Origin of the sequence: Sphingomonas sp. URHD0057 (assembly GCF_000620665.1) — a bacterium.
Taxonomy (GTDB): Bacteria; Pseudomonadota; Alphaproteobacteria; order Sphingomonadales; family Sphingomonadaceae; genus Sphingomicrobium.
Genome location: NZ_JIAU01000007.1, coordinates 1 through 56569, shown reverse-complemented (window position 1 = coordinate 56569; position 56569 = coordinate 1). Strand labels below are relative to the sequence as shown.

The window sequence follows — 56569 nt, the reverse complement described above, 5'->3', positions numbered from 1 at the left end:
GCAGCGAGACCGAGCATGGTCGCGGTCGCGCCGACGTCGTCCAGCGCCGCATCGCGGAACACGCCGACCGGTGCCGGATGAAGACCAGCCAGCGATAGGGCCTGGCCGAGCGTCACTGCGCGCGGGCTTTCCGGAACGAACACCAGGCCGATGTGGGTCGCTGGACGCGCGCCCTGGAAGTCCGCCGACCGGTTCAAGCCGCACAGCTTGGTGCGGCCGAAGATCAGCTCGCGCGCAGCCCGCGCCGGATCGGCGGAGCGCATCACCGACGAGCCGATCAGGAAGCCGTCGACCAACGGCGCAAGCCGCTCAACGTCTGCGCGGCCCGCGATCCCGGATTCGGATACGAGCACACGGTCGGGCGCAAACCGCGCCAGCCGCTCCGTCGCGGAGAGGTCGACCGAGAAATCCCGGAGGTCGCGATTGTTGATCCCGATCAGCGGCGCACCGAGCGCCAGCGCACGGCGCATCTCGAGCTCATCGTGAACCTCGACCAACACGTCCATGCCGAAGCGGCGCGCTTCGGCGGTCATCGCGCGCGCGGCGCCATCGTCGAGCAGCGAAAGCATCACGAGGATGGCGTCCGCGCCGGCGATCCGGGCCTCCGCGACCTGGCGCGGATCAATGAAGAAGTCCTTGGCGAGGATCGGGCCGTCGAATTCGCGGCGCGCTGCCGCGAGGTCTTCGAGCGAACCGCCGAAATGTGGGGCATCGCAAAGCACGCTCAGCGCATCGGCGACGCCGGCGAAGCCGCGCGCCAGCGCTGCAGCGTCGGCGTGAAGTCGGATCGGACCCGCCGATGGCGAGGACTTCTTGATCTCGAGAATGAAGCGGGCGCCATCCTGCGCGATCGCGTCCATCAGGCTTTGACCGGTCGGCTGCGCCTGGGCGCGCAAGCCATCGAGCGACACACCGACATAGCGGCTGGCCAGCTCCTCGCGCTTTGCTGCGGCAATCGCGCCGAGAATTCCGGGCAACTCAGCCACGGCTCGCCTCGACGAAAGCATCGAGAACCCGAAGTGCGCGACGCGAGCGCATTGCCTCCATCGCGCAGCCGACGCCGTCTTTGAGGTCGGCCACCTTGCCAGCGGTCATCAGCAGCGCTCCGGCATTCAGCGCGACAACCGAGATGTCGGCCGTTCCCCCGACTCCCGCGACGATGTCCGTGAGCCTCCGCGCATTGTCGGCGGGCGAGCCGCCAGCGATTTGCCGCACCGCCTGACGGGCGAGGCCAGCCTGTTCAGGCGTAATTTCGAGATCCTCAAGATCGCCGTCGGCGAGCGAGACGGCCTGCGTGACGCCGTGCGGCGCGATCTCGTCGAGACCCGAGCCGTGGACCACCAGCGCCCGTTCGACCCCGAGCGCCCGCAGCGTCTCGGCGATCGGCCGCAGCAGCTTGGGATCGGCGACTCCGAGCAGCTGAACTTTGGGTTGGGCCGGGTTCAGGCAAGGCCCGAGCAGATTCATGATCGTCCGCACCTTGAGCGCCCGGCGCACCGGCCCGGCGTGGGCGATCCCGGGGTGATAGTAAGGAGCGAGCAGGAAGCAGAATCCGGTCTGGTCGAAGATCTCGCGCGATTCGAGCGGGCTGAGATCGAGCCTTGCGCCAAGCGCTTCGAGGACGTCGGCCGAGCCGCATTGCGAGGTGAAGGAGCGGTTGCCGTGCTTGACGACCGGCAGGCCGCACGCGGCAGCGACCAGGCCAGCGGCGGTCGAGACGTTGATCGACCCCGAAAAGTCCCCGCCGGTACCGCAGCTGTCGGCGAACAGGGTGGCGGGGGATGGGAACCGGCGCGCTGCCGAGCGCAGTGCCTCGGCGGCGCCGATCAGTTCGTCGGCAGTCTCACCCTTGACCCGCAGCGCGACGAACGCGGCCGCCATCAACGGGTCGCTGAGGCTTCCCTCGACGATTCGAGCGAACAGCTCGCGCGCCTCGGCCCGGTCGAGGTTTTCGCCGTCGAGAAGGCGCATGATCGGCGCTTCCGCGGCGGGATCGGCAGGTGCCGGCGCAGCGACGGAATCGCGGGCGAAAGACAGAATGTGGCTCATGAATTCACCTGGAAACAAAAAAGCCCGCCGGATGGCGGGCGGGCAGTCGATGATCGGATGCTATTCGATCAGTCGCGCCATCGCGCCGCATGCGTGAATTCGCCGCACCAGAGGTGAGCGGTCGTTGCTGCGGCGATGGCGACCAGGTTCGTCATGCGAATCGAATCCTAGTGCAATGGATTGGCCCGGGTCAACGCTGGCGGTTGACGCCTTCGATCCCCAAATGCCATTGGGCAGCGCTCGAGCGGGTGTAGCTCAATGGTAGAGCAGAAGCCTTCCAAGCTTACGACGAGGGTTCGATTCCCTTCACCCGCTCCAAATTTTGACAGTCCGGTGGACTGTTGGAATTTGGAGCGCCCGAGCGGCAGCGAGGGGCGACCGGCACACCCGTCATTGGAGCGCGTTGACACTCCGCAGCGGCGCCGCCATGTGGCGCGCCTGCCTGCACCTGGAGAGGTGGCCGAGTGGTTAAAGGCAGCAGACTGTAAATCTGCCCGCGCAAGCGTACGCTGGTTCGAATCCAGCCCTCTCCACCATCCTCCACACCTTGGCGGCCCAACGCGCGGTCGATGTGGCTTCTCGGATACGATTTGTCCGAAATGGCTGGAATCGCCCGAAATCTGGTGAAAAGCCGCGAGATGACATAAGCATGGTCCAGACTCGTGCTCGGGAGGGGCGCCATGGCGTGCGGGGTGGTGCAAGTTTTGAAGGATGAATTACGCGTGCCTGAGCCCGGGAATAACGGGCCGCAGTCAACTGAGGACGTGATCAGGGCGAGGATCGCGAAGCTGACCGAAGGACAGCTCGATTGCCTGCGCCTCGTCGACCAACATCTATCGTCCAAGGAGATTGCGACGGAGCTCGGAATCTCTCCGCACACGGTCGATCAGCGGATCCGCCAGGCGCTGCATACGCTTGGCGTCGAGCGGCGCGCGCAGGCGGCCCGCCTGGTCGCGCAGTACAGCGGCCCATATCAGCGTTTGATACATCAATCGCCGTACATTGAGGCACTTAACGAACCCGGCCACCCAGACGCCGCGGCCAGCATTCAGATTCGGCACGCTGACCGCGCAGGGAAGGTTGGGGGAGCAGGTTTCCTTACCGAGCAGAGGCCCGCCTCATTCCGGCCTTCCCTGCCTTTGCCGTTCGCAACGAGGAGCAACCCCCGGAATGAGATGAGTGTTGGCCAGAGACTGTTTTGGATCGCGGCAATCGCGATCGGAGCAGCGTTCTCGGCGGGCATGTATCTCGCCGGGCTCGAAAGCTTCGCGCGGCTCTACTAAGCGGCGCCGACCCTCAGACCAGGCCGACAGCCACTCCGGCGTGAGCAGCGCCGGGGAAGGAGCAATCATGCGCAGGGAAATGATCGAAAAATCCGCTTATGAACTCGCTACCCAGGTTCGCGAAGTCGAAGATGTGATCGACGGCGCGCTCGCCGAGCTCGCCGAGCTCCAGTCACGGCTGGTCCGCACCGTTGGCGTGACCGGCATCTCCCACGTCCGCGCCCAGGGTGCGTTCGACCAGCTGTCGGCGACCACCGCTAGCCTCATCGCCGCCCGCGGCAGCATCGGCGGCTGCCACGCTGCGATCGCCGAAGCCAAGCAGTTCGTGCCTGGTCTTCGCACGGTGTCGTTCGGCGATGCCGACGAATGCCCGAAGAAGACCGGATCGGCCGACCTTCGCATCGTCGCCTGAGACGGAGATTGACCGGACCGGCTTCGGCTGGTCCGGTCCTCGCCCGATGAGCCCGAGTCTCTACATCGCGCTGCTGGCGCTCAGCTGCGGCTACGCCTTTTATCGGGGAGGCCGCTACGAGCGGCTCGTGGCCGCGGTCTGCCTTTTGGGCACGCTCGCGACGGTCGTCGTGAACTCCCCGGTCAACCGAATGTACGTTCATGTCGAGGGCGGGGCCTTGGTGGTCGATCTCGCCGTGCTCGCCGCGTTCATCGCGGTCGCGCTCCACTCCGATCGCTTCTGGCCGTTGTGGGTTGCGGGGCTGCAATTGACGACCAGCATCGCGCATTTCCTGAAAGCGATCGATCCTCACCTGATTCCTTATGCCTATGGCCTGGCCGTCCGCTTCTGGAGCTATCCCATCCTCATCATCTTGGCGGTCGGCTCGTGGCGCGCGCACCGCCGCGTCAAATCCCAACGTCGGGCAACCGCCGCATCCTGAGGTTGCGCTACCGGCCCGTCCCTTCCATTTGGACCCTATGTCGCGCCGGAAGAAATCGCACCAAAGCCATGGCACGGCCAATCGCCCGCGCTTCTGGGGCAAGCATGCGGTTTCGGCCGCGCTCGACAATCCGGACCGCAAGGTGCTCCGGGCATGGGCGACCCGCGAAGCCGCCGCGTTGCTGAACTTCCCCAAAGAGGTGGCGGTCACGCTGGCCGACGTCGCCGACCTGGGACGGCTGGTCCCGCACGATGCGCCGCACCAGGGCGTGGTAGTCGAAGTCGAACCGCTCGAGGAACTATGGCTGGAGGAAATTCTTCAGGGCGCGTCGGGGCGATCGGTCCTGCTGGTCCTCGACCAGGTGACCGATCCCCATAACGTCGGCGCGATCCTCCGCTCGGCCGCGGCATTCGGCGCGGCCGGAATTGTGACCCAGGACCGGCATTCGCCGCCGGAGAGCGGGGTCGTCGCCAAGTCCGCCTCGGGCGCGCTCGAACGCGTGCCCTGGGTGCGCGTCGTGAACCTGGCGCGGGCCCTGGAAGAGATCGGCGAAGCGGGCTTCTGGCGCATCGGCCTGGCGGGGGACGCGGAGACGGACCTTGCCGAGGCGCTCGGCCCGCCGCGCGTGGCGCTGACACTCGGCGCCGAGGGCGCGGGCTTGCGGCCCAATACGCGCGAACATTGCGATGCCCTCGCACGGCTGCCCATCACCAACGCCGTCGAAAGCCTCAACGTCTCCAACGCGGCCGCGGTCGCGCTTTACGCAGCGAGCATCGCCTGATGGTTCGAACCACGCAAAGCATCCGGGCCGCCGTCGAGGCACTGGCCGAGCGCGAAGCTGCCTTCGCGCGCGTCGTGGCGAAGCACGGCGTCCCGGAGCCGCGAAGCAGCGATCGCGGCGCCCAGACTCTCCTCCGCACCATCGTTGGCCAGCAGGTGAGCGTCGCCGCGGCGCGCTCGATGTGGGCCAAGCTGGAAGCCACCTTCGGCTCCCCACCCGACCTGTCCATGCTTCTGAACGCCACCGACGAGGAGATGCGCGCGGCCGGCATGTCGCGGCAGAAGGCGGGGTACATTCGGAGCCTGGCGGGGTTGGTGCTGGCGGGCGAGCTCGAGCTCGGCAAGCTGCCGGAGGACGATGAAGAGGCGATTGCCCTGCTGACCAAGATCAAAGGCATCGGGCGCTGGTCGGCCGAAATCTATCTGTTGTTCGCCGAAGGCCGCGCCGATGTGTTCCCCGCCGGCGACCTCGCGGTGCTGGTGGAGATCGGCCGCTTGCTCGGATTGCCCGAGAAGCCGAGCGAGAAGCAGTTGCGCGAGTTGGCCGAACCGTGGCGCCCCTATCGCGGAGCCGCCGCGGTGCTGGCGTGGCACAGCTACAATTCGGCGGTGCTTTAGGCCCTATTTGCGAACGGCGATCGGCAGCATGCGCGCGCCGACGTTGCGGAACACGCGCGGACCAAGGTCGAGGCGGAACGGCCCCATCTTGTCGCCCTTGCCGTCACGGCCAAGCAGATAGCTCGCCGACGTCTGCCCTTCGCCCGAGCTCCAGCTGTAGAGTGCGTTGAAGGCGATCAACGGAACGAACACCCGCCGGCCGCCGATTTCGACGAGCTGCACATTGGCGCGGGGCGCAACCACCTTGGTCTTCACCACCACCGTCTTGAGCGGCGGGATGGTGGTGATCCGCTCACCCTCCCCGACCGGAGTCCCGTAGAAGTTCGAAATCTCCTGGTCTTGATAGGGACCGGCATTCATGAGAGTCGCCTCGACCAGCACCGCACGCGCCGGGGCACTGCCGGAATTCTGCAGCGAAAGCTCGAACTCGAGCGTCACGCGATCGTCCTCGACGATGCACCGTCCAGGCTGGAACGCCAGCTCGACCCAGGGCCGAAGCCGGGTGGACACGATTCCCACCGGCACAGCCGGAGGGGCCTTGGGCGGCGCAGGAGCAGGTATCGGGCGCGGCGCCGGCTCCGGCGCAACGAAAGCATCGAGCTGCGGCCCGCCGGCAAAGGCGTGGCGCGAACGGTTGCGCAAGAACAGGAACGCGCCGCCGGCGCCGAGCGCGATGGCAGCCAGGAGCCAGGGCCACAGCAGCAGGCGGTGCTCCGCCGCCAACCCGTCAGCGGTTGTCGCGAGCGCCGAAGACGCGGCTGCCGTCGACACCGGCGCGTCGTCGATCGGCGGAAGCGAGGTGGTCACCGAGGACGAGGGTCGCGCGGTTGGCGTCAACGCCGCTTGGGGGGATGGGATCACCTGCCTTGCAGCTTGCGCGTCCGCGACCCGGGTCGGTTCGCGCTCGATCGGCCGCTGTGTTGGTGGCGAGGGTCGAGGTTGAGGCTGTGCTGCGGCGGTGGTTGCCGTTGGCTCCTGTCGCGGGGGCTGGGCTGTCTGCCGGGCATTCGAACGCGACGGCGCCGCGACCGGGTCAGCCGGACGCGTGACCGTTCCGTTGAGGGTGAAGTTCTGGAGGTCGCGCGGACCAATCGGGTCGGTCGCCGGCGTGGTGCTTGGCGTGCCTACGTCCTGGGCGAGCGCGGGCGCCGGGCCGAGCGCAAGCCCGGCTCCGAAAACCAATATCCCCAAGCGCCAGACCGCCCTCATCAACTCCCGCTTTTTGCTGGTGAATCGCGCCATATGCGCGAGGAGCCCATGCCTCCCAATCGCCCGCTATTCAAGCATTGCGAAGATGAATGAGAGCGGAATTCACCCGCGCTGTGCTAGCGTGCGTCGACCAGGACCAGCTCCGCGTCGTCATCCGCTTCGATGCTCAGCTCCGATTCGCCGGTGATCGCAATGCCGTCCCGCGGCCCGGCCTCGACCCCGTTCACGCGAACCCGGCCGCTCGGCACGAGATAGAGGTGGCGTTGAGGGTCTGCCTCGATCGCGATGGAGCTACCCGCTTTCAAGGTCGCGCCAAGGATGCGCGCGTCGGCGTGAATGGTCAGCGCGCCGTCGTCGGCGTTGCCGCTGGCAAGCAGCTGGAACGCGCCCTCGCGCGAATCCTTTGGGAAGGGCTTCGCACCCCAGCCCGGCTCGACTCCCGGCTGGTCGGTCTCGATCCAGATCTGGAACAGGGTCGTCGCCTCATCCTCGAGATTATATTCGGCGTGCGTAACGCCGGAACCGGCGCTCATGACCTGGACGTCGCCGGCTCCGGTGCGCCCCTTGTTGCCCATGGAATCCTGGTGGGTGATCGCGCCGGTACGAACGTAGGTCACGATCTCCATGTCGCGATGCGGGTGCGGCGGAAATCCGCTCTTCGGACCGATCTGGTCGTCGTTCCAAACGCGGATGCGACCCCAGCCCATGCGCTTGGGGTCGTGATAGCTCGCAAACGAGAAATGGTGGCGGGCGTTGAGCCATCCGTGGTCAGCATGGCCGAGCGAAGTGAATTTGCGGACATCGATCATTTGTTTGCCCCTGAAGGTGGACGGTTGGGAAGAAATTGGGCTCCGCCGGGGCCGCCTTCAAGTGTCAGTCGTGTGACCATGGCTTGCGGTGAACCGTGCACTTCCATAGACGAATTGAGCAAAACCTCTCATCGAATGCTCAGGACTTGCTCATGACGTTCACCGCATTCCCGCCGCACAACTCGTCGCTCCAATGACAGGGAGAAAGACATCGTGATGAGATTCGACAGCGAGCGAACGCCGGGGTTCAAGCTATTCCTGACGGTCGTCGTCGGGCTGGTCCTGACCATTCCGCTCTTTTCGGTCTGGCTGCTCGTCTACGACCGCCAGACGCAGTCCGAGGAAGCAGCGCGCTCGATCACCGCCGGCTGGGGCGGGCCTCAAGCAATGTCGGGGCCGGTGCTCGTCATTCCCTATCGCGCAACCGCCACCGAAACCGTGGTTGAAAACGGCAAGAGCGTCACTCGCTCCAATCAAGTGACCCGTGAGCTGACCCTCGCACCGGAGGCGATCCAGCTCTCAACCGACCTGAAGTCCGACCTGCGCAAGCGATCGATCTACGAGGTGGTGGTCTATGACGCGCGCACCTCCGGCAAGGCACGCTTCGCGTTTCCGCCCGACCTGTTCCGCACCGGCGTGCAGCCCGACCAAATGGACCTTACGCGGGCAGAGCTTCGCTTTGGCCTCAGCGATCCTCGCGGGCTCGGGGCCAACCCGAGCGTTACCGTTGGCGGCAAGCCACTTCGCCTCCAGCCAGGCGGCGGGAGCAATGGCGGTCATGGATTCTTCGCCTGGGTCGACGCGACCGGTATTCTCTCGCAACCGATCGCAGTCGATTTCGCCTACGATTTTCGCGGCAATGCCGCGCTGAGCCTCGCCCCGCAGGCTGGCGACACGCGTTGGACGGTCCACTCGATCTGGCCGAGCCCGAGCTTCGGCGGCGACTTTCTGCCGGCAGACAGGCACGTCGGCGCAAAGGGCTTCGATGCCACTTATCGGATCGGCAATCTCGCGCTCGGCCGTTCGTTGGTCAGCACTGCGGATGTCGGGGCATCGGCGAGTCCTCCGGCGCCTTCCAGGGACGCGGACGTCGCGCTCGCCATGGCCGCCAGCGGCGGTCTCCAGACCGCGCAAATCAGCCTGATCCGGCCCGTCGACCTTTATTCGCAGGTCAACCGCGCCACCAAATACGGTTTCCTGTTCATCGGCTTCACCTTCCTCGCCTTGCTGATGTTCGACGTGATCGGCGGCGTGCGCGTGTCGGCGGTCGAATATCTGCTGATGGGCGCGGCACTGGTGCTGTTCTTCGTGCTTGTCCTCGCCTTCGCCGAGGTGATCGGCTTCACGCCGGCCTACATCCTTGCCTCTGCCGCGATCGCCGGGCTCAACACCGCTTATTCCGCCGCGGTGCTCGGAAGCTGGCGCCGCGCCGCGTTCATCGGCGGCCTGCTCGTCGGCCTTTATGCGGTCCTTTACATCCTTCTCAGCCTCGAGGCCTTCTCGCTGCTGATCGGCTCGCTGCTGCTCTTCGCGGCCCTTGCCGGCGTCATGTATGCGACGCGGCGGATCGACTGGGGCGGGCGGAGAACCGAGCCCGAAGCGGCGTGACCCTGTGACCGTTTGACGCTAGGCGGCGGCCATGACTCAGCCGCCGCCGAAGCGCATTTTCCCGACTTCGAAAGTCGATGCCCGTGCCGCCGAGCACGTTCCCTCGATCCCGCAGACCGAGAGTGAGGCCTATAAGCTCGCCTTCCAGGACACCGAGTTCCTGCTTCGCGACGATTTGCGCCCGGTCCGCTTCCAACTCGAATTACTGAAGCCCGAGCTGTTGCTCAATGAAGCGAAGATCGGCTCGACCATGGTGTTCTACGGCTCGGCCCGGATCCCGGCGCCGGACATGGCGGATGCCCTGATCGAAGCCGCGACCAACGAAACCCAGCGCGCGATCGCCGAACGTCTGAAGGCCAAGTCCCGCTATTACGAAGCCGCGCGCGAGCTGGCGCGGCTGGCCAGCCGATCGGAGCCGGACGACGAAGGCAACCGCCACTTCGTGGTTTGCTCGGGCGGCGGGCCGTCGATCATGGAAGCGGCGAACCGGGGCGCGTTCGAGGAAGGGCGCGAGACGATCGGCCTCAACATCGTGCTTCCGCACGAGCAGCTTCCGAACCCCTACGTCACGCCGGACCTGAGTTTCCAGTTCCACTATTTTGCGCTGAGGAAGATGCACTTCCTGCTTCGCGCCCGCGCGGTCGCCGTATTCCCCGGCGGCTACGGGACCTTCGACGAGATGTTCGAGCTTCTGACGCTGATCCAGACGGGGAAGGTGCGGCCGCTGCCCATCCTGCTGTTCGGCCGCGACTTCTGGACCAGGGTGGTCAATTTCGACGCGCTGGTCGAGGAAGGCGTGATCGCGCCCCACGACCTCGACCTCCTGCGCTGGTGCGAGAGCGCGCAGGAAGCCTGGGACTATGTCTGCGAATTTTATCAGTGGGATCCGAGCGGGCCCATTCAAACGACCCCTACCGACGGCAGCTAAGCCTTACTTCTTCGCGGCCTCCGCATCGGCGGCCTTGGTCGCGCCCGGAGCGCCCGGCGACGGCTCCTTCTCCGCTTTCTGAGGTCCGTTGTCCGGGCCGGCGCCGGGCTTGGCCGCCGCGGCGGCCGCCGGTGCCGCAGGCAGCGGCAGCGGTGCGTCACTGTGCGCGTTGAGGAAGGCGATCACGTCGGCGCGGTCCTGCGGATTGCCGAGGCCGGCGAAGGTCATCTTGGTGCCCGGCGCAAAGGCGCGCGGGCTGCTCAGCCACTGGCTGAGATTATCCCAGTTCCAGGTGCCGCCCTTCTTCGCCAGCGCGTCGGAGAAGGCGAAGCCCTTGCCCTTGCCGATCGGCTCGCCGAGCACGTCCCACAGATTGGGGCCGAGCTGGTTGGCCCCGCCCTTGTCGTCATTGTGGCAGGCCATGCACTTGTTGAAGACCTGCTGGCCCTTGGCCGGATCGGCCTTGGCCAGATAGGCTTCGATCGGCTGCTCGGCGGCTGCGCCGCCCGCGCCTTCCTGCTCGACGCCGGCGATCGGGTAGCCCATCTTTTCGGGCCGCTCGCTATGGAAGAGCTCGCCGGCGACGATCGACGAGAACAGCGCGACGATCCCTGCAAACAGCACCCAGCCGGCAATGGTGTTGAAGCGATCGGTCATGGATTTTCCCTGTAGTGCCGGAGCCGGGAGGCGAGGATTTTGGCGTCTCTTAAGGGTCAGATCGGGCTTCTTCAAGCCGCCGCGCGGCGGGTTTCGGAAGCGCTCGCAGCGAGCTCCGCCGCGCGTCGGTAGAGCGTCGGCAGGCCGGCCCGGTCCAGCGTCTCGATCGGCTGCCACCAGCCTTCGCCGACCGGGGCCGATCGACGTGCCACGCAGAGATCGAGCGCGAAGTGCGTGAAGACATGGCGTACCGTTCCGATTGCCTCGGGCGGCTTGAGCGCGGCCTCGACCCAGTCGCTGCCGGGAAGCGCAGCCATCCCGCCGAGCATCCCTTTAGACGGACGGCGGACCAGCCACACGCAGCCGTCGCGCTCGGTCCACCAGGCGACTCCGTAGGGAAGCGGCCGAGGCTTGCGCGCCTTGCGCATCGGAAAACGTTCGGGCTCGCCGCTCGCGTTGGCGGCGCAGTCGGCGTTCAACGGACAGACGCCGCAGCGCGGCGTCTTGGGGCTGCAGATGGCGGCGGCGAGATCCATCATCGCTTGCGTCAGGTCGCCCGGCGATACCTGCGACATCAAACCCGCCACGCGCTCCGCAACTTGCCGCGACGATGGGCTCTCGTGCCCGTCGAGCCGGGCGATCACGCGGCGGACATTGGTGTCGATGGCCGGCGATCGCTCGCCGAATGCGATCGCCGCGATCGCGCCCGCGGTATAATCGCCGATGCCGGGCAGCGCCCGCAGCTCCGCCGCGGTTGCCGGGAATGCGCCGCGGGCGGCGATCTCGCGGGCGCAGGCGATCAGGTTGCGGGCTCGCGCATAATAGCCGAGGCCGGCCCATTCCTGCAGCACGTCCTCGTCGCGCGCGGCAGCCAAAGCCTCGACCGTCGGCCACCGCGCGACGAAGCGCTCGAACCGCGGCATGACGGCGGCGACGGTGGTCTGCTGGAGCATGATCTCGCTCAGCCACACGCGATAGGGATCGGGCTGCGGCGCGGCTGGCGGAGACCGCCACGGAAGACGCCGGAAGTTATCCACATAATGTTGGATCAGGCGCGTTGCGGCATTGGCGGTCACCATTTCGCTATGGCATGCTCGATGACGATGACGAAGCGAAAGCAGGCCCAGGAGGATTCGCCGCGCAGCTGCCGGCCGCGCGCCGCCGGCGATCTCGTGGGCGATATCGGCGGGCAGTCGTTCCGCCGCTTCGGTTTCGTCCAGAGCTCGATCGTCAGCCGCTGGAGCGAGATCGTCGGCGAGCGCTATGCAAAGGTGTCCTCGCCGGAATCCATCCGCTTCCCGGTCGGGCGCAAGACCTCGGGCGTGCTGACCCTGCTCGTGGACGGAGCGCACGCGCCGCTGATCCAGCACCTCAGCCCATTGATCATGGAACGGGTCAACCGTTTCTTCGGTCATGCCGCCATCAACCGCCTCGTGTTTCGTCAGGGCAGGCCGCCAGCCGCGCGGGCCAAACCCGATCGCCCGCAGCTGCGCCCGGTCCCTAAGGAGCTGGGCGAAGGCCTCCGCGAGATCGCCGACCCCGAGCTTCGCGCCTGTCTGGAGTCGCTTGCCGGAAGAATTGCCGCTACTAGCGGGCCGCCTTCGCTGCCTGAGGAGAGCGAAGTCGTCATTCCCGTGATCAATCGGAGCAAGTGAACCAGATGAAGCCGACCACTTTCCTCGCCTGCGCGCTGGCCCTCGTCACGGTCGCGGGCTGCAATTCGAAGCAGGGCGACGCCGCCACCAACGCCCCCGCCAAGGTGAAGGCCGTGCCACCGCCCAAGGGCGGCGACTGGTCGACCGTCGTCACCGCCACGCCCGCCGGCGGTTTCATGATGGGCAACCCCAACGCGGCGGTGAAGCTGATCGAATATGGGTCGCTGACCTGCCCGCACTGCCGCGAATTCGATGAAAAGGGCGTGCCGCCGCTGATCGCCAATTACGTCAAGAGCGGCCGCGTCAGCTGGGAATTCCGAAATTATGTGCGCGACGCGTTCGACCTTGCCGCCTCGCTGGTCGCGCGGTGCAATGGCGAGAAGACCTTCTTCCCGCTGTCGCGTGCGCTCTACAACGATCAGCTGGTCTGGGTGGCAAAGATCCAGGCGGTGCCGCCGGAGCAGATCGAGCAACTGCAGAACCTCCCGCCCAACCAGCAATTCGTCGAGCTTGCCAAGGTCGCGGGCTTCCAGGATTGGGCCGCCGCGCGCGGTGTCCCGGTCGCCAAGACCAACCAGTGCCTGGCGAACGAGAACAGCGTCAATCAGCTGGTCCAAATGACCAGCGACGCGACGAGCCAGTTTCCCGAATTTCCCGGCACGCCCACCTTCATCCTGAACGGCACGATGCTGGACAAGACCGCGACCTGGGACAAGCTGGAGCCTGAGCTTCGCAAGGCCGTAGGCGAGCGCGGCTAGCGGACGCGGCGGGGGACCGATTGCGCATCAGGCGGCTCAAGCTCAGCGGCTTCAAGAGTTTCGTCGAGCCGGCTGAGCTCAGGATCGAGCCTGGGCTGACCGGCATTGTCGGTCCCAACGGCTGCGGCAAATCGAACCTGCTCGAAGCGATTCGCTGGGCGATGGGCGAATCCAGCCCCAAGTCGCTGCGCGGCGGGGGCATGGACGACGTGATCTTCGCCGGCACGGCCTCACGCCCTCCGCGCGATTTCGCCGAAGTCTCGATCCTCCTCGAACGCGATGCGGACGAGCAGGAGCGGGCCGGCGAAAGCGAGGTCACGCGGCGGATCGAGCGCGGCGCCGGCTCGGCCTACCGGATCGACGGCCGCGACGTCCGTCAGAAGGATGTTTCGCTGCTGTTCGCCGATGCGGCGACGGGAGCGCATTCCCCCGCGCTGGTCAGCCAGGGCAAGATCGGCGCCGTAATATCGGCCAAGCCGGTCGAGCGCCGGCTATTGCTCGAAGAGGCCGCGGGCATCTCCGGGCTTCATGCGCGGCGCAAGGACGCCGAGCAAAAGCTTCGCGCGACCGAAGCGAACCTTGCCCGGCTCGGTGAGATCCTCAGCGACCAGGAGCAGCGAGCAACTCAGCTGCGCCGGCAGGCGCGCGCGGCCGAGCGCTACCGCAAGCTGAGCGAGCAGATCCGTAGCGTTGAAGCGCATCTGCTCTATGCCCGCTGGGCCGAGGCGGAGCGGGCGGCGGATACCGCCAACGCCGACGCCCAGGCGGCCGCCGAGGAAGTCGCTTCGATCCAGACGGCGATCGCCGAGGCCCAGGCGGCGCATGAGCGGGCCAATGCCGAGCTGGCGGACCGCCGCAACGCCCTCGCCCGCGCCCGCGAGCACGGACACGAACTTGCCCATCAGCTCGCGGCGGCCCGCGCTCGGCGCGACACGGTCGCCCGCCGGCTTACCGAGCTCGATAGCCTCGGCGCCTCGCTCATGGCCGACATCGCCCGCGAGGAAGCGCTCAAGGGCGACGCCGCGCAGGCGATCGCGGGGCTCGACCGGGAACGCGGCGAGATCGAGCTTCGGCTGGAAGACTCCGAAGCGCGCGCCGCCCGGATCGCGGGGGAGCTGACGAGCCTCGAAGCCACGTCGCGCACGGCCGAGGCGGCGCTTGCGGACTTGCTTGCGCGGCACGCGGCAATGCGTGCCGAGCGGCGGGTGGCCGAGGCCGCGCTCGAAGCGGCGACTGCGCAACTCGCCCGCACCGACCATGAGAATGCTCGTCTTCACGAGCAATATGCGGCGCTCGGTGATGGCGCCGACCAAATTGCCGCGCGCGAGGAGCAGGCAGCCAGGGCCAAGGCCGCAACCGAGGCGCTTGCGGCAGCCGAGGCACGGCGGGTGGAAGCCGAACAGGGGCGGACGTCAGCGGCCGAGCAACGCGACGCCGCCGAAAGCGCGCTCGCGTCCGCTCGCGCGGCGCTGTCGGCGTCGAAGTCGGAGCACGACGCGCTAGCCCGGGCGCTCGAACATTCCGGCGGCGCGGCGATCGCGAGCCTGAAGGCCGAGCCGGGGTTCGAACGAGCGCTTGCGGCAGCGCTCGGCGAAGACGCCGAAGCCGCACTGGGGCCAGGGGACGGGCCGCGCCGGTGGGAGGGCAGCGAACCTCTCGGCAGTGACCCCGCCTTGCCTGCGCACTGCGATTGCCTCGCCGATCACGCCGTGGCGCCGCCCGAGCTTCTGCGGCGGCTGCGGCAGGTCGCCGTGGTCGACGAGGACCAGGGCCAGGCGCTGGCCGTCGGGCAGCGGCTGGTCACGCGCGACGGGCGGCTGCGGCGCTGGGATGGGTTCGTCGCCGTCGGTGCCGGGGCCGCTGCGGCGGAGCGCCTGCTGCGCGCGAACCGCATGTCGATGCTGGCCGGCGAGCTCCCCAAACTGGAGACGGCAGTCGAAGCAGCATCCGCCGAGCGCGAGGGCGTCCTCGCCGCGGTCGAGCGATACCGAAGCGACGCTGAGCAGGCTCGACACGCCGCGCTCGCCACCGAAAAGGATGCCCGCGACGCGGCCCGGGCGAGCGATGCCGCCGCGGCGGCGCTGGAGCGGATCGAAGCGCAGCGCGCCGGCCTATCTCAACGGCAGGCCGACCTCACTCCAGTTCTCGAAGCGGCGGCGGACTCGGTCGGCGCCGCGGAGCGTGCGTTCGCGGCCTTGCCCAATCCCGCCGCTCTCGAGCAGGATGTCGAGAATGCTCGAGGGGCTGCTGCAACGGCCGCTCAAAGAGTCGCGGACAAGCGAGCCGAAGCGGCAACCAAGGCGCGCGAAACGGCCGCCGATCGTGAGCGGTTGAGCACTGGCGCGCGCGAGCAGGCCGATTGGCGCAAGCGCCTGGCCGACGCCGAGCAGCGGCTCGCCCAGGCGGTCGACCGGCAGCAGGAGCTGGCCGACGAGCATGCGGCGCTGCAACAGGAACCGCTTGAGCTCGACCGCCAGATCGGTGAATTGGAACGGGCCAATTCCAACAGCCAGGTCCAGATCGGGGAAGCCTCCGTCTCCGAGCGAGAGGCCGAGCGCGCGGTGATCGACGCCGGCGCCGGCGTCGCCGCGGCCAATGAGCGTTCGTCGGACGCCCGCGAGCGGCGCGCAGGCGCCGCCGCCCGCGCCGAAGCGCAACGAGCGCGCAGCGCGGAACTGGCCCACACTTGCGTTGAGAAATTCGAATGCGTGCCCCAGCGGCTGCCCGAGAAGCTGGCTTTCGATCCCGACGTCCTGCGCAACCCAGATGAGGAATCGGCGACCCTCGAACGGCTGAGCGGCGAGCGCGAGCGGATCGGCCCCGTCAATTTGGTCGCCGAGCGCGAGCTTGCCGAGCTCGACGAGTCTCGCACCAAGGGCGCCGAGGAGGCCGAGGAACTGACGCAGGCGATCCATCGCCTCCGCGGCTCGATCGGCAATTTGAACCGCGAAGGCCGGGTTCGTCTGCTGGCGGCCTATGAACAGGTCGACACCCACTTCCGCCGGCTGTTCACGACCCTGTTCGATGGCGGGCAGGCCCATTTGGAGCTGGTCGAAAGCGACGACCCGCTCGAAGCGGGTCTGGAGATCATGGCGCAGCCGCCCGGCAAGCGGCTGTCGACGCTGACGCTGCTGTCGGGCGGCGAGCAGGCGCTGACCGCGATCGCGCTGATCTTCGCTTTGTTCCTCACCAACCTGGCGCCGATCTGCGTGCTCGACGAAGTTGATGCACCGCTCGACGACGCCAACGTCGAGCGCTTTTGCGACCTGCTCGACCGGATGACGCAGGAAACCAACACCCGCTATTTGATCGTCACCCACAATGCCGTGACGATGAGCCGGATGCACCGGCTCTATGGCGTGACCATGATCGAGAAGGGCATTAGCCGGCTCGTCTCGGTCGATCTCGGCGGCGCCGCGACCTTGCTCGCGGCGGAATAGACAGAAAAAGAGTTCCCAACGTTCAACGGCTTGCATCACCGGCACAGCTGCGTGAGCCAGATGATATTGCGAATGACTATCAATAGCGCTAGCCCCTCGGTTCATGACCAGGGCATTCGCACTCACTTGCGCGGGGATGACTCTCGCTGCCTCGCAACCTGTCTTGGCCGCGGACGGCCAGCCAACCACGGCAACAGTCGCCGCCAGCACCGACATCGTCGTCGTCGGCGACCGCGTAAAATATGGCGTCAAACGAACCAGTAGCGGGACCAAGACCGACACCGACATCAAGGACATCCCGCAGGCGCTGAGCGTGATCTCCAGCGCGCAGATCGAGGACCAGCAGCTGCGCTCGGTCAGCGACTTGCTCCTGTTCGTCCCAGGAGCCTCCTACAATTCGGGCGAAGGCAATCGCGACACAATCGTGCTTCGCGGCAATTCGAGCACGGCTGATTTCTTCATCGATGGGGTGCGTGACGACGTCCAATATTTCCGCGACTTCTACAACATCGACCGGGTCGAGGTCCTGAAGGGCCCGAACGCGATGATTTTCGGCCGCGGCGGCGGCGGCGGCATCGTCAACCGCGTGCTCAAGCGGCCGGGCCTGAACGACGGCCGCAGCCTCACCGCGTCCGGCGACGGGTTCGGCGGCTATCGGGTGACGGGAGACGTCGACCAGCCGCTGAGCGGAGACCTCGGCATCCGCGTGAACGCGATGTACGAGGATGGCGACAGCTTCCGCCACCACATCGATCTGAAGCGTTATGGGATCAATCCCACGGTCGCGATCCTCGCCGGTCCGGCGACGCGGTTCGACCTCAGCTACGAGCATTTCCACGACCGCCGCACCGCCGATCGCGGCGTCCCGTCGTTTGACGGCGAACCCGTCGAGGGATTCACGCGGACGTTCTTTGGCGATCCCGGCAAGAGCTTCGCCAGGGCGGACGTCGATATCGTCACTTTTGGCGCCGAGCATCAGCTCGGCCAAGGCCTGACGCTCAAGAACCACACGCTGTTCGGCACTTACGATAAATTCTACCAGAACATCTTCGCCAACAGCGCGGTGCTTCCCGCAACCCCAACCCTGCCGGAACGCGTGCGGCTTAGCGCGTACAACAACCGCAACGACCGCACGAACCTGTTCAGCCAGACCGACCTCGTGTGGGAAAACCCCCTCGGCGGCCTCGACCAAACGCTGCTGGTCGGGTTCGAGGTCGGCCGCCAGAAGTCGCGCAATCTGCGCAACACCGGCACGCTGTCCGGTTCCGACCTCATCGACGGCAATGCGGTCCCGCTGAGCGACCCGACGACCGACGTCGAGGTGATCTGGGCACCGATCGCCAGCGACGCCAACAATCGCGTGCACGCAACCGTCGCCGCCGCCTATGTCCAGGACCAGATCCGCATTTCCCCGATGATCGAGATCGTTGCCGGCGTCCGCTTCGACAGCTTTAAGATGAGGGTCGATGATTTGCGGACCGTGGGCGGCGGCGAGTTCGGCCGGCGCGACCGCCTGTGGTCGCCGCGTCTGGGATTGATCGCCAAGCCGGCAGACGATCTCTCGCTCTATGCCAGCTACAGCCGCTCCTATCTGCCGCAGTCGGGCGACCAATTCAGCGGCCTCAGCGACATCACCGAGGGCCTGAAGCCGGAGCGCTTCGACAATTATGAAGTGGGAGCGAAGTGGGAAATCCTCGACGGGTTGCTCGCCACGGCGGCGCTCTACCAGCTGGACCGCGGCAACACGCGCGCGACCGACCCCAATGAGCCGACCCACACGGTCCTTACCGGCGCCCAACGCAGCCGCGGGCTCGAGCTGGGCCTGGAACGAAGCGTCACCAGCCGCTGGCTCGTCTCGGTTGGCTACACGCTGCAAAAGGCCGAGATCGCCAAGACCACAACCGCTGCACCCAAGGGGCGCGAAGTCCCGCTGGTGCCGCGCCACAGTTTCTCACTGTGGAACCGCTACGATTTCACCCCGGCGATCGGCGCGGGCCTCGGACTCATCGCACGGACCAAGTCCTATGCGACGATCAGCAACGCGGTGACACTGCCCGGCTACGCGCGCCTCGACGCCGCGTTATTCTATCGCCTTCCGCATGGCGTCGAGGCGCAGGTCAATTTCGAGAATCTGCTCGGCGCGCACTATTTCCCGACCGCCAACGCCGATAACAACATCGCGCCCGGAGCGCCGCGTACGCTCAAAGCGACGGTCGGCTACCGCTTCTAGCGCGCCAACTGTTCGGCGCGTGCCTTGATGCGCTTGAGGTCGCGGAGGAACAGCGCCCGGCCCTCGCGCCGCGCTTGTTCGTCAGGCATGCGGAGCAGCGAGCTCGGGTGCACCGTGACCCAACATTCGCTGCCGTCGGCGAGCGCCAGCGGCGCGCCCCGCACCTTGCCGATGGTGACGATCTTGCCGATCAGCGAACGCGCCGCGGTGGCGCCGAGCGCGACAGTGACCGGCGGCTTGATCAGCGCGCGCTCATGCTCGATCCACCAGCGGCACGCCTCGACCTCGCCGGCATCGGGCTTATTATGGATGCGGCGCTTGCCGCGCTGGATGAATTTGAAGTGCTTGACGGCGTTGGTGACGTAGACGGTCGAGCGGTCGATCCCGGCTTTCTCCAGCGCCGCATCGAACACCGCGCCCGCGGGACCGACGAACGGCCGCCCGGCAAGATCCTCCTGGTCCCCCGGCTGCTCGCCGACGAACATGATCGAGGCATCCAGCGGCCCTTCGCCGAACACCGTCTGCGTCGCGTACTTGTACAAATCACAGCGAGTGCAGACCCGCGCCTCCTTGAACAGCGCTTCCCACGACGAGCGCAGGTTGCTGCCCGGCTCAATCGCCCGCTCCGCTTCGAGCGCGAGGCGCACCCCTTCGGTTGCGACATCGGTCATTGCCCATGCAACGAGCGAACCATGGGGATGTTGCGCGGTTAAGTCCGTGCGGCAGGTCGGGAGAACTTGCGGCGGCGCCAGCCGACCGCGCAGGAAAAGAGGAGCAGCGCCAAGGCCATACTGAAACTGATCGAGGCGCCGATCCGCTCCGCAAACGTCCAGGCGAGCCGCGGCCGGCAATCAGGCCGGTGCATCAGCAATTGGGTGCGCGGCTCGGGCACCCCACATGTCCACGCCGGAAAGTAGAATACCGGCTCGACAATCATTCCCGCGACGTGCGGCGGAGGGACGCGCGGAGCGAGCACATCGCTCAGCTCCGCGCTCGTCTGACCGGGTTTCATGACCCCCTTGGGCAGATATTCGTATACGTCCGGATGCACCGCCTGGAGCCGCTGGAGATCCTTGCTCGCGGTGTGAAAGCCCGGCAGCACGATCAGCGAAACCAGCAACGGAAGCGCGGCCGTTCCAACACCGAGTCCGGGGTCACGCGGCATGCGCGCCAACGCCGTTGCCAAAGCGAACTCCGCGATGGGCAGCGCGCGAAACGGGAATTGGACGTCTCTCAGCAGAGGCAGCGACCAGACGAACGGGATCAGGCCGGTGACCACGACCGCGACCGCGATGGCATGAACCGCCCAGCGATCGCGCTGACGGAGCGCCGGCAGTGCCGCGGCGGCGGCGATTGCCGCCACCATCACGAACACCATCCCGAAGGTCACGTCGCTCCAGTTGCCGCTGAAGACACTCCAATAATCGGTGCGCAGATTGGGCGTTCGATAGAGTTGGGCGAGATCGTGATAGCGCCCGAGCATCAGGGCCGGCACGAGATAAATGGCGGCCAGTCCGATGCCGGCCACGATGGCGGCCGCGAACTCGACGATGCGCTTCCGGTGCAGAAGCGCGTAGGGCACGATCAGGAAGATGCCGACGAGCAGCGCCAGCGGCAGGTGCGTGCCGATCATGGCCGCGTAAGCGAGAGCCGTGCACAAGAGGCCGCCGCGCCTCTCGGCGATCCTCCGCAAACCGATCGCGATTAACGGAATGAATGCAGTTGCGAGCGACTCCGCGAGGGCGCCGCGATCGGTGTAGTTGAGCAGGTGATACGGCGCCGCCATGAAGAAAGCCGCGGCAAGGAGCGGATGGTTCGAGCGGCCCTTCAGCCAGTGCCAGCACGCGATCCCCGAGGCTGCGAATGCGCTCCCAAAAGTAGCGATGAGGCTCGCGTAGGTCGAAAGCCCGGCAAGTCCGAATAGGCCCGTCAGGTAAAATGCCAAGGGCGGATAAAAATAGAATACCGAAGTCCCGAGGCCCGCGTCCGAAGCGGTCAACCAGCGCGGATACAGAGTGCCGCGGGCGAGCTCGGCGGTGAACTGGTCGGCCCATACCCAGTAAATCGCGAGGCTGTCATGGAGCACCGTGGGACCCAGCGGGGGGCGGATGACCAGCGCGGCCGCGAGCAAAAGCAGCAGCGGGTATGCGACGATCGCGCGCTCCTGCCACCGCGCTGGAACCGCGACTGGTTTGTCTAATGGTAGAACTCGGCCCGGGGCGTTCATCGCCCGTCGTCCTTACGGAATCATGGTTAAGGAAGCGCCAACCGGCCAGCGGGAGAGGTTTAGCCCAGGGCTTCAACCTGCTCCCGAACGCCCGTCCCGGCCATGCGCTTGCCCAGCACCATCTTGAAGACGACGAACGCGACGAGGCCAAAGGCGGCGCTGGCGATATGGAGCAACCAGAAGGTGGTGGTCGGCAGGCTCGAATAGAGGCCGCCGACATAGCCGACCGTCTTGTTCGCCGCGAAGAACGCTAGATAGTAGAGCCCGATCACCGTCGCCGTGATCTGTTTCGGCGCGATTTTGGTGAACAGGGCGAGGCTGATCGGCAGGATGTGCGCGAAGCCGATGCTGTTGAAGAGGTGGAACAGGAACGGCCAGAACAGGCCGATCTTGCCGCCCGCCGGCTGCGTCAGCGCGGCCATGAACAGGCACGCGCCGCCGGCGATGGTGAACAGGCTGCCGATGATCATCTTGCTGATTTCGTCCGGCTCACGCCGCTTGAGGCTCCACCACTTCCAGAACGCCGCGACGGCGACCAGCATCGAGAAGCTGAGGATTGCGTCGAGAGTGATCAGCCAGCTCGACGGCAGGGTCCTTCCCATGAACGTCAGGTTGAACTGCTGGTCGCCCCAGACGAGGTAAGCGTTGAAGATTTCCTGGTTGGTCAGCAGCGCGATCGCCAGCACCGGAATGAGGATGCACAGCGTGAGGACGCAGAAACGGTCCTCTCGGCTGAGGTTACGAGTCAGGAACCAATAGAGAGCGCCGATCAGCACCAGCGCGGAAATCGTTCCCACAGTCCACGACGAGAACAGGATTCCGGAAACCATCAGCCAACCGACGACCAGCGCGGCGATGCCAATGGCGCCGGCGACGACCCGGCCGACGAGTTTGCCGCGATCCTGATCGGCGATGCCGAGGTCGGCCGGCAACCACTTCTGGCCGGACAAATAGATGGCCAGACCGAGCACCATCACCACGCCGGCGCAGCCGAAGCCATAGTGCCAGCCGACCTCCTGCCCGAGCGTGCCCGAAATCAGCGGGGCAGCGATCACGCTGACGTTGATGAAGATGTAGAAGATCTGGAACGCCATCGCCCGGCGCAGGTCGTTCTCGCCGTACAGCTCGCCGACCTGGGTCGCGATATTGCCTTTGAACAGGCCGACGCCGACGATCAGCGCCAGCAGCGCGAACAGGAACGCGCCTTCGACCGCCATCAGGAAGTGACCGAGGGCCATCACCAGCCCGCCGGCGATCAGCGCGATCCGGCGTCCGGTCAGCTTGTCGGCGATGATCCCGCCGAGGATCGGCATCAGGTAAACGAGCGACGTGTAATCGCCGAAGATGGCGGATGCGAGCGGCTGGCCCTCGAGACCCGGATAGTGCCACGCCCTCAGCCAACTCAGCCCCGCGACGCCGTCGATGTGGCCCGCCAGCAGGAGATAATTGACCATGTAGAGCGTGAGCAGAGTCTGCATGGAGTAATAAGAGAAGCGCTCGCACGCCTCGGTGAAGCCGAGGAAGCCGAGGCCCTTGGGATGGCCGAGAAACGCGCGGTCGTTCCGATCGACTTGCTCGAAGTCGGGGGTGGCATCGGCGACGGTCATGGTTCGACCTCCTCGGTCATACTTCCTGGGCTTAAGCCCCTGCGTTGGGTTGAGGTTCCAGAATCCGGCCGGCGGTCCGGCTGTAGAAGAAGGCGAGAATGCCTCCGGCGCCGCCAATTGCGGCATGGAGAAACCAGAAGGCGAGCGGCCCCAGTTGCTCGTAGAAAGTCCCTATCCAGCCGATCAGATTGTTGGCCACAAACAGCACGAGGAAGGCGCCGCCCATCATCGTCGCGTTGATCTTCGGCGGTGCGGTCCGCGAGACAAGCGCGAGGAATGGCGGCCAGAAATACATGAACCCGACACCTTGAACGGCGCAGAACAGGAACGGCCAGATCCACAGCACGCGGCCCGGTGAAAGCAGGATCGCGGCAACCAGGATCAGGTTCGCGCCGCCGCAAATCAACGCGCCCGCGCCGATCTTCCGGATCTCGGACGGCTCGCCGCTGCCGCGTCCTTGCCACTGCCACAGGCGGAACAGCAGCGGGACGCAAAGAATGCTGAACAACGGGTCGATCGACTGGAACCAGGGCACCGGGACCTGGAACCCGCCGGCGTTCATGTCGGCATGGCCCTCGATCCACACGGGAAGGACGTTCGACAGCTGGTAGTAAGCGATATGCGGTAGGATCGTGATCGCCATGACCCCGAGCAGCGCGGCGATCACCTTGCGGTCATCGGACGTCATCGCGACGGCTGCGCGCGTCTTTCGCTCGATCCGGGCCGGCAGATAGCGATAGCCGGTGAGATAGGTCGCCACCCCAGCGAGCATGAACAAAGCGGCCGCACCGAAACCAATGTGCCAACCGTAACGCTCGCCAAGAAAGCCGCACAGGAGCGGCCCGACCACCGCGCCGAAATTGATCGCGGTGCTGAAGATCGCAAAGCCGCGCGACCGCCGCTCTTCGTCCTCAGTCGGGTAGAGTCCGCCGACCTGCGCCGAAATATTGCCCTTGAGCAGCCCCGATCCGATAATCAGCAGAAGAAGCGCGAGCAGGAAGCTTTGGTCAAACGCCATGGAGAGATGGCCGCCAGCCATCGACAGCCCCCCGATAACAACCGCGCTGCGCTGGCCGATGCGGTCGCCGAGCCAGCCGCCGATCACCGGCGTGAAGTAAACGAAGCCCGAATAAAGACCGAAGATTTGTGAAGCGAGCGCCTGCGTCGAAAGCGACCCGAAGGTGCCTTCGATGATGCCCCGGAAGGTTGCGAACCCGGCGACATGCTCGACGTGGCCCGGCAGCAGCAACTGGTTGACCATGTACAGGACGACGAGCGCGCTCATCCCGTAATAGGAGAAGCGCTCCCATGCTTCGGTGAAAGCGAGATAAGCGAGCCCCTTGGGATGACCGAGGAAGCTATCGTCATCGGTCGCGGGAAAGTCGGCCGTCGCCTGCGCTGCGGTCAATCAACGGCTCCCCAACACGCCAAGGGGCAATGGCTAACAGCCCGGGCCCGCGCAGCAAGCAAATTTCGACGGGCGGGACCACGTCCCGCCGCGATCGATCACTCCTCGGGGACGACGCTTTGATCGTTCCGTTCGCGAGTCTCGCGCCGGGCCTGCTGGATCTGCTGCGTCAGGCAGCCGGTAAAGCCGCCCGGTCCGACCGCCGAACAGCTGTTGGTTCCCGTCGCACCGATGTTCTGCATCGAGCGGGCCTTGTTCGCCCACGCCTGCTTCTCTTGCCGTGTGCCGCTGGGGCGATAATTCTCCGGCAAGCGATAACGCATAGTCTCGGGGAGCCGGCGGCAGACGACGATCTGGTCATCGCTGGCGCGTGGGCAAGGGTCGGTACCAAACACCACCACCTCGCTGCTCGCGGCTTGCGCTTGCGCCGGAGCAGGTAGCGCGGCTGCGCCAACAGCGATCGCCGCGGTCGCTGAAAGGGCGGTTATCAGCCTGATCATATCTTACGTCCTTTCAACATCTTAAGCGGGTGAGCCCACCGCCGGTTCCCTAGACTCGCTTCGAAAGCCCGATCGCCACCCTGCAACCCGCACGGATCGCCGCCGTCAAGAGGGGATAGCCCGGGACATTGGTTGCGCCGGCGGAACGGGCAGCGTTGCGATGATCGAGCTCCTCGGCGCGAAATTCCTCGATATCGGCGGCAAGCTCGGGGTCGTCGTCGCCCAATTCGGCAAGCTGCTCACCGTAGTGGCGGTCGATTTCGGTTTCCACCGCGTCGGTGCAGGCCAGCGCGGCTTGCTCCGACATCAGAGCGGTCGCCGCGCCGAGCGCGAAACCGGCAACGTTCCACAGCGGCTGGAGCGCCGTCGGGCGCACGCGGCGCTCGGTCATCAGCGCGTTGAACCGCCGCAAATGGCGCTCTTCCTGTGCCGCCATGCGTGCGACCAGCTTGGCTTCGGGACAATTGGCGCGGAGGACCGCCAATTGGCCGGCATAGATGCGCGTCGCCCCATATTCGCCCGCCTGGTCGACGCGCAGCATCGATGCCGTATCGGCCTTGCGGTCGCCGGGGCGCCAGCCGCTCATGACCGCGCTGGCTTCCGACTGAGCAGGATCAAGACCAACGCCGCGCCGCCCAGCGACAGGATCGCGTTCCAGCCCGCCATCGAAATGCCGAGGAAGCGGAACTGGACCTGGTCGCAGCGGATCAGCGGCGCATGGGTAATCTGCTTCAAAAGGTCGGCGGTCGATCCCCCGCTAGCCATCGCAGTGCAGGTCGTGAAACCTTCGAAGATCTTCGCTTCGACCCCGGCGTGATAGACGCCGATCGCACCCGAGATCGCGATTCCCAGCGCCGCCAGGAGCGTGAAACTTCGCGAACGGCTCGAGTCCGCCGGTGCGGTGAAGGCGACCAGCGCCAGACCGATCGCGACCCCATGCGGCCAGCGCTGCCAGTAACACATCTCGCACGGATAAAGGCCGCCGAGATATTGAGAGCCGAGCGCGCCGCCGAGCAGCGCGAGCGGCAACAGCAGGGCGATTGCCCGCGCGATTGCCGATGTGCTCATTCCTGCCGACTGGCTCGGACCGGCAGCAACCGCCTCGGCCATTACGACTTCTTCGGAGCAGCCATGGCGATCGACGTCGGGCCCGCGAGCCGCTTCAGCGTCTTGATCGCATAGTCGAGCTGGAAGTCCTTGACGCCCTTCTTCTCGAGCTCGGCGTAGGTCATCAGGAATCGTGGATCGGGCGTGTCGTCGGCCTCGAGCAGCTTATCCTCGACCTTGGACTGCGCGAGCAGGTGGCGCCGCAGGTCGGCCTCGCGAATACGCGGACGGTCCTTGTAATCCTCGTCCGAGAGCTGCGGGACGTTGATGTCCGGCTCGATCCCGCCGGCCTGAACCGAGCGGCCCGAGGGCGTGTAATAGCGCGCGGTCGTTAGCCGCAGCGCGGCCTCCGGACCGGTCTGCACGACGGTCTGCACGGAGCCCTTGCCGAAGCTCTTTTCGCCCATGATCAGCGCGCGGCGATGATCCTGCAGCGCGCCGGCAACGATTTCCGACGCCGACGCCGTGCCGGCGTCGACCAGCACGATCACCGGAAGGCCGTGGGCCATGTCGCCCGGGCGCGCATAATAGCGCTCGATATCGTCCTTATCGCGGCCGCGCTGGGAAACGATCTCGCCGCTCTCGAGGAAGGCGTCGCTGATCTCGACCGCCTGGTCGAGCAACCCGCCCGGGTTGGAGCGAAGGTCGACGATGTAGCCGAGGGGATGGCCGCCGGTCGCCTTGTCGATCGCGACCAGCGCCGCCTTGGTTTGGTCGGCGACGTTGCCGCCGAAGGTGTTGATGTTGAGGTAGCCGATGCCTTCCTTGATTTCCCACTTGACGTTGTGGACTTCGATCCGTTCGCGGACCATCGACAGCTCGAGCGGCTTGTCGCGGCCGGGGCGCACGATCGTCACCTTGATCGGCGTGCCCGGGGCGCCGCGCATCTTTTCCACCGCTTCGTCGAGCGACAGCCCGTACATCAGCTCGCCGTTGATGTGGGTGATGTAGTCGCCCGCTTTGACCCCGGCGCGCCACGCCGGCGTGTCCTCGGTCGGGGCAATCACTTTGACCGCCCCGTCCTCGATCGAGACGCTGAGGCCAAGCCCGCCGTAATTGCCGTCGGTCGTCGTCTTCAGCTGGTCGAAGTCGCTCGCCTCGGCATAGGATGAGTGAGGATCGAGCGCCGACAGCATGCCGTCGATCGCGCCCTTGATCAGAGTGTGGTCGTCGACCTTGTCGACGTAATTGGCCTTGACCCGCTCATAGACGCTCATGAACTTCTCGAGCTCCTGGTAATTGGTGGTGTCCGCGGCAGCGAGCGAGCTGGCGGTGACCGGAACCAGGGAGAGCGCCCCGACGAGCGCGAGCGGCGGGAGCAGTTTCGTCATATTCATAGTTCGCGTCCTGTAGCGGCGGCGGGCACGCCTTTATCTGCCTTTGCTGTCCTTTGACAGAGTTGCAGATGAACCTGCGATGAGAGCGGGCGAGACTCGCCGCCCGTTTTGGGACAATTCGACCTGGATTGGCCCGAGGGCACGGCCGACCGGATCGCCGAGACTTACCCGGGCGCCAGCCGCGAGCGGCGAGGACAGATTGACGATCAGGGTCATCCATCCGTTGCCGTGGTCGAGAACCAGGATGCCGTCATAATCGCGGAACGGGCCGGAGAAGCGGACGGTGCCGGAAGCGGGCGCGGACAATTGCGTGCCGCGCGCAGTTGCCAACGTCAGGCCGCGCGACTGGACGCCGCTGTCGTTGACCGAACCGAGACCCTCGGTCACCCGCGCCTCAGCTGGAAGCCGATAGGCGAATGGTGCGCCCGCTCCCGGCCCCGGCTCGGCTTCAGCCGGGCGCGGCGGCGCGGGATCCAGTGCGGCGACCTCGGCTGCTAGGCGCACCGCGTCGCGGCTGCTGACTTCGGCACCGCGCAGCCGTTCGACATTCTCCCCGGCGGCGATCGCCGTGTCACCGGTCCCGAGCGCTCGGCTTCCGGACGCCAGGGCGCGCTCGATCGAGCGTTGCTCGAGCGATGCGAATTGTTGCCGCTTGGCCGACAGGTCCTGCCGGCTCTTCACCACGTCGGCACGGGCCGCGATGACCGAGCGCTCGAGCCGCTGACCTTCGGCCAGCCGAGCGGACAACGCCGCCGTCCGCCGACGGATCACCGGCATGGTAGAATCGAGCAGGATGCGGACCTTGACCAGCTCATCGGTGCCGCCACGGTCGGCCAGCGCTAACAGCGGCGGGCGCTCGGCCATCGTCGCCAGCCCGGCCAGGAGCAACGCGACCGGGCGCTGCTGCCGATCGAGCTCGCGGCGATGGTTGGCGACATAGGCGGAGGCAAGCCGCAGGGCCGCGTCAGAGGAGCTGATGCGCGCCTCGGCGGCGTCGATTGCCTGGGCCGCGGCATCTTGCTGGGCGCGCAGGCGCGTAGCTTCATCGCGCGCTTCCGCGGCGGCCTTTTCGAGCCGCGCGGTCTCGGCCTCGGCCGTTCTCTGCTCGGCCTTGGCCTGCGCCAGCTCATCATTGATCGGCGCCGCGACCGGCGCAGCGGGGACGCTCGCGGCGGCAAGCAATGGCGCTCCGATCAAGACGAGGATGAGCCGGCTCACCCTACCCTTCCCGATGATAGGGATGGTTCGCAAGGATCGACGTCGCCCGGAACAGCTGCTCGGCGAGCATCGCGCGAACCAGCAGGTGCGGCCACGTCGCCGAGCCGAACGAGAGCAGCAGGTCGGCGCTGGTGCGCTGCTCCTCATCATGCCCGGAATGCGCCCCGATCATGAAGCGCGCTTCGCGTTTGCCGCCGTCGCGCCATGTTTCGAGGGATTTGGAGAGGCCGGTGGAGCTAAGGCTCTTGCCGCGCTCGTCCAGCACGATCGTCACGCTGTTCGCCGGCAGCGCCGGGATCGTTCCGCCAGTTTCCGGAAGCTCGGTGACCTTCGTCGGCCACTGGATGCGCTTCAGGTAACGATCGACCAGCTCGGCCTCCGGAGAGCTGCCGATCTTTCCACGCGCAACGATGTGGAGAAGCACTAGCGCGCGGTGAGCGCGGGGCTGAACGGCCAGGTGAGCGCCGTCTTGAATCCGTCGTAGATCGCGCGCGCCGCCTGGGCGATGGCGCGCGGGCGGTCGCTGCCGCCGCGAGTGAAGATCGCCACTGCAACGCGATGCCCGTCGGGCATGGAGATGAACCCGACGTCGTCGGTGAGGCCGTCGAGGGTGCCGGTCTTGTGCTCGATCGGAACGCCCGGCAGCAGGGCCTTCATCCGGTTCTTTCCGGTTTCGCATTGCGCCATCAGGTCGAGCAAATAATCGCGGCTCTTCGGCCGGATCAGCTCGGCCCGATAGATCCGGCGAAGCAGGTCCACCATCGCCGTCGGCGTGCTCGAATCGCGGCGGTCCCAGAGGTCGCGCTTGGCCGACAGCAGCTGAGCGATCGTGCGATCGACGCGAAGCCCGTTGACCCCGCTTTGCTGCAGCCAGTCATGAAGCGCGGACGGGCCGCCCAAATCCTTGAGCAGGATGTCGGTCGCTCGATTGTCGCTGTGAATCAGCATGCGCTTCATCAGGCTGCGCGCCGAAACCCCGTTGATGGTGTCATCGAGCGAGCGGCGTCCGTGATCGACCTGCGCGAGATAGAGCGCGGCGACCGCGACCTTGACCGTACTCGCCATCGGGAACGGCGTATTGCCTTTGATGCTGACCGTTTCCCCGGTGTTGAGGTCAAGCGCGGCGATGCCGATATCGGCGGACTTGCCGGACACCATCGCGCTCAGCTGCTGCTCGAGCGCCGACAGGCTCGGGGACGAGGCCGCGACGGCCGGCTGCGCCGAAAACGCCAGCAACGACAATAAGATCGCCGTGAAACGCATTGCCCTCACCCGCGCGCTGCCGCGCTTACATTCGAATCATCGCCAAACGCCCACATTCGTTCCAAATTGTAAAAATTTCTCACTTCGGGACGGAAAATGTGAACGATGACGTCGTCGGCATCGAGCAGCACCCAGTCCGCGGCCGGGAGCCCTTCGAGCCGAACGTTCCTGCCAAATCGCTCCTTGATCTTGTCTGCAAGCTTAACCGCCATCGAGGCCACCTGCCGGGTCGAGCGGCCCGACGCGATCACCATATGGTCCGCGATGTTGGACTTGCCGGCGAGGGGGATCGAAACGACCTCCTGCGCCTGGTCGTCGTCGAGCGACTGGAGAACAAGGGCGTGGAGCTCTTCGACGTCGATAGGAGTGCGGTCGGCGGTGCCGACGGTCTCAGCGGGACGTTCGGTCAAGGGGTCTCCTGGCGGATAACGGCAAGGCGATCCTTAAGCTTCGCCCGCGCGGCGATGAGGAACGGCGATGCCAACTGGGGAAATGCGCGCGAATGGCGGTCGCGGACGTAGCGTCGGGCGGCAGGCGAAGGAAAATGATCGCCGGTGCACTCCACTCCGTCCAATGTTTCGCCTGGCCCGAAGGACGGACGAACCTCCTGAGCCAACTCATCGCGCGCGCCGCGTGAGCAAGTGAATCATAGCCCGGGCGGCGAATCACCGCAATCGGCACTTCGCGGGCTAACCCCCTCCAATCACGCCATTTGTGAAAATTTGGCACGGTGTCGCTTCCGAGCAACCAGATGAACCGATCTTGTGGATAACGTTGCTTGACGCGGCGCACCGTATCGATCGTGTAGCGCGTCCCCTCTTGCTGCTCGAAGTCGCTGACTCGAATACGTCCACCACGGGCGAGGCGCGCGGCTGATTCAAGGCGCTCGCCGAACGGCGCCATGTCCTTGACGCCGTCCTTCAATGGATTGCCCGGAGACACGAGCCACCACACCTCGTCCAGCCCCAGCTTCTTCAGCGCCTGCAGGCTGATGCGCCGGTGCCCGCGATGCGCCGGGTTGAACGAACCGCCGAGGAGACCGATGCGGGCCATGGCCGGCAGCTAGCATGGGCCGGCAAGCGCGCCTAATATCCGGCAAGGGGGCGTTGATGGACGGAATCGAAGCGGTCGGCGACGCGGTGACGGGCGGATTGCTGGCCCGCGCGGTCGAACCCACGGCCGGCGAGGCCGGGTCGGACAGCCATACCCATGAGAAGAATTGTCTCAACTGCGGCGATCCGCTGACGGGGCCCTACTGCGCCACATGCGGCCAGAGGGCGCACGTTCACCGCTCGGTCCGGGGCTTCCTGCAGGATTTCGCGCAAGGCCTCTTCAACTTCGAAGGGAAGTTTTGGCACACGCTGCCGATGCTCGTCTGGCGGCCTGGCGAGATGACCCGGCGCTACATTGCCGGGGAACGCGCGCGGTTCATCTCGCCGGTCGCGCTATATCTGTTCACGGTTTTCGCGATGTTCGCGGTGCTCAACTTCACCGGCACCTGGACCGCCGGTTCGGGCAAGAACCTGTCGGGGCAGATCGCGACCAGCATCAAGGAGGAGCAGGCCGGCCTGGCCAGGCTCGAGGCCAAGCACCAGGCAGCCGTGGCGGCTCACAAGGACGTCGCGGATCTCGATCGCCGGATTGCCAAGCGCAAGGCCGACATCGCCGAAACTCAGAAAGCGCTGAACACCGGCAAGGGCCTCATCACCGCCGACGCCGGCGACGAGACGCCGAGCTGGATCAAGCCGTTCATCGAGAACGCCCGCGACAATCCCGAAATGGTCTCATTGAAGGTGCAGGAAGCGGCGTCGAAGTACAGCTGGCTGCTGATCCCGCTGTCGGTGCCGTTCATGTGGCTGCTGTTCCCGTTCCGGCGGCGCTACAATACCTACGACCACACGGTGTTCGTCACTTACTCGCTATCGTTCATGATGCTGCTGGTGATCGCCTGGAGCCTGCTGACCGCGGCCGGCCTGTCGGGCCTCGGCACCCTGCTTTTTTTCGTGCCGCCATTCCACATGTACCGGCACCTCAAGGGCTCCTACCAGCTGGGGAAGTTCAGCGCGATCGTTCGCACCTCGGCGCTGGTCGGCTTCGCCTTCGCGGCCGCCGGCATCTTCATGGTGACGGCGGTGGCGATCGGCGCGAGCTGAGCTAGGCACCCGCGGTTGCCGGGCCGCCGATCGCACCCGGCTTGGGCCGCTTCGCTTTCGGGATCGACGAGCCCGCCGCGGGAATCGATGGTCCCTTGGCGCCGCCACGATCGATCGTTTCGCCGGCAAGCACCTTCTTGATCTCGTCGCCGCTCAAGGTTTCATATTCGAGCAGCGCTTTGGCCAGCGCCTCGAGCTCTTCGCGATTTTCGGTCAGGAGATGCTTGGCGCGCTCATAGCCTTCGTCGACGATGCGGCGGATTTCCTTGTCGATCGTCCGCGCGGTCTCATCCGACATTTGGCGCTGGCGATTGACGGAGTAGCCGAGGAACACTTCCTCATCCGCATCCGCATATTGCAGCGGGCCCAGGAGGTCCGACATGCCCCAGCGGGTGACCATGTCGCGGGCGAGGCCCGTCGCATAGCTGATGTCCGATGACGCGCCCGAGCTCACCTTGTCGTAGCCGAAGATGAGTTCCTCGGCGACGCGTCCGCCCATCGAGACCGAGAGGTTTGCGTACATTTTGTCACGGTGATAGCTGTAATTGTCGCGCTCGGGCAGGCGCATGACGAGACCCAGGGCGCGGCCGCGCGGGATAATCGTCGCCTTGTGGATCGGATCGGACGCCGCCTCATGAACGGCGACGATCGCATGGCCGGCCTCATGATAGGCGGTCATGCGCTTTTCGTCCTCGGTCATGACCATGGACTTGCGCTCGGTGCCCATCATCACCTTGTCCTTGGCCTCCTCGAACTCCTTCATGGCGACGAGGCGCTTGCCGCGGCGGGCGGCCAGCAGCGCCGCCTCGTTGACGAGGTTGGCGAGGTCGGCGCCGGAGAAGCCCGGAGTACCGCGGGCGATGACGCGCGGGTCGACGTCGGGCGCCAGCGGCACCTTCTTCATGTGGACGGCGAGGATCTGCTCGCGGCCGTCGATGTCGGGGCGCGGAACGACGACCTGGCGGTCGAAACGGCCGGGCCGCAGAAGCGCCGGGTCGAGCACGTCGGGCCGATTGGTGGCGGCGATGATGATGATGCCTTCGTTGGCTTCGAAGCCGTCCATCTCGACCAGCAGCTGGTTCAAGGTCTGCTCGCGCTCATCGTTGCCGTTGCCGAGACCGGCCCCGCGATGGCGGCCGACCGCGTCGATCTCGTCGATGAAGACAATGCACGGCGCGGATTTCTTGGCCTGGTCGAACATGTCGCGGACACGGCTGGCGCCGACGCCGACGAACATCTCGACGAAGTCCGAGCCCGAAATGGTGAAGAACGGCACGCCGGCTTCGCCAGCGATGGCGCGGGCGAGCAGGGTCTTGCCGGTGCCGGGCGAACCGACCAGCAGCGCCCCCTTGGGGATCTTGCCGCCAAGGCGGGCAAACTTGCCCGGATCCTTTAGATATTCAACGATCTCCTGGAGCTCTTCGCGCGCCTCATCGATGCCGGCGACATCGGCGAAGGTCACCCGGCCCTGCTTTTCGGTCAGCATCCGCGCGCGGCTCTTGCCAAAGCCCATGGCGCCGGACCCGGCGTTCTTCTGCATCTGCCGCATGACGAAGAAGCTGATGCCGAGAATGAGCAGGAACGGCAGCGAATTGTAGAGCATGTACAGCCAGATGCTGCCGGTTTCCTCGGCCTTGACCTGGACTGCGACGCCCTTCTGGATCATGCGGTCGGCGACGTTGGAGCCGGCCGGCGCGACGGTACGAAACGTCTCCCCGCTGGCGAACTTGCCGGTGATTGCGCTGTTGCCGGTCGTGCTGGTCGACATCGTGACCGTGCGCACATTCTGCTCGTCGACCTGCCGGACGAACTCGGAATAAGGGATGAGGTTGCCAGCGGTGGCGCGCGAGCCGCCGTCGATCATCTGGACGAACAGGACGAGCGCGAACAGCACGCCGACCCAGATGAGCAGGCTCTTGGTCCAGGGATTGCCGGGCTTCTTTTCTTTGTCGTTCATCTCGTCTTCCAGAGGGCAAAACGCCGTTGCCTGTAAAATAGGCTCATCAGGGCCAATAACAATGTGGAGCTTAGAAAGCGGTGAACGAGCGCCGGGATGAGGAGCCTCGCGTTGCGTGCAATCGGCTCGGCGGGCATTAGGCATTGAGAAGAGGAGTGCGGATGGCTCGCTACCCGAGCTTTTCGATTGTGGTCGAGTGGGAGAACGCCCGGCTGTCGGGGGCCGAACGGGCCGGGCGCGCGCTGCACGAGCTTATGTCCCAGGTGCGCGAGCTGTCCGGCGACCTCGTGCGCCCGCCACAGCTCATCGTGCTCCACGAACAACAAATTGTCCCTCGGCTTGTGGTCGAGCGGGCGGTGAGCAAAGCGTGCGGCACCGAACCTCCGTGCGAGCTGCTCATCCATGCGACCGAAGGGTCGGATTATTACGGTCAGAAGAATGAGGGCGCCCAGCTCGCTTCCCGCAGGTACGTGCTGTTTCTCGATAGCGACGTCATACCGGAGCCCGGCTGGCTGCGGTCCCTCATCGAGTCTTTAAGGCCTGGCGTCGACGTCGTTGGCGGCGGCACCTACGTGGAGACCCAGTCCTTCTTTGGACGAGCGTTCGGCCTCTTCTGGTTCTTTCCCGTTCGCTCGGAGTCGATGGGGCTAAGGGAGGTCGGCTACTTTTACGCCAACAACGTCATCTTCAGGCGCGACCTGTTCCTGGCGTATCGGTTCGAAGAGCTGCCGTTGTACCGGGGGCAGTGCAAGCTTCTGGCCGACCGGCTGCGCCGGAACGGCGTGCGCTTGTTCCAGCAGACCGACGCGCGGGTTCGTCATCCCCCGCCAAGCCCACGGCACTTCGTCCATCGCGCGCTCAGCGAGGGATATGATCTCGTCATGCGTGCGCGCCTCGCCGGCCAGCCGGCCGAAGCTGCGCGGGGGGAGCTGAGCCACCAGCTCGCCAACCTTCACCTTCGAGTGGAGAGCAGGCTCGCTCATGTCAGCGTCGGGCGGCGGGAAATCGTCGCCGCGAAGGCGCTCGGCCGCGCTTATTATCTCCTTCGGTATGCGGGCCAGCGGTGGGCGATGCGCTCACCCGAGGGCGCCCAGCGAGCGCTTGGAATTCGGGCGCCGGCGCTGCCATCGCCGGTCGACCGGCGAATCGGCCTGAAAGCGGCGCGCTGAACGTCATCTGCGGGGCGGCGCCGGCGAAAAGCGCCACTCCTTGCCTCCGCTGCACAACACGCCGCGGACGGTCGCCTGTCCGCCGCCAGCCAGCGTGGTGAGGAGGCGATCGATCTCCCGACCCCGCAGTTCGGCGCCGGCCCCTTCGGTGGCCAGCCGAGCGACGGCGCGAAGGACGATGCGGCGGCGAATTTCGCGCGGCATGTCGGCGGGCACGAACCGGATTTCGCCTTCGCCTTCGCTGACCGCCCGCGCCCACGCCTGAGTCGTCGCCCAGCCTAGCGCGCCGTCCGCCTCGGCGAGGTTTTGCGCGCTTGCCGCAACGCCGCGCGAATTGAGCCAGCCGGACCCGGCCAGGGCGCGCCGCACCCTTACGCGCTCGAACTGCTCGTCCACGTTGCTCGGGTCGGCGATCGGGGTCAGGCCGAAGTCCGCGCAGATTTGCTCGAGCTCCATCCGCCGCCAGCCGAGCAGTGGGCGAAGCAGCGGCATGTCCGAGCCCGGAACCGGAGCCGAGCGGCGCATCCCGGCGAGGCCTCGGACCCCTGCCCCCCGCGTCAGCCGCATCATGAAGGTTTCCGCCTGGTCGTCGAGATGGTGGGCAGTGAGGATCGCATGCAGCCCGCGGTCCTTCGCCCACTTGCTGAGGAGATTGTAGCGCTCGGCTCGCGCCCGCTCCTGCAGCGCAGTTTCCGGCGTGGTCGCCCATTTCACCGTCAACGTCTGGTGCGGCACGCCGAGCGTGCGGCACACCCGCGCCACCATGTCGGCCTCGGCCCTGGCTCCGGGGCGCAAAGCGTGATCGACGGTCGCCGCCTCGATCGAGCCCGGGCGCGCCGCAGCGGTGAGGGCAAGCAAGGCGAGGCTGTCGGGTCCGCCCGACACCGCCACCCCGACGAGGCCTTGCGCGCCGATCAGCGCATCGAGGTCATGGCGAAAGCGCTCGATCGCCTCCGCCTGAGGTTCAACCAGCTCCTGGGTCGCCACCTTGACCTCCATATTGCCAATTCAGGCGCGCCGGTGCCACGGTCCACATGGACTGGCGCTTACGCCCGAATGACATCGCAAAGAAGCGCGACGAAACGAGTCAGGCGCGCGTCAGCTGCATTGGGCCTGCGCCTTGGCGTCCGCTTCGAGCTTCTTGAGGTCGGAGCGAACGGCGGAGCCATAAACGGCGTCGAGCTCGGCATAGGCCTTGCACGCCTGGCTCGGCTGACCGAGCTTCATCAGCGCCTGGCCGAGGTAGAGCAGGCTGTCCGGGGCGCGCTCGCCCTTCGGGTTGTTCCGGTAGTTGGCTAGCAAGGCCTGAGCTGCTCCCCGAGTGTCGCCCTTGTCGAGCAAGGCGCGGCCGATGAGGTTGTTGGCGTAGCTCGCGCGGCGGTGCTTGGGATAGGCCGAGGTGAACGCGCGGAGCGTCGTGATGGCCTGGTCGTACTGGCCCGATTCCCACAAGTGGAAACCCTCGCTGTACGCATCTTCGGCCGGGTCGCCCTCGGGAATGGTCGCTGTGGTGGCAGTCGAAACGGCGGGTAGGGCGGCGTCCGGCTTCGGTTTTCCTGTGGGGCGCGTTGTGGCGACCGGCGGCTGCTGGATTGGCGGCGCCGTCGCCGCGGCAGCCGAGGCGGCATCGTTCAACCGCTGCTCGAGCGTTGAAAACCGCTGTTCCTGGTCCGCGCGAAAGCGACCGACATCGGACTCGATGGTCTGCAGCCGATGCCCGTTTTCCTCGGACTGACGGAGCATGTCCGCCACCTGCCGCTCAAGCGAGTCCAGACGCTGATCGAGCGTCACGACCGACGATTGAGTCGCCGCCGGGTCGTTCGAGAAGCCCGCCGTGTCGGCCGGGCGGCCTTTCGGGAAGACCTGTCGCTGAACCTGCTCGACCTGGCGCTCAAGCCGGTCGAGGCGCTGCTCCGGACTTGGTGGGGCCTGCCGCTGCGCGAGCGCAACCGAAGGGGTGAGCGAGGCGATGGCGGTGGTCGCCGCCAGCGCGATGATCGGACGTAGAAATTTCACGAACAAATTCCCCAAGCTCTCGTGTTCAGACTGCGCCGCGCCGCCTTTCGCCAAGCTGAATCCTACCGCACGGGACCGGGCACGGCAGCAGGCGCCCCGTTCGGCTGGGCCGGCCCACGCATCAGGTCAGCGGGCTTGAGGCTGACGTTGGAGGTCACCTGGCCGGCCGGGCCGACGGGCGGCGCCACGGCATTGCCGACAGTGATCCGAACGGCTTCGGGCGCGCCCACCCGCAGCATCGGCGCGGATGCCGTCGGCGGCACCTGGTAGGTCTGCCCAGGCTGCATGGTACTTTCGAACAGAACATTGCCCTGGTCCGTCACCCGCACCCACGCCGGGCCGATCGCGGTCACCACAACCGGTCCCTGCGCGGCCTGGGCCGGCGGCGGCGCCGGTCGTTGGGCGGGCGCTGCCGGCGTCTGTGAAGCGGACGCAGCGGTCTGCTCGGCCGCGACGGCGTTCGGATCATCCGACTGGTCGAGCGAACGGCGGTTGAGCCAGCTCATCACGACGACGAGCAGGATCACCGCCGCGATCATCGCAATCACCAGCGATTTGGGCATGGTCCGGGCGGGATCGGCGGGCTCGAATACTTCGGTCGTCATGTTGGGCGAGCGCTGGCCGCCCATTTCGGCGCGCAGTTGCTCGCCGATCTCGACCCGGTCCAGCCCGACCGCGCTGGCGTAGCTCTTGGCGAAACCGGTCGTGTACGTGGGCGCCGGCAGCTTGTCCCACTCCGCCGTTTCGATGCTTTCCAGATGCCGTTGGGGGATTCGAGTCTGGGCCGCGATATCCTCGAGGCTGAGGCCTTTTTCCTCGCGCGCGACACGCAGCCGCTCGCCTACTGTCGGCATCTCCGGTTCGACCAGATCTTCGTCCATCGCCTCGCCTTATCGCCCGCCCCGGATTTTGTCAGTGTTTGAGGGCTGCGCGCGCGCTGTCAACCAATTGTGACCGAATGCCTGCGAGCCCAGTCGCCAAGCGTCCGCCGCATGTCTTTGGGCGGATGTTCGAGCAGTTGCTCCACCCGGGCGCGCACCGCCGCTGCATCCAGCGAGCGGACCATCGCCTTGATGGGCCCGACCGCCGCCGGAGTGATCGAGAAATTCTCAGCCCCAAGTCCAATCAGCGCCATCGCTTCGAGCGGCCGGCCGCCCATCTCGCCGCAGATCCGCGCCGGCACGCCGTGGGCACGGGCGGCATCGAGAACGCGCTTGAGGAACCGAAGGATGGCGGGACTCAACCAGTCGTAGCGCTCGGCCAGGCGCGGGTCCGAACGGTCAGCGGCGAACAGGAACTGGGTGAGGTCGTTGGTCCCCACCGACAGGAAGTCGACGCGCGGCAGGAGCTGGTCGAGCATCTCGGCCAGGCTCGGCACCTCGAGCATGGCGCCGAACTCGATGCGGCTCGGAAGCTTGCGGTGGCTCTTGCGCGCCCATTCGACCTGCTCTTCGAACAGCGCCCGCGCCTCCTCATATTCCCACGGCTCGGAGACCATCGGGAACATCACCCGCAAGACCCTGCCGCCCGACGCTTCGATCAGCGAGCGCGCCTGCGCCTTCATCAGCGTCGAGCGCTCGAGCGACAGGCGCAGCGCGCGCCAGCCCATTGCCGGATTTTCCGCTTCCTCGTGAACGTCGGCGAGATAGGGCAAGGCCTTGTCGCCGCCGATGTCGACCGTGCGGAACACCACGGGCTTGTCGCCAGCGGCTTCCAGCACCTTCGAATATAGTCGAAGCTGGCGATCCCGGCCCGGCATGGTGGCCGAGATCAGGAACTGGAACTCGGTGCGGAACAGGCCGATGCCGTCGGCGCCGCTCATCGACAGAGCGGCGGCGTCCTCGGCCAGGCCGGCGTTGACCATCACGCTGACCTTGACCCCGTCCTTGGTTTTGGCGGGCAAGCTCTTGCCCGCGGCGAACTCGGCGCGGCGCTTCTGGCTCAGCGCCATGCGGTGCTCGAAGCCCGACAGCAGCGCGCGATTGGGACGGATGATGATGCTGCCGTTGTCGCCATCGACGAGGATCGGCTCGCCGTCCTCGACGCTGTGGCGAATGTCGTTGAGGCGCCCGATCACCGGCACGCCGATGGCCCGGGCGACGATCGTCATGTGCGAGGTCAGCGAGCCTTCCTCGAGCAGCACACCCTTCAGCCGGCGGCGATCATATTCCAATAATTCGGCGGGCCCGAGGTTGCGGGCGATCAGCACCGCGTCGTGGGTCAGGCCGGTCTGCGCGGCCGTCCCCATCCGCCCCGAAACGATGCGGAGCAGCCGGTTGGACAGGTCCTCGAGATCGTGCATCCGTTCTTGCAACAGCGGGTCGTCGATTTCCTGCATGCGGGCGCGGGTCCGTTGCTGCACCCGCTCGATGGCCGCTTCGGCGGTGAGGCCGCTGTCGATCGCTTCGTTGATCCGCCGCGACCAGCCCTCGTCGTAGGCGAACATGCGATAGGTCTCGAGAATCTCCTGATGCTCGCCGGCGGTCCCGAATTCCGCCTCGCGGGTCATGGTGTCGATCTGCTCGCGCATCTTGCGGAAGGCCGAATAGACGCGCGCGCGCTCGGCCTCGATATCGTCGGCGACGGTGTGCTCGACAACAACTCGCGGCTCGTGAAACACCGCTTGGCCCTTGGCCATGCCGGCGACGAGCTTGAGTCCCGACAACCGCAGAGGCCCGGCGCCGCGCAGCCTGCCCCGCCGCGCGCCGTCGACCAGCCGCGCCGCGGCGATCATCTCCGACAGGACCATGGCGACGGTCTGCAGCGCCTCGATCTCGACATCCTCGTAGCGCCGCGGTTCGGCGTGCTGCACGGCGAGCACCCCGATCGGGCTTTCGAGGCGGACAATCGGAACACCTGCAAAGCTGTGAAAGCGCTCCTCGCCGGTTTCGGGCCGGTAGGCGAATGCCGGGTGCTCGGCGGCTTCGGCGAGATTGAGGATGCGGCCCGCGGCAGCGATCGTGCCGACCAGGCCCTCGCCCATGCGCAGCCGGGTCACGTGCACCGCTTCCTTGCGCAGGCCGTGGGTCGCGAACAGTTCGAGCTGATTGTCGCGCAGAAGGTAGATCGAGCAGACCTCGCTCGCCATTGCCTCGGCGATCAGGTCGACGACGCGGTCGAGCTTGGCCTGCGCCGAGCCGCGCTTGGCCATCACCTCGTGGAGGCCGGTCAGGATCTCGCGAGCGGAGGCTGCGGCGGACTGCGGCATGGGCGGATCGCTAACAGATGGCGCAACACGGCGCCATCAGCTTGGCTCAGCCGCGGCTTTCGAGCGCGGCGGCCGCTTCATCGACCAGCTCCTGGATGATCGCGGCGACCGGTTCCTCGCGATTGACCATCCCGACCGACTGGCCCGCCATGACCGAACCGGACTCGACATCGCCGTCGATCACCGCGCGCTTGAGCGCACCGGCCCAGTAATGCTCGATCTGCAGTTGAGCCTCGGCCATCTCGATCGCGCCCTCGTCGAGCCTCTGCGCGACCTCGCGCTGCTTGGCGGCGAAGTTGACCATTTCCTGGTTCTTGAGCGCGCGCACCGGGATGACCGGCAGGCGGGGGTCGATCTGAACTGACGGGATCGCGTCGCGGGCCGAGGCGCGGATGAATGCCTTCTTGAAGTTGGGGTGGGCGATGCATTCCTGCGCACAGACGAAGCGCGTCCCCAGCTGCACGCCGACTGCGCCCATTTCGAGATAGGCGGCGATCGCCTCGCCGCGGCCGATCCCGCCGGCCACGAACACCGGGATGTCCTTTGACACGACGGGCAGGATCTCCTGGGCCAGGACCGAGGTCGACACCGGGCCGATATGCCCCCCCGCCTCCATGCCCTCGATCACCAGCGCGTCGGCGCCCGAGCGCATCAATTTCTTCGCCAGCGCGAGTGCGGGCGCGAAGCAGACGAGCCGGGCGCCGCTGGCCTTGATCCGCTCGATCGCTCCGCCCGGCGGAAGCCCGCCGGCGAGGACAACATGGCTGACCTCATGCCTGGCGCAGACGTCGATCAGCTCCGAAAGCTGCGGGTGCATAGTGATGAGGTTGACGCCGAATGGCCGCTCCGTGCGCGCCTTGGTCGCGGCAATCTCGGCATCGAGCAGCTCGGGGCCCATCGCACCGCAGGCGATCACGCCGAAGCCGCCGGCGTCGGAGATCGCGGCGACGAGGTGACGCTCCGAAATCCAGCTCATCGCGCCGCCCATGATCGCGATGTCGCAGCCGAGGAATTCGGTGCCGCGGTGCATCAGCTCCCTGAGGCGCTCATGCCCGACCGAAGCGTGGACCGCCCGCGGCTCGGCGATCAGGCCCTCGCCGCTCATGCCGCCTGCCCTGCCGACTGTGCCGCGGCGTCGAGCCCGAAGGCGCTGTGAAGCACCCGCACCGCGAGGTCGAGCTCGCTCTCGGCGATCAAGGCGCTGACCTTGATCTCGCTCGTCGACACCGCGAGCAGGTTGATCTTTCGCTCGGCGAGCGTGTCGAACATCGTCGCGGCAAGCTGCGGGTTGGAGCGGATGCCGACGCCAACGATGCTGACCTTGGCGACCGCGTCGTCGGTCACCAGCTTGGCATAGCCGATTGCACTCTTGCGCTGCTCGATCACCGCCATCGCCTGCGCCAGGCTTGCGCGCGGGACCGTGAAGGTCAGGTCCGAGGAGCCCGTATCAGGAGTCGCCGCGTGGACGATCATGTCGAGCGGAATCCCGGCTTCGGCAATGGGACCGATCACCGCAGCGACCGTGCCCGGCTGATCGGGAACTCCGGTCAGGGTTATCCGCGCCTCGTTGCGGTCGGCGGCGATGCCCGCGATCAGGTTTCTTTCCATATCTGCTCCTGACAGCTCGGCGACGATGTCGGTACCGGGCTTGTCCTCGAATGCCGACAGCACGCGCAAGGGCAGATTCTCGCGCATGGCAAGGCCGACCGAACGGACCTGCAGCACCTTGGCGCCGACGCCTGCAAGCTCGAGCATCTCCTCGAAGGTCACCTGGGAGAGCTTGCGCGCCTGGGGCACGAGCCGCGGGTCGGTCGTATAGACCCCGTCGACGTCGGTGTAGATGTCGCAGCGGTCGGCCTTGACCCCCGCGGCGATTGCTACCGCCGAGGTGTCCGATCCGCCGCGCCCCAGCGTCGCCAGCCGCCCGTCGTCGGATACGCCCTGGAAGCCGGGAATGACTGCGATCGTGCCGCCGCTCAGCGCTTCGTCGAGCGTGGCGGCTTCGACTGCGTCGACCCGGGCGTTGCCGTGCACGCCCGACGCGCGAACCAATTGCCAGCCCATGAAGCTGCGCGCCTTCAAACCCATGTTCTGCAGGGTCATGGCGAGAAGCCCGGCCGTCACCTGCTCGCCGCTCGCCACTACCACGTCATATTCGGTCGGGTCATGGAGCGCCGCGGCCTCGCGGCACAGCTGCACCAGCCGGTCGGTTTCGCCCGCCATCGCCGAGACCACCACCAGCACCTCGTTTCCCGCCTCGGCCTCGCGCCGCACGCGTCCGGCGACCGAGCGGATGCGCTCGATGCCCGCCATCGACGTGCCGCCGAATTTCATCACGATGCGGGCCAATCCATCTCCTTGGGTCAAGGGTCGCGGACTGTTAGGAGGCGCGCATGGCGCAGACAAGCATCCTGCCTGAAGAGGCCGAACTGTTCGGGAAGCTCGCCGCCGACTGGTGGGACCCGGACGGCGCCTCGGCGATGCTGCACAAGCTCAATCCGGTGCGACTCAAATATATCCGCGACCAGATCGACCAGCACTGGCAGTGCGACGAATGCAGTCGCACGCCACTCGCCGGCAAGACCGCGTTGGACGTCGGCTGCGGCGCGGGCCTGCTCGCCGAGCCGCTGGCGCGGCTGGGCGCGACCGTCACCGGCATCGACGCCTCGCCGGAGGTCATCGCAGTTGCCCGCGACCATGCCGCCGCGACCGGCCTCGCGATCGACTATCGCGCGGGCGACGTTCAGGACCTCGAAGGCCAATTCGATCTCGTCACCTCGCTGGAGGTGATCGAGCATGTCGTCGACCCCGCCCAGTTCCTTAAGGCACTGGCGGCGCGGCTCGCGCCCGGCGGATTGCTGATCCTCTCGACGCCCAACGCTACCGGCTGGTCGAAGTTGATGATGATCACCGTGGCCGAAGGCCTCGGCCAAATCCCCAAAGGCACGCACGATTTCGACAAGTTCATTTCACCCGAGCAAATGAAAGTCCTGCTCGCCGACGCCGGCCTCCAATGCCTCGACGTCGAGGGCATCGCCTGGTCGCCGACCCGCGGCCTCCATCTCAGCGACGACGTGCGGCTGAACTATCTCGTCACCGCGATACTCGTTCCGCCGCAGTAACTTTCGCTTCAACGCGTGTCCCGAACGGTCTGCGTTTAACGCCTCTTAATGCTACTGGCCGCGCTCGCCCACCGGCGTAAGCCTTTGATTCGGGATTCGTTTTCCCGATCGGGGGTGGGGAACAATCATGCGATCACCGTTCAATTTCTCGTCGCGAGACATCGCGATCGATTTGGGGACCGCCAATACGGTGGTCTATGTCCGCGGCGTCGGCATCGTCACCAGCGAGCCGTCCGTGGTGGCGATGGAGTGGACCAACGGCCAGCGGCGAGTCCGCGCCGTCGGCGACGACGCCAAGCTGATGATGGGCAAGACGCCCGACAACATCCGGACCATCCGGCCCTTGCGGAACGGCGTGATCGCCGACCTCGAGGTCGCCGAGGAGATGATCAAGCATTTCATCCGCAAGGCGCACGGCGGCCCGAGCCGCTTTTCGCGCGGGCCAGAGGTCGTGATCTGCGTTCCGTCCTGCGCGACCTCGGTCGAGCGGCGCGCGATCCGCGATGCGGTCAGCAACGCAGGCGCCGACCGCGTGTCGCTGATCGAGGAGCCGATGGCCGCGGCGATCGGTGCGGGCCTTCCGGTGGCTGACCCGATCGGATCCATGGTCGTCGACATCGGGGGCGGCACGACGGAGGTCGGGGTGATCTCGCTTCAGGGGCTCGCTTTCAGCCGCTCGGCGCGGGTCGGCGGCGATCGCATGGACGAGGCCATCACCGCTTATGTCCGCCGCAACTTCAACCTGCTGATCGGCGAAGGCACCGCCGAGCGGGTGAAGCTGGAGATCGGATCGGCGGTCCGCCCCGGCGACGGTGTCGGTCTGGCGACTACGGTGCGCGGCCGCGACGTCAGCCGCGGCGTCCCCGCCGAGATCCACCTCACGCAGGCGCAAGTTGCCGAAGCATTAAGTGAGCCGGTCAACCAGATCGTCGAAGTCGTGCGCACCGCGCTCGAGCACACCCAGCCGGAGATTGCCGCCGACGTCATCGACCAAGGCATCACCATGACCGGTGGCGGCTCGCTGCTCCGCGAATTCACCACGATCCTTCAGGACTCGACCGGCCTCCCCGTTCGGGTTGCCGACGACGCCATGAGTTGCGTTGCGCTGGGCGCCGGCCAAACACTGGAAAACCGCGTTCTTCGTGGAGCCTTGATGGCCGCCTGAAGGAGCTATTTGCCGGCGGACGCCGCGGCGCCGCCGTGGGTCCAGCGGTCGAGCCACGCCTCCACCACCCGATACCATTGGACCGAGTTCTGCGGTTTCAGGATCCAGTGGTTCTCGTCGGGAAAGATCACCAGCTCGGTCGGCGCTCCGGCGCGCCGTGCGGCGTTGTAGGCCGCGATTCCCTCTTCGGTTGGGACGCGGAAATCCTTGCCGCCATGGATCACCAGGATCGGCTTCTTCCACCGGTTCGCGTAAGCAGCCGGATTGAAACGCTCCCAATCCTTGATGTCGGCGACCGATCCGAACTGGACGTCGACGAACGAGCCGACGTCCATCACCCAGGCCTGGGAGCGGACGTCGAACACGCCGGCGTGACTGACGAGGCACTTCCACGGATCGCTCCACTGGCTTGCCATCCAGTCGATCATATAGCCGCCGTAGGAGCCGCCCAGCGCGCAGGCGCGGTTGCCGTCAAGGAACGAATAGCGGGACAAAGCGGCCGCCCACCCCTTTTGAAGATCTTCGAGCGGGCGGTCGCCCCAATGCGCGGTAATCGCCTGGGCGAACGGCGTGCCGTAACCGGTCGAGCCGTGGAAATCGACCATGACGACCGCATAGCCCATGCCGGCCCAGACCTGCGGATTCCAGCGGTAGCTCCACGCATTGCCGAAGCTGCCCTGCGGCCCGCCGTGGATCAGAAAGGCAACCGGATACTTGCGGTCATCGGTGAAGCCGTACGGCTTGATCACATAGCCGTAGACGGTCTCGTTGTTCCAGCCGGCGAAGCTGAACTGTTCCGACGTGCTGAGGGGGGTTTCAGCGAGGATTGCCGCGCCGGCACGGGTAAGCTGGCGAGGCGGCGCCGACCCCTGCTGCACGAACAGTTGCTGCGGCGAGCCGAGGCTCTCGTTGACGTAGGCGAGCGAACCCTGGGCACTGTCGAAATCGCTGATCGAGCCATCGGTGGTGATTGTCGCGACCCGCCCGCTGGCGGGATCGATCCGGTACAGTGCAACCTGTCCGCGGGCCGGGCCGGTGGCGAGCAGGCTCTGGCCGTCCGCGGACCAGGCAAGCCGATTGAACTCCCAGTCGCCGCCGGCGGCTAGCTCCCGGGTCCGACCGGCTTTCAGGTCCATCATCATCAGGGCAGCGCGACCCGGCGTGTAGACCGGCGCGCTGACCGCGAGGTAGGCGAGGCGGCTGCCGTCGGGCGAAAGCGCGGGCGACCCAAGGGCAGTCCCACCGCTCTCGACCAAAACACGGGGCCGCGCCGAGCCGTCAGTCGGGACGGCATAAATTCGGGAAAAGGATTGGGCGCCGCGATCGGATCCGGGCGGAATGCTCTCAAAATATAGCATCCGTCCGTCGCGCGAGAGCACGAGCGCATTGGTGTCGCCGTCGGCCGGCACGTTCGCTGCGAAGTCCTTGAGGAGCGCAATGCCTTCAGACGGCGCGCCGGGCTGCGCGAGGTCAACACTAAACAGGCTCAGGCGCTTGTCGTCGAGATAGGCATCGAACCAGCGCGCTGCGCCGGACTTGATTTCGATTCCGCTGCCTTTTTCCTTGGCCTTCGCGTCGTCTCGCGCCTTGGTGCAGGCAAGCGTGCCGCAGTCCGGATAGACTCCGGCGACGACGACGAGCGTATGCAGGTTCGGCGCCAACTTGAACGCCGCGACATCGACTGGGAACGACGTCAGCTGCTGGCGCACCGAGCCGTCGGGATTTGCTCGCCACACCTGGGCCGACCCCGATTTGCCCGAGACGAAATAGAGCCACTGGCCGTCCGCCGACCAGCTCGGGCTCGGGCCGCCCTTCTCCCCGCTGAGCAACACCAGCGGTTTCGAAGCGTCGCCGTGAAGGTCTATGACGTTAAGCGCGTTGACACCCTTATTGCCGTCCCAATCGGTGCTTCGCAGTGCATAAGCGACGTAGCGTCCGTCAGGCGAAATGCTGGGAGAAGAGATCCGATCGAGCGAGGCAAGATCCTTGGCGGTGAACGGCCGCGCGACAACCGGACTAGGCAGCGCAAGCAACCCGCCCACCAGCGCAACGCGAAACAGTCCCGGCATGAATCCCTCCCCTTTGCGGCCCGAAGCTAGCCGTTGGCGAACCGCCGTCAATCGTGGGCGAGCCATTCCGGGATGACGTCGCCGGCGATCAGGCGCGCGACGTCGATCCGCGGACGGATGATCGCCCATTTGTCGCCGTCGACCAGCACCTCGGGCGTGAGCGGCCGGCTGTTGTAGGTGCTGGCCATCGTCGCCGCATAGGCGCCGGCAGAGCGGAACACGACGAGGTCGCCCGCTTCGACCGCATCCATTTCGCGCGCGAGGGCGAAGGTGTCGCCGGTCTCGCACACGGGCCCGACAACATTGGTCGTGATGCGACGGCCCGACGGCCGCACCGCCTCAATCGCGTGCCAGGCGTCATAAAGCGTCGGCCGCATGAGGTCGTTCATCGCCGCGTCGACGATCACGAACGGGTGCGTGACGCCGGGCTTCACGCGGATGACCTCGGTCAGCAGCACGCCGGCATTGGCGACGAGGAACCGGCCGGGCTCAAACACCAGGCGGACGTCCCAGCCGCGGGTCAGACGCTCGACCATCGCGCCGTAATCGGCGGGACTGGGCGGCGCGGGAGGAGCCGGGTCATAGCGAACTCCGAGCCCGCCGCCGAGGTCGGCAAGGGTGATGTCGTGGCCGGCGATGCGAAGCTCGGCGATGAGCGCGCCGACCGTGGCGAAGGCCTGCTCGAATGGCGCAAGCGAGGTCAGCTGGCTACCGATGTGGACCGCGATGCCCTGCATCCTGAGGCCCGGCAGCGCCGCGGCCTTGGCATATTCGGCCAGTGCCTCCGACGCCTGGATTCCGAACTTGCTCTCGGCGGCGCCGGTCGAGATCTTGGCGTGGGTGCCGGGCTCGACTCCGGGATTGACGCGGAAACCGGCGCGCGCCTCCCGCCCGAGCGCTGTGGCGACTTCGGACAGCAACTCGGCCTCGGCGCCGGACTCGAGGTTGAACTGGCAAATCCCCGCTTCGAGCGCTTGGCCCATCTCCTCGCGCGTCTTGCCGACACCGGAGAACACAATCTTGTCGGCCGGGATTCCCGCGGCCAGAGCGCGCGCGAGTTCGCCGCCCGAGACGATGTCGGCGCCGAGCCCCTCCGCGCCCAGGGTTGCGATCACCGCGGCATTGGGGTTGGCCTTGACCGCGTAGGCAATGAGCGGGTCGCCGAGCCCGGACAGCGCCTCTCGCAGCGCTCGCGCATGGTCGCGCATCGCCAACGACGAATAGATATAGACCGGCGTCCCGACCGACGCCGCGATCTCGGGCAGCGGCACGTCCTCGCAATGGAGAACGCCGCCGCGCAGCTCGAACGGGTCGGCAACCCTAGAAATCGACCTTGTCATAATGACCAGGCGGCACGATCACTTCCATCCGTTCGCCGAGCAGCGGGCGGAAGCAGGGCCGCGACTTCATCACCGCATACCAATCCTTGGTCTGCTTGTGCCCCCGCCAGTCGAGCGCGCCCAAATAATCGATGACGCTCAAATGCGCGGCGGCGGTGAAGTCGGCGAGGCTGAGGCCCGGCCCGGCGAGCCAGCGGCGATGGTCGAGCAGGTAATCGATATAGTCGAGGTGCTCGGAGGCGACCCGCATCGCCTCGCGCAACACGCGGGTGTCGGGACTCTCGCGGTTGACGAGGCGCTTGCGCATGCGCTCGTTCATCAGCGGCTCGACCGCCTCGCGATAGAGCTTGATGTCGAACCATTCGGTCACGCGGCGGATTTCGGCCCGAAGCACGGCGTTGCCGTGGATCATCGGCATGCGGTCGACGGTCTCGTCGAAATATTCGACGATCGGCTGCGACCCGATCAGCGTGACGCCCTGGTCGGCCTCGACCATCACTGGCGTTTCACCGGCCGGGTTCAAATCGACGAACTCGTCGCGCTTCTCCCACGGATTTTCGCGCACCAGCTCATGGCCGACGCCCTTCTCGGCGAGGACCAGGCGGACCTTGCGCGAAAAGGGGCACAACGGGAACTGGAAGAGCTGCCACATGGCAGGGCAGCTTTAGCGAGTGGGCGCGACTCGTCTAGCGCTTGGGATAGGTCGGATCGGGCATATTTGCCGCAGCGCGGTCGATTGCCTCGCTCGCCTCGCCGAGCGCCTTCATCATTGCCGGCAGCGCCGTGTTCAGCGTCTTCATCCCCCGCTCAATCGTCGGCCGGACCTGCGCCATTCGTTCGTGGAAGTTGCGGTCGAAATCGGGATCGTCCCGGCGGCCGAGATCGCGCACCGTCATTTTCTTCTCGGCGGCGGTCGGCTCGCGGCCCTCGATCGCCGCTTGGACGGCGCCAACCTTCATGCTGAGCATCGCCTGCGAGACCCCCTGCACCGCATCCGCGATGCGATCCGCAACCCGCGGATCCTGGAGCTCGGGGGGAACGCTCGGCGGCGCAGTCTGCGCCATGGCCGGCGCTGCCGTGAACAAGAGGGGAAGCAGAATCAGACTCTTACGCATGCCGGCAGTCTAGCACCGCTCGCGCGGGTGACAAACCTTAGCGCGTCATCAGCCAGACCAGCGCTGCCGCTCCGACGAGGATGCGATACCAGGCAAAGGGCGCGAAGCCGTGACGCGAGATGTAATGGACGAAGGCTTTGACGACGACGATGGCGACGACGAAGCTGACGACGAAGCCGACCGCGACCGTCCCGAACCCAACTCCGCTGGCGCCCGCCATCAAGGTGTCGCGATGCTTGACCAGCTCGAGCGTCGTCGCGCCGAGCATGGTCGGAATGGCGAGGAAGAAGCTGAACTCGGCCGCGGTGCGCCGTTCGACCCCGAGCGACAGGCCGCCGAGAATGGTTGCGCCGGAGCGGCTGACTCCGGGAACCATGGCGAGGCACTGGATGAGCCCGACGCCGACCACCTGCTTCATCGGCATTTCGGCGACCCCGACGATCTGCCCCGGCTTCACCAGTCTCTCGATCACCAGGATCGCAATGCCGCCGAGGATGAACGCCACGGCGACGACGAGGCCGTTGCCGAGCAGCGCTTCGATCCGGTTGATCAGGAGGAAGCCGAGGATGGCCGAGGGCAAGAAGGCGATGAGGATGTTGCGCACGAAGCGCCACGACACCGCCTGGCCCCTGAGCATACCTTCGAGCACCGCCCAGAACGTCCGCCAATAAAGCACGACGATGGCGAGGATCGCCCCGAGCTGGATGATGACGTTGAACGCGGCCCATTTGTCCGCGTCGAAGCCCAGCAGCTCGGTGGCGAGGATCAGGTGGCCGGTCGAGGACACCGGGATGAATTCGGTAACGCCCTCGACGATGCCGAGGATGATCGCGATCAGAAGGATTGGCATGGAAGGGGTAGTCCGGGCTCAGCTGGTCGCGGTCAAATTAATTCGGCGGCCGGCGAACTTGCCGCCGCGATGGAACCGGCCGAGCCATTCGTAGGCGACCGCCGCGAGCGGTGTCGGGCGGATCCCGAACGCCGCCAGCCCCGGCGCATTCTTCGCTGGAACGTTGTCGCGCTGGAGCATCAGCCACTGGTCGCGGGTCAGCGGCGAGCCCGGCAGCCAGCCGAGCTTCGAGATGAGATCGCCGGCGAAGTCGGGCAGCTCGACTACCTCGGTCTTCTGCCCGCTGAGCTCGAGGATGGCGCGGATCAGCTCGACCATGCTCATCACCTGCGGTCCGCCGATCTCATAGACCTTCCCGCCATGGGCCCGCGGCTGGAGCGCCGCCTTGGCGATCGCCTGGGCGAGGTCGCGGACATAGACCGGCTGGAAGTTGGTCTTCGCGGCGAGCACGGGCAGGAGCGGCAGGCCGGCCATTGCCGCAAAGCGGTTGGTGAGGTCGTCCTCCGGCCCGAACACCAGCGACGGACGGACGATCGTCGCCTTGGGAAAAGCCTTGCGGACGGCCGCTTCGCCCTCGCTTTTGGTGCGGCCGTAATTGGACTCTGAGCCGGGGTCGGCGCCGATCGCCGAGATGTGGACGACCGCCGCTGCGCCCGCCTTCTTCGCGACTTCGGCCACGTTGCGGGCACCGTCGACATGGACGGCCTGCATTCCCTTGCCGAACACGCCGCACAGATTGACGACCGCGGTGGCATCGCGGACCGCATGCTCGACGCTGGCGCGGTTGCCGATGTCGGCCTGGAAGAAGCCCAGCTGACCGACTTGGCTCAACGGCTGGACGCTGTAAGCGTGGCGCGGATTGCGCGAGGCGATGCGCACCCGAACGCCGCTCTGGAACAGATATTCGCAGAGGTAGCGGCCGATGAAGCCACCGCCGCCGAACACCGTCACCTGCTCGTCCGGGCGCTCGATCATGCCCCCGCCCTAGCCCTGGCGGCGCGGCGTTGACAAGGCGGGGCCGGCGGTAATGCCCCTAGAAATAATCGGCGAGCGTGACCTTCACCGTCGACCCGTCGGCGCGAGCAAGCGCGACCGTGTGCCCGACCGGCCCGCGCGTCCAGTCAGCGCGCTGATAGAAGCTCGCATCGACCTTCATGCCATCGACGGCGACCACCTCATCTCCGGTCTTGAGGCCGGCCTGCGCCGCCGGTCCCTGCGGAGAGACAAAGACAGCCTTCAGGCGGTCGCCTGCAAGGTCGAAGCGCGCGCCTGCCCGGTCGCGGTCGAAGCCCGGAGCGTCGGACCGCGGCGTCAGGAATACGCGATCGCGGCCGAGGTCCAGATCAAGCCGGAATTGCTTGAGGAACTGGATCCCGACGTTGGCCATCTGGGTCGGGTCTGTGTCATTCCCCGCTTCGGACAAGGTCGTCGGGACGGCTCTGAAAGTCCGCCCGGCGAGCGTCACTTCGGGAACCGTCGCCCTTCGCGCCGGGGTTAACCCACCGACCCCGCCGCTGCGAGCTTCCGCCCAACGCAGGTTGGCGATGTCGGGGCGCGTTTCCCAATAGCTGCGAGGCAGCGCCAACGCCCCGTCGCTGCCGAGGTCAAAAAGGGCTTCGATCGGCTTGCCCGCGGCCACCGAGATCGAGATCGTATTGAATGGCCCCTTGCGGGCGAGGGGCAGAGCGGCGGCTCCCGGCGCGGGCGCGAAAGCGGATGGTGAGCGCACTTCCAAGGTGCTCGCCGCCCAATCGATTGAAACGACCGTCGCATTGAAGAAGTCTCGGCCGAGAACCACCGTCATTGGCCGACCGAGACTGCGGGTGACGGCGGAGAGATCCATCACCCCGATGCTCATGTTCGCCAGCCGCGTCGCACCGACATCGATCGTCACGCCGGTGACCAGCTCTGCATCGACCGTCCCGCCGGTCCCCTTGCCCTGGATTTTCAAGCCTTCGGGCAGCCCGATCGAGCGGGCGTAGGATCGATCAAGCGTTGTCATGCTCGCGCCGGTATCGAGAATGGCTTGTGTCCGATGACCGCCAACCGTGACGGGAATAACGATGCGGTTGCCGCGGAAGAGCTGGAAGGGAATCGTCTCCGCATGGGCCGCGAACGTCATCTCGGGCGGAGTGATCGGCGGATGGCCGGGGTGCGCGATGGCAAGGCCGGCCGCGGCAAGCACGGCGATGGTGGCACTCGTGAGCAGTCCAAGCTTGGCGCGATGCATGTTGTGATCCTCGGATATTATTCGTAGAATAGTGATATATTATCGTAGGACAATAATTATGTCAAACATGTCGGACGATCCCATTCGGCGTTCGGCGCGCCGGCTGCGAGTCTTCGTCTTCGCGGCCATGTCGATGATCGCATTGGTCTATGTCGCCGCCCGCCTGAATCTTCAGCTGGCGCATGCGCACGTCGAATATCGTCTGCATGGGACGCCCTACGAGCAGTGGACTGCGGCGGGCAGCGTGGCGCTGCTGCTGATTGCGCTATTCCATTTGACGCGGATGCTGGGGCTGATCGCCGCGGGCGAGATGTTCGGCGTGAATGTCGTTCGCCACTTTCGCGGCTTCGCGTCATGGTTGCTGGCGATGGCATTGTTCGAATTCGCCGCTCCGATTGTCGCGATGTTCACCGCGGCGAGCGCCAGCCGCTCCCACCTGCTGCGCCTGAACATCGACCTTCGCGATGCGCTGACCGTCGCCATCACTCTGCTCCTCTTCCTGCTCGCGAGGCTGCTCGAGCGCGCTCGGCGGCTCGATGACGAAATGCGCGAGTTCGTCTGATGCCGATCGTCGTCCGGCTCGATGTGATGCTCGCGCTGCGGAAGGTCCGCTCGAAGGACCTCGCCGCCGCGATCGGCATCACCGAAGCCAATCTGTCGCTGCTCAAGTCCGGCAAGGTGAAGGGAGTCCGCTTCGCCACCCTCGAGGCGATCTGCGAGGAACTCGCCTGCACGCCGGGGGATATTCTGGACTACGAGCCCGACCAAACGACGAATCGTTGACAGCGCGCGGGCGCTCCCTTTAAGCGCCGCCCCCTGCCGAAAAGCGATGCCCCTGTGCCCAGGTGGCGGAATTGGTAGACGCACCAGCTTCAGGTGCTGGCGCTCGCAAGGGCGTGGAGGTTCGAGTCCTCTCCTGGGCACCATTTCTCAATCCGCCAGCATTCGTGCATGGGTTGAAAAATCCCTAGAAATCAGCTACTTTTAGCTCGAATTGACCGCTATCGGTTGCTGGCGTTCGCTGACAATCGCGAAAATTTGGGGGCCTATTCGGGGGCCTTTGAGGTGGTCCATTTCTGTGGCGAGGGGGCGCGAACATCATGGCATTGACGGATACGGCGATCCGGCTGGCAAAGGCCGAAACCAGGGATCGAAAACTCGCCGACAGCAAGGGTCTCTATTTGCTCGTCACGACAACTGGATCGAAGCTGTGGCGGTTAAAGTATCGGATTGGCGGCAAGGAGAAGAAGCTGGCTTTGGGCAGCTATCCCGAAGTGGGTTTGAAGGATGCCCGCGCGCGCCGCGACGCTGCGCGCCAGTCCGCACAGGCCGGGAACGATCCGTCCGTCGCCAAGCGCGAAGCGCGAATTGCTAATCGAATTGCCGCCGCCACTACGTTCGCCGGGATTGCGGACGAGTATATCGCCAAGCTGGAAGCGGAAGGCAGGGCACCTGTCACTATCGGGAAGACGCGCTGGCTCCTGAGCAAGCTATCACCAGCACTGGGCGCGCGTCCCATAGCCGAAATCAGCCCTCATGAACTGCTGGCCGTGTTGAAGAAGGCCGAGCAGGCGGGGCATCGCGAAACCGCGCGGCGTCTGCGGTCCTTTTCCAGCCGAGTTTTCCGTTATGCGGTGGCAACAGCGCGGGCATCAGTCGATCCAGCGCAGCCGTTGCAGGGTGCATTGGTTTCGCCGGTCGCCAAGCATCACGCGGCAATCACCGATCCCGCCGCTTTCGGGACGCTGTTGCGGTCGATTGAATCCTATTCTGGCCAGCCGGTGACCAAGCTGGCGCTTCGCTTTACCCCGCACGTGTATCAGCGGCCGGGTGAGATACGAAAGGCGGAATGGAGCGAAATTGATTTCGACAAGGCACTATGGACGATCCCGGCCGAACGCATGAAGCAACGCCAGCCGCACCGCGTCCCGCTGTCCCGACAGGCTGTAGCGATCTTGCGAGAAGCGTCCGAATTGAGTGGGGGTGGGCGCTACATATTCCCCAAATTAGGATCGCCGCTGAAGCCAATGTGCGAGAATGCGATCAACGGGGCGTTGCGGCGCATGGGCTACGGTTCGAACGATATGACGGCGCACGGGTTTCGCTCGACTGCTTCATCGCTGTTGAACGAAAGCGGCAAATGGAGCGGCGACGCGATCGAGCGTGCCCTGTCGCACGCCGACGGCAATCAAGTCCGCGCTGCCTACCATCGCGGTGCGCATTGGCCGGAACGTCTCGAGATGGCGCAGTGGTGGAGCGATCACGTGGATGTCCTGCGCACAGGAGGTGAAGTGCTGGCCTTCGCGAAGCAAGCCTGACGGCTCGCGGCGCTAACGTCCGCTTTCGACCCATTGCAGACATTAGGCGCTGCTGCGAAGGTCCGCACATGAAGTACGATGATGCGTCTTGGCATTATGGGGGTGACTTTCCAGCCGAGTTGCCACGCGAAGCTGGTGCCACACACATTGCCATGTTCGTTGCATGGGCCGTCATGAGCGGGTTGGCTGGTGAGTTTCACACCAAAGACGCCGCCGATGATTTCGCGCTGCTCCAGAAGCGCGAGGTTACACCAACCGAATGGTTCATCCGTGCCTGTGATGAAAAGTTTACGAACGAAGACCTGAACAACGAAGGCAATTCGTTCGCCGCAAGCTACTATGGGAGCGGAGAGGGCCTTCACAACACCGACGGGTCTTACCTCGATGACTACTGCGAGACGTTTCCGAAGGCGGGTTCATTATATGACGTTAACGATGGCTGGGGTTCCTTCGACGCGCTCGCACCCAGGCTGAGCAGCCGTTTAGAGGCTTGGCGCAGCAGCCAACGCTAACGTCCGCTTTCCACCCAAACCTGCCGCGACAGCTATCGATCTATTGCGGACATTCCGGGGGCGTCGTGTTGGGGCGCCCTTGTTCTTTTGCTATCCACACCTCGTGACTGACGAGAACATCCTCAACTGGTTTCCCTACGCTTTTCCCTTCTTCTTCGTGGGGATGTGGCTCCTCGCGACCTTCATGCTCGGGTTGATGTCCGGCTGGTTCAGTCTTCAGCAGTGGTACGTCGACGACGGCAGTGAAGAGCCGTTGCTTCGACTGCGCAGCCAGTCCGGCTCGATGGGCATGGGCGTCGCGTTGAACGGCTGCCTTAAGCTGCGCGCTTATCAGTCCGGTCTGGGAATTGGGATATGGCGCATCTTCGGCATCTTCCAGAAGCCGCTCAAGGTGCCCTGGAATGAAATCGAGGCTGAACCGAGCAGCAGCTTCTTCCTTCCGATGGTCAAGCTTCAGCTCGGAAAGCCGCCGAACGGTACGCTGAAGATTAGCGCGCGGAGCTGGACCAAGCTGGTCGCCGCGGCCAAGCCGCTCGCCACCGTTCCCCTTCCCGACGTTCCTCCAGTGAACAGGGCAGCGACAGCGCGGGCGATGCTTATCCAGTGGCTCGTGATCAGCGGGCTCTTTGGTGCCTTCATCTATTTGTCGTCGCGATCACAGCCGGACGGCTTCCCCTCGGTGTTGGCGCTGGTGGTTCCGGCGTTCCTCGGAGTCGCGATGCTAGTCCGGTTCGCGCGCAGTTGAGTCGCTAACGGCTATTGGCGCCGTGTCCGTTTTCCACCCAAAGCTGCCGTCTGCCTCCGACCCATTGCGGACTCAACCGAACTGACGGGCATGTAGGTAGAGCGCCAGTTCGCGAGCGTGACGGCCCCAGTGGAAGTAGTGGAGCCGGAAAGACCAGTGGGCGTCATCGACCCCTATGTGGTCCGCGAGCCAAAGAACCTCGCGCATGTCCAACGTAAGGTCGACGAGGTCATCGATTGCGTCGCCCATCATCGCCGCATCTTCAACAGGCGCGGTTGGGTCAGACACCGGATACATCCCGTAGTCGGGGAAACGCGCCGCAAGCTCCTGATACAACGCCGGTCCGCCCGCGCGGGGTGCCTCTATGTTGGTGTCGGATGGCCCCGCGCCGGGTGTGTGATGAAAAGCCTCGACCAAGCCGTCCAGCGCAATCAGTAGCGCCTCGTCGGTCGGCCTTTCGCCCTCCCAAACAACCGAGAGGAACTGGCGGGCGGCTTCGACGGTCAGAGACTTGTCCATGTCGCGTGGCTGGCACGTGGGCCTCGCCAACTCAATGTCTGCTTTCCACCCGTTCCTGACGTTCAAGGCTTAGGTCTGCCTTCGACCCATTCCTGCCATTAGCGACATTCGCTAGTAATGCCGCGTGTCACCAATGATCGTTCAAGAATCTCGCCTTCAAGCAATCGGACGACTAGCCCTCTGCGTTGCCTTTGTCGGGGTCTGTTTGTGGACGCTCAGCAGGCCTGCGGCGTCAAACCTTCAACCGGCCGAAGCGACGAAAGCCGTCATATTCTTGCGCGTCGGAATGGCGTTTTTTGGCCTTCTGGCATTGCGGTATCTTTGGGCCGCGTGCTTTCCTGGCACTCTCACAATTGACGCCGAAGGTATCACTCAGAACCTCGGTTGGAGGCGATTGCACTGGGCGTGGAACGACATCGACCAGACAGAGGTAATCCGAACCGCTGCGGGGCTAGTCAGCGCATGTCTGATTTATCCTCGCGTCGGTGGACGTGTCA

Annotated in this window: 53 protein-coding genes, 3 tRNA genes and 1 pseudogene (1 of these 57 cut by a window edge); 23 read left to right on the top strand and 34 right to left on the bottom strand. The window is 66.0% G+C overall.

Annotated elements, in window-relative coordinates:
• Positions 1–986, bottom strand: the 5' portion of a protein-coding gene (gene trpCF, locus N539_RS0106010; protein WP_028969527.1) for a bifunctional indole-3-glycerol-phosphate synthase TrpC/phosphoribosylanthranilate isomerase TrpF. It extends 397 nt beyond the left edge of the window; 986 of the gene's 1383 nt are visible here — the first part of the coding sequence; it begins with the start codon at positions 984–986; the stop codon falls past the left edge of the window.
• Positions 979–2049 (bottom strand): anthranilate phosphoribosyltransferase, encoded by a 1071-nt coding sequence (trpD, locus tag N539_RS15765; RefSeq protein WP_156029789.1) that lies wholly within the window; start codon positions 2047–2049, stop codon positions 979–981. Before trpD ends, trpCF begins: the two co-directional genes overlap by 8 nt.
• A 244-nt stretch (positions 2050–2293) precedes the next feature.
• Here trpD and N539_RS0105995 point away from each other — a divergent pair.
• From N539_RS0105995 to N539_RS0105965, 7 genes are all read left to right on the top strand, one after another.
• Positions 2294–2367, top strand: a tRNA-Gly gene (locus N539_RS0105995).
• Positions 2368–2499: 132 nt separating this feature from the next.
• Positions 2500–2585, top strand: a tRNA-Tyr gene (locus N539_RS0105990).
• Positions 2586–2771: 186 nt separating this feature from the next.
• Positions 2772–3332: a response regulator transcription factor gene (locus tag N539_RS0105985; RefSeq protein ID WP_051531582.1), complete on the top strand. Its 561-nt coding sequence runs from the start codon at positions 2772–2774 to the stop codon at positions 3330–3332.
• Between the two features lie 67 nt (positions 3333–3399).
• On the top strand, positions 3400–3744 hold the full coding sequence (locus N539_RS0105980) for a hypothetical protein (protein WP_156029788.1): 345 nt from the start codon (positions 3400–3402) through the stop codon (positions 3742–3744).
• Positions 3745–3790: 46 nt separating this feature from the next.
• Entirely contained in the window at positions 3791–4225 is a 435-nt protein-coding gene (locus N539_RS0105975) for a hypothetical protein (RefSeq protein ID WP_037552401.1), read from the top strand.
• Between the two features lie 37 nt (positions 4226–4262).
• A complete protein-coding gene (gene rlmB, locus N539_RS0105970; protein ID WP_028969523.1) occupies positions 4263–5006 on the top strand; it encodes a 23S rRNA (guanosine(2251)-2'-O)-methyltransferase RlmB in 744 nt (247 codons plus the stop codon).
• Positions 5006–5623, top strand: coding sequence for a DNA-3-methyladenine glycosylase family protein (locus N539_RS0105965; RefSeq protein ID WP_028969522.1), 618 nt, complete (start codon positions 5006–5008; stop codon positions 5621–5623). The genes rlmB and N539_RS0105965 overlap by 1 nt, the downstream gene beginning before the upstream one ends.
• Before the next feature lie 3 nt (positions 5624–5626).
• Here N539_RS0105965 and N539_RS0105960 read toward each other — a convergent pair whose 3' ends face one another.
• Positions 5627–6430, bottom strand: a complete 804-nt coding sequence (locus N539_RS0105960; RefSeq protein WP_028969521.1) for a hypothetical protein — start codon at positions 6428–6430, stop codon at positions 5627–5629.
• A 518-nt stretch (positions 6431–6948) separates the two neighbouring features.
• Positions 6949–7641: a pirin family protein gene (locus N539_RS0105955; RefSeq protein ID WP_028969520.1), complete on the bottom strand. Its 693-nt coding sequence runs from the start codon at positions 7639–7641 to the stop codon at positions 6949–6951.
• Positions 7642–7857: 216 nt separating this feature from the next.
• On the opposite strand from N539_RS0105955, the gene creD reads away from it, so the two are divergent.
• Together creD and N539_RS15760 are read left to right on the top strand one after the other, a co-directional pair.
• Positions 7858–9249 carry a cell envelope integrity protein CreD gene (gene creD, locus N539_RS0105950; protein WP_037552398.1) on the top strand — a complete coding sequence of 464 codons (1392 nt, stop codon included), beginning with the start codon at positions 7858–7860 and terminating at the stop codon, positions 9247–9249.
• Between the two features lie 31 nt (positions 9250–9280).
• Positions 9281–10177, top strand: coding sequence for an LOG family protein (locus N539_RS15760; protein ID WP_051531543.1), 897 nt, complete (start codon positions 9281–9283; stop codon positions 10175–10177).
• A gap of 3 nt (positions 10178–10180) precedes the next feature.
• Here the strand turns inward: N539_RS15760 and N539_RS0105940 are convergent, their stop codons facing one another.
• Both N539_RS0105940 and N539_RS0105935 read right to left on the bottom strand, forming a co-directional pair.
• Complete coding sequence (locus N539_RS0105940; RefSeq protein WP_028969518.1) at positions 10181–10834, bottom strand: c-type cytochrome; 654 nt, start codon at positions 10832–10834, stop codon at positions 10181–10183.
• A 71-nt stretch (positions 10835–10905) separates the two neighbouring features.
• Entirely contained in the window at positions 10906–11913 is a 1008-nt protein-coding gene (locus tag N539_RS0105935) for an A/G-specific adenine glycosylase (RefSeq protein ID WP_028969517.1), read from the bottom strand.
• An 18-nt stretch (positions 11914–11931) separates the two neighbouring features.
• On the opposite strand from N539_RS0105935, the gene N539_RS0105930 reads away from it, so the two are divergent.
• The 4 genes from N539_RS0105930 (at position 11932) to N539_RS15755 (ending at position 18917) form a co-directional block, all read left to right on the top strand.
• Entirely contained in the window at positions 11932–12489 is a 558-nt protein-coding gene (locus tag N539_RS0105930) for a DUF721 domain-containing protein (RefSeq protein WP_081774234.1), read from the top strand.
• A gap of 5 nt (positions 12490–12494) precedes the next feature.
• Positions 12495–13247, top strand: a complete 753-nt coding sequence (locus N539_RS0105925; protein ID WP_028969515.1) for a thioredoxin domain-containing protein — start codon at positions 12495–12497, stop codon at positions 13245–13247.
• Between the two features lie 20 nt (positions 13248–13267).
• Positions 13268–16687 carry a chromosome segregation SMC family protein gene (locus N539_RS0105920; RefSeq protein ID WP_028969514.1) on the top strand — a complete coding sequence of 1140 codons (3420 nt, stop codon included), beginning with the start codon at positions 13268–13270 and terminating at the stop codon, positions 16685–16687.
• Between the two features lie 103 nt (positions 16688–16790).
• Positions 16791–18917, top strand: coding sequence for a TonB-dependent receptor (locus N539_RS15755; protein WP_231462917.1), 2127 nt, complete (start codon positions 16791–16793; stop codon positions 18915–18917).
• On the opposite strand, the pseudogene N539_RS15750 reads toward N539_RS15755, so the two are convergent.
• The 13 genes and pseudogenes from N539_RS15750 to N539_RS15720 form a co-directional block, all read right to left on the bottom strand.
• A pseudogene (locus N539_RS15750) lies at positions 18914–19606 on the bottom strand (UdgX family uracil-DNA binding protein); the annotation flags it as partial. The gene N539_RS15755 and the pseudogene N539_RS15750 overlap by 4 nt on opposite strands.
• A gap of 20 nt (positions 19607–19626) precedes the next feature.
• On the bottom strand, positions 19627–21144 hold the full coding sequence (locus N539_RS15745) for a hypothetical protein (RefSeq protein WP_051531536.1): 1518 nt from the start codon (positions 21142–21144) through the stop codon (positions 19627–19629).
• A 59-nt stretch (positions 21145–21203) separates the two neighbouring features.
• Positions 21204–22751, bottom strand: a complete 1548-nt coding sequence (locus tag N539_RS0105900) for a peptide MFS transporter (RefSeq protein WP_028969513.1) — start codon at positions 22749–22751, stop codon at positions 21204–21206.
• A gap of 31 nt (positions 22752–22782) precedes the next feature.
• Positions 22783–24159 (bottom strand): peptide MFS transporter, encoded by a 1377-nt coding sequence (locus N539_RS15740; RefSeq protein ID WP_051531534.1) that lies wholly within the window; start codon positions 24157–24159, stop codon positions 22783–22785.
• 98 nt (positions 24160–24257) lie between these two features.
• Entirely contained in the window at positions 24258–24659 is a 402-nt protein-coding gene (locus N539_RS15735; protein WP_051531532.1) for a hypothetical protein, read from the bottom strand.
• Between the two features lie 49 nt (positions 24660–24708).
• A complete protein-coding gene (locus N539_RS0105885; RefSeq protein ID WP_028969512.1) occupies positions 24709–25245 on the bottom strand; it encodes a demethoxyubiquinone hydroxylase family protein in 537 nt (178 codons plus the stop codon).
• Positions 25242–25727 carry a disulfide bond formation protein B gene (locus N539_RS0105880; RefSeq protein ID WP_028969511.1) on the bottom strand — a complete coding sequence of 162 codons (486 nt, stop codon included), beginning with the start codon at positions 25725–25727 and terminating at the stop codon, positions 25242–25244. Before N539_RS0105880 ends, N539_RS0105885 begins: the two co-directional genes overlap by 4 nt.
• A 41-nt stretch (positions 25728–25768) precedes the next feature.
• Entirely contained in the window at positions 25769–27103 is a 1335-nt protein-coding gene (locus N539_RS0105875; protein ID WP_028969510.1) for a S41 family peptidase, read from the bottom strand.
• Between the two features lie 33 nt (positions 27104–27136).
• Positions 27137–28321: a murein hydrolase activator EnvC family protein gene (locus N539_RS15730; protein ID WP_051531529.1), complete on the bottom strand. Its 1185-nt coding sequence runs from the start codon at positions 28319–28321 to the stop codon at positions 27137–27139.
• Between the two features lies 1 nt (position 28322).
• Positions 28323–28745: a 23S rRNA (pseudouridine(1915)-N(3))-methyltransferase RlmH gene (locus N539_RS15725; protein ID WP_037552395.1), complete on the bottom strand. Its 423-nt coding sequence runs from the start codon at positions 28743–28745 to the stop codon at positions 28323–28325.
• The gene (locus N539_RS0105860; RefSeq protein WP_231462915.1) at positions 28745–29557 is read right to left on the bottom strand and encodes a serine hydrolase; all 813 of its coding nucleotides are present in this window, start codon (positions 29555–29557) and stop codon (positions 28745–28747) included. Before N539_RS0105860 ends, N539_RS15725 begins: the two co-directional genes overlap by 1 nt.
• Positions 29558–29589: 32 nt before the next feature.
• Positions 29590–29994: a ribosome silencing factor gene (gene rsfS, locus N539_RS0105855; protein WP_028969508.1), complete on the bottom strand. Its 405-nt coding sequence runs from the start codon at positions 29992–29994 to the stop codon at positions 29590–29592.
• A complete protein-coding gene (locus N539_RS15720; protein ID WP_037552393.1) occupies positions 29975–30637 on the bottom strand; it encodes a nicotinate-nucleotide adenylyltransferase in 663 nt (220 codons plus the stop codon). The genes rsfS and N539_RS15720 overlap by 20 nt, the downstream gene beginning before the upstream one ends.
• A gap of 56 nt (positions 30638–30693) precedes the next feature.
• On the opposite strand from N539_RS15720, the gene N539_RS0105845 reads away from it, so the two are divergent.
• Complete coding sequence (locus N539_RS0105845; protein WP_028969507.1) at positions 30694–31737, top strand: DUF3667 domain-containing protein; 1044 nt, start codon at positions 30694–30696, stop codon at positions 31735–31737.
• Position 31738: 1 nt separating this feature from the next.
• On the opposite strand, the gene ftsH is transcribed toward N539_RS0105845, so the two are convergent.
• On the bottom strand, positions 31739–33694 hold the full coding sequence (ftsH, locus tag N539_RS0105840) for an ATP-dependent zinc metalloprotease FtsH (protein WP_028969506.1): 1956 nt from the start codon (positions 33692–33694) through the stop codon (positions 31739–31741).
• Between the two features lie 161 nt (positions 33695–33855).
• Here ftsH and N539_RS0105835 point away from each other — a divergent pair, with 161 nt between their 5' ends.
• Positions 33856–34863 carry a glycosyltransferase gene (locus tag N539_RS0105835; RefSeq protein ID WP_028969505.1) on the top strand — a complete coding sequence of 336 codons (1008 nt, stop codon included), beginning with the start codon at positions 33856–33858 and terminating at the stop codon, positions 34861–34863.
• Between the two features lie 3 nt (positions 34864–34866).
• On the opposite strand, the gene tilS is transcribed toward N539_RS0105835, so the two are convergent.
• From tilS to N539_RS0105805, 6 genes are all read right to left on the bottom strand, one after another.
• On the bottom strand, positions 34867–35862 hold the full coding sequence (gene tilS, locus N539_RS0105830) for a tRNA lysidine(34) synthetase TilS (RefSeq protein ID WP_051531524.1): 996 nt from the start codon (positions 35860–35862) through the stop codon (positions 34867–34869).
• 99 nt (positions 35863–35961) lie between these two features.
• Entirely contained in the window at positions 35962–36879 is a 918-nt protein-coding gene (locus N539_RS15715) for a tetratricopeptide repeat protein (protein ID WP_156029786.1), read from the bottom strand.
• Positions 36880–36941: 62 nt separating this feature from the next.
• Positions 36942–37760, bottom strand: a complete 819-nt coding sequence (locus N539_RS0105820) for a helix-turn-helix domain-containing protein (RefSeq protein WP_028969503.1) — start codon at positions 37758–37760, stop codon at positions 36942–36944.
• A gap of 59 nt (positions 37761–37819) precedes the next feature.
• On the bottom strand, positions 37820–40087 hold the full coding sequence (gene ptsP, locus N539_RS0105815) for a phosphoenolpyruvate--protein phosphotransferase (RefSeq protein WP_028969502.1): 2268 nt from the start codon (positions 40085–40087) through the stop codon (positions 37820–37822).
• 46 nt (positions 40088–40133) lie between these two features.
• Positions 40134–41192 (bottom strand): nitronate monooxygenase, encoded by a 1059-nt coding sequence (locus N539_RS0105810; protein ID WP_051531520.1) that lies wholly within the window; start codon positions 41190–41192, stop codon positions 40134–40136.
• Positions 41189–42436, bottom strand: coding sequence for an aspartate kinase (locus N539_RS0105805; protein WP_028969500.1), 1248 nt, complete (start codon positions 42434–42436; stop codon positions 41189–41191). The genes N539_RS0105810 and N539_RS0105805 overlap by 4 nt, the downstream gene beginning before the upstream one ends.
• Positions 42437–42480: 44 nt before the next feature.
• Between N539_RS0105805 and ubiG the strand changes: the two genes are divergently transcribed.
• Both ubiG and N539_RS0105795 read left to right on the top strand, forming a co-directional pair.
• The gene (ubiG, locus tag N539_RS0105800) at positions 42481–43209 is read left to right on the top strand and encodes a bifunctional 2-polyprenyl-6-hydroxyphenol methylase/3-demethylubiquinol 3-O-methyltransferase UbiG (RefSeq protein ID WP_028969499.1); all 729 of its coding nucleotides are present in this window, start codon (positions 42481–42483) and stop codon (positions 43207–43209) included.
• 127 nt (positions 43210–43336) lie between these two features.
• A complete protein-coding gene (locus tag N539_RS0105795) occupies positions 43337–44374 on the top strand; it encodes a rod shape-determining protein (protein WP_028969498.1) in 1038 nt (345 codons plus the stop codon).
• Positions 44375–44379: 5 nt separating this feature from the next.
• Here the strand turns inward: N539_RS0105795 and N539_RS15710 are convergent, their stop codons facing one another.
• From N539_RS15710 to N539_RS0105760, 7 genes are read right to left on the bottom strand one after another with little or no spacing between them, the layout of a single operon-like run.
• The gene (locus N539_RS15710; RefSeq protein WP_051531518.1) at positions 44380–46443 is read right to left on the bottom strand and encodes a S9 family peptidase; all 2064 of its coding nucleotides are present in this window, start codon (positions 46441–46443) and stop codon (positions 44380–44382) included.
• A gap of 47 nt (positions 46444–46490) precedes the next feature.
• Positions 46491–47783, bottom strand: a complete 1293-nt coding sequence (gene lysA / locus N539_RS0105785; protein ID WP_037552390.1) for a diaminopimelate decarboxylase — start codon at positions 47781–47783, stop codon at positions 46491–46493.
• Complete coding sequence (locus tag N539_RS0105780) at positions 47764–48435, bottom strand: glutathione S-transferase family protein (RefSeq protein WP_028969496.1); 672 nt, start codon at positions 48433–48435, stop codon at positions 47764–47766. Before N539_RS0105780 ends, lysA begins: the two co-directional genes overlap by 20 nt.
• Positions 48436–48469: 34 nt before the next feature.
• Positions 48470–48898 (bottom strand): hypothetical protein, encoded by a 429-nt coding sequence (locus N539_RS0105775; protein WP_028969495.1) that lies wholly within the window; start codon positions 48896–48898, stop codon positions 48470–48472.
• A gap of 37 nt (positions 48899–48935) precedes the next feature.
• Positions 48936–49748, bottom strand: coding sequence for an undecaprenyl-diphosphate phosphatase (locus N539_RS0105770; protein ID WP_028969494.1), 813 nt, complete (start codon positions 49746–49748; stop codon positions 48936–48938).
• 18 nt (positions 49749–49766) lie between these two features.
• The gene (locus N539_RS0105765; protein ID WP_037552387.1) at positions 49767–50723 is read right to left on the bottom strand and encodes a complex I NDUFA9 subunit family protein; all 957 of its coding nucleotides are present in this window, start codon (positions 50721–50723) and stop codon (positions 49767–49769) included.
• Between the two features lie 58 nt (positions 50724–50781).
• A complete protein-coding gene (locus N539_RS0105760; RefSeq protein WP_028969492.1) occupies positions 50782–51978 on the bottom strand; it encodes a retropepsin-like aspartic protease in 1197 nt (398 codons plus the stop codon).
• Positions 51979–52045: 67 nt separating this feature from the next.
• On the opposite strand from N539_RS0105760, the gene N539_RS0105755 reads away from it, so the two are divergent.
• From N539_RS0105755 to N539_RS0105730, 6 genes are all read left to right on the top strand, one after another.
• The gene (locus N539_RS0105755; protein ID WP_197018354.1) at positions 52046–52540 is read left to right on the top strand and encodes a DUF2975 domain-containing protein; all 495 of its coding nucleotides are present in this window, start codon (positions 52046–52048) and stop codon (positions 52538–52540) included.
• Positions 52540–52761, top strand: a complete 222-nt coding sequence (locus tag N539_RS0105750; RefSeq protein ID WP_028969490.1) for a helix-turn-helix domain-containing protein — start codon at positions 52540–52542, stop codon at positions 52759–52761. The genes N539_RS0105755 and N539_RS0105750 overlap by 1 nt, the downstream gene beginning before the upstream one ends.
• Positions 52762–52817: 56 nt before the next feature.
• A tRNA-Leu gene (locus tag N539_RS0105745) sits at positions 52818–52904 on the top strand.
• 174 nt (positions 52905–53078) lie between these two features.
• Complete coding sequence (locus N539_RS0105740; protein WP_028969489.1) at positions 53079–54296, top strand: tyrosine-type recombinase/integrase; 1218 nt, start codon at positions 53079–53081, stop codon at positions 54294–54296.
• 68 nt (positions 54297–54364) lie between these two features.
• Positions 54365–54808 carry a DUF7832 domain-containing protein gene (locus N539_RS0105735; RefSeq protein WP_028969488.1) on the top strand — a complete coding sequence of 148 codons (444 nt, stop codon included), beginning with the start codon at positions 54365–54367 and terminating at the stop codon, positions 54806–54808.
• Positions 54809–54911: 103 nt separating this feature from the next.
• Positions 54912–55553, top strand: a complete 642-nt coding sequence (locus N539_RS0105730) for a hypothetical protein (protein WP_156029784.1) — start codon at positions 54912–54914, stop codon at positions 55551–55553.
• A 72-nt stretch (positions 55554–55625) separates the two neighbouring features.
• Here N539_RS0105730 and N539_RS0105725 read toward each other — a convergent pair whose 3' ends face one another.
• On the bottom strand, positions 55626–56072 hold the full coding sequence (locus N539_RS0105725) for a hypothetical protein (RefSeq protein WP_028969486.1): 447 nt from the start codon (positions 56070–56072) through the stop codon (positions 55626–55628).
• Between the last annotated feature and the right edge of the window lie 497 nt (positions 56073–56569).

Bases quoted from the DNA above. Each gene is read 5' to 3' on its own strand.
- N539_RS0105760 (WP_028969492.1), bottom strand. From the start codon at position 51,978: ATGCATCGCGCCAAGCTTGGACTGCTCACGAGTGCCACCATCGCCGTG.
- N539_RS15710 (WP_051531518.1), bottom strand. From the start codon at position 46,443: ATGCCGGGACTGTTTCGCGTTGCGCTGGTGGGCGGGTTGCTTGCGCTG.
- N539_RS15720 (WP_037552393.1), bottom strand. From the start codon at position 30,637: ATGGCCCGCATCGGTCTCCTCGGCGGTTCGTTCAACCCGGCGCATCGC.
- N539_RS0105740 (WP_028969489.1), top strand. From the start codon at position 53,079: ATGGCATTGACGGATACGGCGATCCGGCTGGCAAAGGCCGAAACCAGG.
- N539_RS0105775 (WP_028969495.1), bottom strand. From the start codon at position 48,898: ATGCGTAAGAGTCTGATTCTGCTTCCCCTCTTGTTCACGGCAGCGCCG.
- N539_RS15760 (WP_051531543.1), top strand. From the start codon at position 9,281: ATGACTCAGCCGCCGCCGAAGCGCATTTTCCCGACTTCGAAAGTCGAT.
- N539_RS0105900 (WP_028969513.1), bottom strand. From the start codon at position 22,751: ATGACCGTCGCCGATGCCACCCCCGACTTCGAGCAAGTCGATCGGAAC.
- N539_RS0105940 (WP_028969518.1), bottom strand. From the start codon at position 10,834: ATGACCGATCGCTTCAACACCATTGCCGGCTGGGTGCTGTTTGCAGGG.
- N539_RS15745 (WP_051531536.1), bottom strand. From the start codon at position 21,144: ATGAACGCCCCGGGCCGAGTTCTACCATTAGACAAACCAGTCGCGGTT.
- N539_RS0105770 (WP_028969494.1), bottom strand. From the start codon at position 49,748: ATGCCAATCCTTCTGATCGCGATCATCCTCGGCATCGTCGAGGGCGTT.
- N539_RS15755 (WP_231462917.1), top strand. From the start codon at position 16,791: ATGACCAGGGCATTCGCACTCACTTGCGCGGGGATGACTCTCGCTGCC.
- creD (WP_037552398.1), top strand. From the start codon at position 7,858: ATGAGATTCGACAGCGAGCGAACGCCGGGGTTCAAGCTATTCCTGACG.
- N539_RS0105765 (WP_037552387.1), bottom strand. From the start codon at position 50,723: ATGATCGAGCGCCCGGACGAGCAGGTGACGGTGTTCGGCGGCGGTGGC.
- N539_RS0105965 (WP_028969522.1), top strand. From the start codon at position 5,006: ATGGTTCGAACCACGCAAAGCATCCGGGCCGCCGTCGAGGCACTGGCC.
- N539_RS0105835 (WP_028969505.1), top strand. From the start codon at position 33,856: ATGGCTCGCTACCCGAGCTTTTCGATTGTGGTCGAGTGGGAGAACGCC.
- N539_RS0105725 (WP_028969486.1), bottom strand. From the start codon at position 56,072: ATGGACAAGTCTCTGACCGTCGAAGCCGCCCGCCAGTTCCTCTCGGTT.
- N539_RS0105795 (WP_028969498.1), top strand. From the start codon at position 43,337: ATGCGATCACCGTTCAATTTCTCGTCGCGAGACATCGCGATCGATTTG.
- N539_RS0105925 (WP_028969515.1), top strand. From the start codon at position 12,495: ATGAAGCCGACCACTTTCCTCGCCTGCGCGCTGGCCCTCGTCACGGTC.
- ftsH (WP_028969506.1), bottom strand. From the start codon at position 33,694: ATGAACGACAAAGAAAAGAAGCCCGGCAATCCCTGGACCAAGAGCCTG.
- N539_RS0105980 (WP_156029788.1), top strand. From the start codon at position 3,400: ATGCGCAGGGAAATGATCGAAAAATCCGCTTATGAACTCGCTACCCAG.
- N539_RS0105810 (WP_051531520.1), bottom strand. From the start codon at position 41,192: ATGAGCGGCGAGGGCCTGATCGCCGAGCCGCGGGCGGTCCACGCTTCG.
- N539_RS0105845 (WP_028969507.1), top strand. From the start codon at position 30,694: ATGGACGGAATCGAAGCGGTCGGCGACGCGGTGACGGGCGGATTGCTG.
- ptsP (WP_028969502.1), bottom strand. From the start codon at position 40,087: ATGCCGCAGTCCGCCGCAGCCTCCGCTCGCGAGATCCTGACCGGCCTC.
- N539_RS0105975 (WP_037552401.1), top strand. From the start codon at position 3,791: ATGAGCCCGAGTCTCTACATCGCGCTGCTGGCGCTCAGCTGCGGCTAC.
- N539_RS0105750 (WP_028969490.1), top strand. From the start codon at position 52,540: ATGCCGATCGTCGTCCGGCTCGATGTGATGCTCGCGCTGCGGAAGGTC.
- N539_RS0105755 (WP_197018354.1), top strand. From the start codon at position 52,046: ATGTCGGACGATCCCATTCGGCGTTCGGCGCGCCGGCTGCGAGTCTTC.
- lysA (WP_037552390.1), bottom strand. From the start codon at position 47,783: ATGACAAGGTCGATTTCTAGGGTTGCCGACCCGTTCGAGCTGCGCGGC.
- trpD (WP_156029789.1), bottom strand. From the start codon at position 2,049: ATGAGCCACATTCTGTCTTTCGCCCGCGATTCCGTCGCTGCGCCGGCA.
- N539_RS0105885 (WP_028969512.1), bottom strand. From the start codon at position 25,245: ATGAGCGGCTGGCGCCCCGGCGACCGCAAGGCCGATACGGCATCGATG.
- tilS (WP_051531524.1), bottom strand. From the start codon at position 35,862: ATGGAGGTCAAGGTGGCGACCCAGGAGCTGGTTGAACCTCAGGCGGAG.
- N539_RS0105935 (WP_028969517.1), bottom strand. From the start codon at position 11,913: ATGGTGACCGCCAATGCCGCAACGCGCCTGATCCAACATTATGTGGAT.
- N539_RS0105930 (WP_081774234.1), top strand. From the start codon at position 11,932: ATGACGATGACGAAGCGAAAGCAGGCCCAGGAGGATTCGCCGCGCAGC.
- rlmB (WP_028969523.1), top strand. From the start codon at position 4,263: ATGTCGCGCCGGAAGAAATCGCACCAAAGCCATGGCACGGCCAATCGC.
- N539_RS0105780 (WP_028969496.1), bottom strand. From the start codon at position 48,435: ATGTGGCAGCTCTTCCAGTTCCCGTTGTGCCCCTTTTCGCGCAAGGTC.
- N539_RS0105955 (WP_028969520.1), bottom strand. From the start codon at position 7,641: ATGATCGATGTCCGCAAATTCACTTCGCTCGGCCATGCTGACCACGGA.
- N539_RS0105875 (WP_028969510.1), bottom strand. From the start codon at position 27,103: ATGAATATGACGAAACTGCTCCCGCCGCTCGCGCTCGTCGGGGCGCTC.
- ubiG (WP_028969499.1), top strand. From the start codon at position 42,481: ATGGCGCAGACAAGCATCCTGCCTGAAGAGGCCGAACTGTTCGGGAAG.
- N539_RS0105820 (WP_028969503.1), bottom strand. From the start codon at position 37,760: ATGGACGAAGATCTGGTCGAACCGGAGATGCCGACAGTAGGCGAGCGG.
- N539_RS15735 (WP_051531532.1), bottom strand. From the start codon at position 24,659: ATGATCAGGCTGATAACCGCCCTTTCAGCGACCGCGGCGATCGCTGTT.
- N539_RS0105880 (WP_028969511.1), bottom strand. From the start codon at position 25,727: ATGAGCACATCGGCAATCGCGCGGGCAATCGCCCTGCTGTTGCCGCTC.
- N539_RS0105735 (WP_028969488.1), top strand. From the start codon at position 54,365: ATGAAGTACGATGATGCGTCTTGGCATTATGGGGGTGACTTTCCAGCC.